The sequence below is a fragment of the Acidovorax sp. MR-S7 genome (assembly GCF_000400995.2).
In the GTDB taxonomy this organism is placed as follows: Bacteria; Pseudomonadota; Gammaproteobacteria; order Burkholderiales; family Burkholderiaceae_C; genus MR-S7.
Genome location: NZ_DF238903.1, coordinates 1 through 55824 on the forward strand (window position 1 = coordinate 1; position 55824 = coordinate 55824).

The 55824-nt window shown below is 69.1% G+C and carries 55 protein-coding genes (1 of these 55 only partly in view); 39 read left to right on the forward strand and 16 right to left on the reverse strand.

Going from position 1 to position 55824, the window contains the following annotated elements; all coding sequences use genetic code 11:
• From AVS7_RS05355 to AVS7_RS05370, 4 genes are all read left to right on the forward strand, one after another.
• On the forward strand, positions 1-868 hold an 868-nt coding region (locus AVS7_RS05355), incomplete at its 5' end, for an FAD-binding oxidoreductase (RefSeq protein WP_024000988.1).
• Complete coding sequence (locus AVS7_RS05360) at positions 858-1202, forward strand: (2Fe-2S)-binding protein (RefSeq protein WP_024000989.1); 345 nt, start codon at positions 858-860, stop codon at positions 1200-1202. The genes AVS7_RS05355 and AVS7_RS05360, both read left to right, overlap by 11 nt.
• A gap of 1 nt (position 1203) precedes the next feature.
• A complete protein-coding gene (locus AVS7_RS05365; RefSeq protein WP_020227397.1) occupies positions 1204-2592 on the forward strand; it encodes an NAD(P)/FAD-dependent oxidoreductase in 1389 nt (462 codons plus the stop codon).
• 30 nt (positions 2593-2622) lie between these two features.
• Positions 2623-2976, forward strand: a complete 354-nt coding sequence (locus tag AVS7_RS05370) for a RidA family protein (protein WP_020227398.1) — start codon at positions 2623-2625, stop codon at positions 2974-2976.
• Here the strand turns inward: AVS7_RS05370 and AVS7_RS05375 are convergent.
• Positions 2969-3868 carry a LysR family transcriptional regulator gene (locus tag AVS7_RS05375; protein ID WP_020227399.1) on the reverse strand — a complete coding sequence of 300 codons (900 nt, stop codon included), beginning with the start codon at positions 3866-3868 and terminating at the stop codon, positions 2969-2971. The genes AVS7_RS05370 and AVS7_RS05375 overlap by 8 nt on opposite strands.
• 216 nt (positions 3869-4084) lie before the next feature.
• Here AVS7_RS05375 and AVS7_RS05380 point away from each other — a divergent pair, with 216 nt between their 5' ends.
• Complete coding sequence (locus AVS7_RS05380; protein WP_020227400.1) at positions 4085-5791, forward strand: thiamine pyrophosphate-binding protein; 1707 nt, start codon at positions 4085-4087, stop codon at positions 5789-5791.
• Here AVS7_RS05380 and AVS7_RS05385 read toward each other — a convergent pair.
• The 5 genes from AVS7_RS05385 to AVS7_RS05405 all read right to left on the reverse strand — a co-directional run bounded on the left by AVS7_RS05385 (position 5781) and on the right by AVS7_RS05405 (position 10181).
• A complete protein-coding gene (locus AVS7_RS05385) occupies positions 5781-6155 on the reverse strand; it encodes a type II toxin-antitoxin system HigA family antitoxin (RefSeq protein ID WP_020227401.1) in 375 nt (124 codons plus the stop codon). The genes AVS7_RS05380 and AVS7_RS05385 overlap by 11 nt on opposite strands.
• Positions 6089-6478: a type II toxin-antitoxin system HigB family toxin gene (locus AVS7_RS05390; protein WP_020227402.1), complete on the reverse strand. Its 390-nt coding sequence runs from the start codon at positions 6476-6478 to the stop codon at positions 6089-6091. Before AVS7_RS05390 ends, AVS7_RS05385 begins: the two co-directional genes overlap by 67 nt.
• Before the next feature lie 108 nt (positions 6479-6586).
• Positions 6587-8146, reverse strand: a complete 1560-nt coding sequence (gene gshA, locus AVS7_RS05395; RefSeq protein ID WP_020227403.1) for a glutamate--cysteine ligase — start codon at positions 8144-8146, stop codon at positions 6587-6589.
• Positions 8147-8274: 128 nt separating this feature from the next.
• Positions 8275-9183, reverse strand: a complete 909-nt coding sequence (locus tag AVS7_RS05400; protein ID WP_020227404.1) for an SDR family NAD(P)-dependent oxidoreductase — start codon at positions 9181-9183, stop codon at positions 8275-8277.
• 92 nt (positions 9184-9275) lie between these two features.
• Positions 9276-10181 (reverse strand): aminotransferase class IV, encoded by a 906-nt coding sequence (locus AVS7_RS05405; protein ID WP_144425052.1) that lies wholly within the window; start codon positions 10179-10181, stop codon positions 9276-9278.
• Between the two features lie 371 nt (positions 10182-10552).
• Here AVS7_RS05405 and AVS7_RS05410 point away from each other — a divergent pair, with 371 nt between their 5' ends.
• From AVS7_RS05410 to tolA, 9 genes are all read left to right on the forward strand, one after another.
• A complete protein-coding gene (locus AVS7_RS05410; protein ID WP_020227406.1) occupies positions 10553-10849 on the forward strand; it encodes a 2Fe-2S iron-sulfur cluster-binding protein in 297 nt (98 codons plus the stop codon).
• 117 nt (positions 10850-10966) lie between these two features.
• A complete protein-coding gene (ribBA, locus tag AVS7_RS05415; protein ID WP_034690078.1) occupies positions 10967-12088 on the forward strand; it encodes a bifunctional 3,4-dihydroxy-2-butanone-4-phosphate synthase/GTP cyclohydrolase II in 1122 nt (373 codons plus the stop codon).
• A gap of 3 nt (positions 12089-12091) precedes the next feature.
• Positions 12092-12556, forward strand: coding sequence for a 6,7-dimethyl-8-ribityllumazine synthase (gene ribH, locus AVS7_RS05420; RefSeq protein WP_020227408.1), 465 nt, complete (start codon positions 12092-12094; stop codon positions 12554-12556).
• Complete coding sequence (gene nusB, locus AVS7_RS05425) at positions 12553-13089, forward strand: transcription antitermination factor NusB (RefSeq protein WP_020227409.1); 537 nt, start codon at positions 12553-12555, stop codon at positions 13087-13089. Before ribH ends, nusB begins: the two co-directional genes overlap by 4 nt.
• Positions 13086-14270 carry a pyridoxal phosphate-dependent aminotransferase gene (locus AVS7_RS05430; protein WP_020227410.1) on the forward strand — a complete coding sequence of 395 codons (1185 nt, stop codon included), beginning with the start codon at positions 13086-13088 and terminating at the stop codon, positions 14268-14270. The genes nusB and AVS7_RS05430 overlap by 4 nt, the downstream gene beginning before the upstream one ends.
• A 5-nt stretch (positions 14271-14275) precedes the next feature.
• Positions 14276-14698, forward strand: coding sequence for a YbgC/FadM family acyl-CoA thioesterase (locus AVS7_RS05435; RefSeq protein WP_020227411.1), 423 nt, complete (start codon positions 14276-14278; stop codon positions 14696-14698).
• Entirely contained in the window at positions 14695-15396 is a 702-nt protein-coding gene (tolQ, locus tag AVS7_RS05440) for a protein TolQ (RefSeq protein WP_034690081.1), read from the forward strand. Before AVS7_RS05435 ends, tolQ begins: the two co-directional genes overlap by 4 nt.
• A 13-nt stretch (positions 15397-15409) precedes the next feature.
• Positions 15410-15835: a biopolymer transporter ExbD gene (locus AVS7_RS05445; protein ID WP_024000991.1), complete on the forward strand. Its 426-nt coding sequence runs from the start codon at positions 15410-15412 to the stop codon at positions 15833-15835.
• A gap of 10 nt (positions 15836-15845) precedes the next feature.
• The gene (gene tolA / locus AVS7_RS05450) at positions 15846-16811 is read left to right on the forward strand and encodes a cell envelope integrity protein TolA (protein ID WP_020227414.1); all 966 of its coding nucleotides are present in this window, start codon (positions 15846-15848) and stop codon (positions 16809-16811) included.
• 95 nt (positions 16812-16906) lie between these two features.
• On the opposite strand, the gene AVS7_RS05455 is transcribed toward tolA, so the two are convergent.
• Together AVS7_RS05455 and AVS7_RS05460 are read right to left on the reverse strand one after the other, a co-directional pair.
• Positions 16907-18733, reverse strand: a complete 1827-nt coding sequence (locus AVS7_RS05455) for an ATP-binding protein (protein ID WP_020227415.1) — start codon at positions 18731-18733, stop codon at positions 16907-16909.
• Between the two features lie 34 nt (positions 18734-18767).
• Positions 18768-19424 (reverse strand): response regulator transcription factor, encoded by a 657-nt coding sequence (locus AVS7_RS05460; RefSeq protein ID WP_034690083.1) that lies wholly within the window; start codon positions 19422-19424, stop codon positions 18768-18770.
• Positions 19425-19527: 103 nt separating this feature from the next.
• Between AVS7_RS05460 and AVS7_RS05465 the strand changes: the two genes are divergently transcribed.
• Genes AVS7_RS05465 through AVS7_RS05475 form a run of 3 tightly spaced genes read left to right on the forward strand, consistent with a single transcriptional unit; the run spans position 19528 to position 25155 of the window.
• Entirely contained in the window at positions 19528-21864 is a 2337-nt protein-coding gene (locus AVS7_RS05465) for a sulfatase-like hydrolase/transferase (RefSeq protein WP_020227417.1), read from the forward strand.
• 11 nt (positions 21865-21875) lie between these two features.
• Positions 21876-24062 carry a sulfatase-like hydrolase/transferase gene (locus AVS7_RS05470; RefSeq protein ID WP_020227418.1) on the forward strand — a complete coding sequence of 729 codons (2187 nt, stop codon included), beginning with the start codon at positions 21876-21878 and terminating at the stop codon, positions 24060-24062.
• Entirely contained in the window at positions 24049-25155 is a 1107-nt protein-coding gene (locus AVS7_RS05475) for a formylglycine-generating enzyme family protein (protein ID WP_049696849.1), read from the forward strand. Before AVS7_RS05470 ends, AVS7_RS05475 begins: the two co-directional genes overlap by 14 nt.
• A 67-nt stretch (positions 25156-25222) precedes the next feature.
• Here AVS7_RS05475 and AVS7_RS05480 read toward each other — a convergent pair whose 3' ends face one another.
• A complete protein-coding gene (locus tag AVS7_RS05480; RefSeq protein ID WP_020227420.1) occupies positions 25223-26554 on the reverse strand; it encodes an MFS transporter in 1332 nt (443 codons plus the stop codon).
• A 259-nt stretch (positions 26555-26813) separates the two neighbouring features.
• Between AVS7_RS05480 and cyoA the strand changes: the two genes are divergently transcribed.
• The 7 genes from cyoA to AVS7_RS05515 are packed head-to-tail and all read left to right on the forward strand — an operon-like array spanning position 26814 to position 33630.
• Complete coding sequence (gene cyoA / locus AVS7_RS05485) at positions 26814-27857, forward strand: ubiquinol oxidase subunit II (protein ID WP_020227421.1); 1044 nt, start codon at positions 26814-26816, stop codon at positions 27855-27857.
• A gap of 21 nt (positions 27858-27878) precedes the next feature.
• Positions 27879-29888 carry a cytochrome o ubiquinol oxidase subunit I gene (gene cyoB, locus AVS7_RS05490; RefSeq protein ID WP_024000994.1) on the forward strand — a complete coding sequence of 670 codons (2010 nt, stop codon included), beginning with the start codon at positions 27879-27881 and terminating at the stop codon, positions 29886-29888.
• Entirely contained in the window at positions 29881-30516 is a 636-nt protein-coding gene (gene cyoC, locus AVS7_RS05495) for a cytochrome o ubiquinol oxidase subunit III (RefSeq protein WP_020227423.1), read from the forward strand. The genes cyoB and cyoC overlap by 8 nt, the downstream gene beginning before the upstream one ends.
• Entirely contained in the window at positions 30516-30947 is a 432-nt protein-coding gene (gene cyoD / locus AVS7_RS05500; protein WP_020227424.1) for a cytochrome o ubiquinol oxidase subunit IV, read from the forward strand. Before cyoC ends, cyoD begins: the two co-directional genes overlap by 1 nt.
• A 53-nt stretch (positions 30948-31000) precedes the next feature.
• Entirely contained in the window at positions 31001-31777 is a 777-nt protein-coding gene (locus AVS7_RS05505; RefSeq protein ID WP_082176385.1) for an SURF1 family protein, read from the forward strand.
• A complete protein-coding gene (locus AVS7_RS05510) occupies positions 31761-33083 on the forward strand; it encodes an ATP-binding protein (RefSeq protein WP_020227426.1) in 1323 nt (440 codons plus the stop codon). Before AVS7_RS05505 ends, AVS7_RS05510 begins: the two co-directional genes overlap by 17 nt.
• Before the next feature lie 7 nt (positions 33084-33090).
• Positions 33091-33630, forward strand: coding sequence for a response regulator transcription factor (locus AVS7_RS05515; RefSeq protein WP_020227427.1), 540 nt, complete (start codon positions 33091-33093; stop codon positions 33628-33630).
• Here AVS7_RS05515 and AVS7_RS05520 read toward each other — a convergent pair.
• Entirely contained in the window at positions 33627-34370 is a 744-nt protein-coding gene (locus AVS7_RS05520; RefSeq protein WP_020227428.1) for a sulfite exporter TauE/SafE family protein, read from the reverse strand. The two genes, AVS7_RS05515 and AVS7_RS05520, sit on opposite strands and share 4 nt — an antisense overlap.
• Positions 34371-34484: 114 nt before the next feature.
• Here AVS7_RS05520 and AVS7_RS05525 point away from each other — a divergent pair, with 114 nt between their 5' ends.
• The 3 genes from AVS7_RS05525 to AVS7_RS05535 all read left to right on the forward strand — a co-directional run bounded on the left by AVS7_RS05525 (position 34485) and on the right by AVS7_RS05535 (position 37808).
• Positions 34485-35372: a LysR family transcriptional regulator gene (locus AVS7_RS05525; RefSeq protein WP_020227430.1), complete on the forward strand. Its 888-nt coding sequence runs from the start codon at positions 34485-34487 to the stop codon at positions 35370-35372.
• Between the two features lie 111 nt (positions 35373-35483).
• Positions 35484-36851, forward strand: coding sequence for a tRNA 5-hydroxyuridine modification protein YegQ (gene yegQ / locus AVS7_RS05530; RefSeq protein ID WP_020227431.1), 1368 nt, complete (start codon positions 35484-35486; stop codon positions 36849-36851).
• Between the two features lie 90 nt (positions 36852-36941).
• On the forward strand, positions 36942-37808 hold the full coding sequence (locus tag AVS7_RS05535; protein WP_020227432.1) for a hypothetical protein: 867 nt from the start codon (positions 36942-36944) through the stop codon (positions 37806-37808).
• On the opposite strand, the gene AVS7_RS05540 is transcribed toward AVS7_RS05535, so the two are convergent.
• Positions 37805-38218 (reverse strand): hypothetical protein, encoded by a 414-nt coding sequence (locus AVS7_RS05540; protein ID WP_020227433.1) that lies wholly within the window; start codon positions 38216-38218, stop codon positions 37805-37807. The two genes, AVS7_RS05535 and AVS7_RS05540, sit on opposite strands and share 4 nt — an antisense overlap.
• Before the next feature lie 105 nt (positions 38219-38323).
• Between AVS7_RS05540 and AVS7_RS05545 the strand changes: the two genes are divergently transcribed.
• Entirely contained in the window at positions 38324-39142 is an 819-nt protein-coding gene (locus tag AVS7_RS05545; protein WP_024000995.1) for a helix-turn-helix domain-containing protein, read from the forward strand.
• A gap of 146 nt (positions 39143-39288) precedes the next feature.
• Here AVS7_RS05545 and acnB read toward each other — a convergent pair whose 3' ends face one another.
• From acnB to AVS7_RS05570, 5 genes are all read right to left on the reverse strand, one after another.
• Positions 39289-41880, reverse strand: coding sequence for a bifunctional aconitate hydratase 2/2-methylisocitrate dehydratase (acnB, locus tag AVS7_RS05550; RefSeq protein ID WP_020227435.1), 2592 nt, complete (start codon positions 41878-41880; stop codon positions 39289-39291).
• Between the two features lie 112 nt (positions 41881-41992).
• Positions 41993-42625: a hypothetical protein gene (locus AVS7_RS05555; protein WP_020227436.1), complete on the reverse strand. Its 633-nt coding sequence runs from the start codon at positions 42623-42625 to the stop codon at positions 41993-41995.
• Between the two features lie 74 nt (positions 42626-42699).
• Positions 42700-43713 carry a CoA ester lyase gene (locus tag AVS7_RS05560; RefSeq protein WP_020227437.1) on the reverse strand — a complete coding sequence of 338 codons (1014 nt, stop codon included), beginning with the start codon at positions 43711-43713 and terminating at the stop codon, positions 42700-42702.
• On the reverse strand, positions 43710-44501 hold the full coding sequence (gene tam, locus AVS7_RS05565) for a trans-aconitate 2-methyltransferase (RefSeq protein ID WP_020227438.1): 792 nt from the start codon (positions 44499-44501) through the stop codon (positions 43710-43712). Before tam ends, AVS7_RS05560 begins: the two co-directional genes overlap by 4 nt.
• 12 nt (positions 44502-44513) lie before the next feature.
• Positions 44514-45500: a malate dehydrogenase gene (locus AVS7_RS05570; protein WP_020227439.1), complete on the reverse strand. Its 987-nt coding sequence runs from the start codon at positions 45498-45500 to the stop codon at positions 44514-44516.
• Positions 45501-45716: 216 nt separating this feature from the next.
• Between AVS7_RS05570 and AVS7_RS05575 the strand changes: the two genes are divergently transcribed.
• The 11 genes from AVS7_RS05575 to AVS7_RS05625 all read left to right on the forward strand — a co-directional run.
• Positions 45717-46505, forward strand: a complete 789-nt coding sequence (locus tag AVS7_RS05575) for a GntR family transcriptional regulator (protein ID WP_034690096.1) — start codon at positions 45717-45719, stop codon at positions 46503-46505.
• Between the two features lie 139 nt (positions 46506-46644).
• Positions 46645-47079, forward strand: coding sequence for a succinate dehydrogenase, cytochrome b556 subunit (gene sdhC / locus AVS7_RS05580; RefSeq protein WP_020227441.1), 435 nt, complete (start codon positions 46645-46647; stop codon positions 47077-47079).
• A 43-nt stretch (positions 47080-47122) separates the two neighbouring features.
• Positions 47123-47488 carry a succinate dehydrogenase, hydrophobic membrane anchor protein gene (sdhD, locus tag AVS7_RS05585; protein ID WP_011805950.1) on the forward strand — a complete coding sequence of 122 codons (366 nt, stop codon included), beginning with the start codon at positions 47123-47125 and terminating at the stop codon, positions 47486-47488.
• Positions 47489-47510: 22 nt separating this feature from the next.
• On the forward strand, positions 47511-49316 hold the full coding sequence (gene sdhA / locus AVS7_RS05590; protein ID WP_020227442.1) for a succinate dehydrogenase flavoprotein subunit: 1806 nt from the start codon (positions 47511-47513) through the stop codon (positions 49314-49316).
• A 27-nt stretch (positions 49317-49343) separates the two neighbouring features.
• Positions 49344-50048: a succinate dehydrogenase iron-sulfur subunit gene (locus tag AVS7_RS05595; RefSeq protein ID WP_020227443.1), complete on the forward strand. Its 705-nt coding sequence runs from the start codon at positions 49344-49346 to the stop codon at positions 50046-50048.
• 14 nt (positions 50049-50062) lie between these two features.
• On the forward strand, positions 50063-50335 hold the full coding sequence (locus tag AVS7_RS05600) for a succinate dehydrogenase assembly factor 2 (RefSeq protein WP_020227444.1): 273 nt from the start codon (positions 50063-50065) through the stop codon (positions 50333-50335).
• 48 nt (positions 50336-50383) lie between these two features.
• On the forward strand, positions 50384-51694 hold the full coding sequence (locus AVS7_RS05605) for a citrate synthase (RefSeq protein WP_020227445.1): 1311 nt from the start codon (positions 50384-50386) through the stop codon (positions 51692-51694).
• A 131-nt stretch (positions 51695-51825) separates the two neighbouring features.
• Complete coding sequence (locus AVS7_RS05610) at positions 51826-52557, forward strand: response regulator transcription factor (protein ID WP_020227446.1); 732 nt, start codon at positions 51826-51828, stop codon at positions 52555-52557.
• On the forward strand, positions 52554-53933 hold the full coding sequence (locus AVS7_RS05615) for a HAMP domain-containing sensor histidine kinase (RefSeq protein ID WP_020227447.1): 1380 nt from the start codon (positions 52554-52556) through the stop codon (positions 53931-53933). The genes AVS7_RS05610 and AVS7_RS05615 overlap by 4 nt, the downstream gene beginning before the upstream one ends.
• Positions 53934-54147: 214 nt before the next feature.
• Positions 54148-54636, forward strand: coding sequence for a tripartite tricarboxylate transporter TctB family protein (locus AVS7_RS05620; protein ID WP_020227448.1), 489 nt, complete (start codon positions 54148-54150; stop codon positions 54634-54636).
• A gap of 34 nt (positions 54637-54670) precedes the next feature.
• Positions 54671-55824, forward strand: the 5' portion of a protein-coding gene (locus AVS7_RS05625; RefSeq protein ID WP_020227449.1) for a tripartite tricarboxylate transporter permease. Its footprint extends 358 nt past the window's final position; 1154 of the gene's 1512 nt are visible here — the first part of the coding sequence; the start codon lies at positions 54671-54673; the stop codon falls past the right edge of the window.

Consider the following 55824-nt stretch of genomic DNA (forward strand, 5'->3'; position numbering starts at 1 on the left):
TTCCGCATGGCAAACCCACTCCGTCAACGCGTTGGCCCACATACTACCAACACAGATTTGTGACAGAGCCAAAATCAATGCCGACGGCCGGACTCCCTTCGAGATGCTCGATCACCAGGCACTGAAGGTCCGACTGCCCGCGATCGGCCCGAAGGTGGCCGGGGGCAGTTGGTGCCCTCTGGACGGCCATGCCAACCCGCTGAAGCTGCTGCATGCACTGCATGCGGGCATCAAAGCGCTCGGCGGCCGCATCTGCAGCGGAGTAGACGTGGGCGAGGTCCGCTCGCTCGGCGAAGGACGGGGCTTTCAGGCAAGAAGCAGCGATGGCCGCCAGTGGAGCGGCGCAAAAATCGTGCTTGCCGCAGGACTGAGCAACAGCATCCTCGCTCCCCAACTGGGCCTTCACGCACCTGTAGTGCCTAAACGGGGCCAGGTGCTCATCACCGAGCGGTTGAAGAAATTCCTGCCGCACCCGACCAACAAGGCCCGCCAGACCGCCGAGGGCACAGTCCAGCTCGGATTCTCGGCGGAGGACGTGGGACTGGACGATGGAACGACGGTGGAGGCCATCGAGTCGATTGCGAAACGCGCGGTTGTCACCTTTCCCATCCTGTCGTCGGTCAAGCTCGTCCGGGCATGGGGATCGCTTCGCGTGCTGACCCCCGATGGTTCGCCGATCTACCAAGAGTCGTCCAAATACCCCGGCGCATTCACGGCCACCAGCCACAGCGGGGTCTCCCTGGCAGGCTCCCATGCCTACGAAATCGCGCCCTGGATCGCGGGAGTGAAACCAGCGCCGGATGGCATCGGGGAATTTGCTGGCGAGCGATTCCTGGACCCAAATAGGAAATTCAGCAGTGCATACTGAAACCCAAGAAACAAAGACTTCCCTGTTCCTGCCCGAAGTCGGCGCAGAGGGAAAGAAAGTCCGCATTTATTTTGACGGCCAGCCGCTCGATGTTCCTGACGATGTGAGCGTGGCCTCGGCACTGCTCATGTCGGGAGTCCGGACATTCCGCTCGACCCCGGTTTCCGGCTCTGCACGCGCGCCCTATTGCATGATGGGCGTCTGTTTTGAGTGCCTCGTGGAAATAGACGGCCGCCCCAGCCGCCAGTCATGCCTCACGCAGGTGAGGGACGGCATGGTCGTCCAGCGCCAAGAGGGGGCATCCGCGCTGAATCTGCAAAGTGCGGAGAGCTGATATGGCCACCGGTGTTGAATTGTTTGACCTGGTGGTTATTGGTGCAGGCCCCGCAGGGCTTTCTGCGGCTATCGAGGCACGGAGTTTTGGGCTTTCAGTGGCCGTGCTCGATGAGCAGCGGCGGGTTGGCGGCCAGATCTACCGGGCCATTGAGGAATCCAGTTCCCGACGCCGCCAAGTGCTGGGCCCTGACTACGCCGCTGGCGCAAAACTCGCGCAAGATTTTGCAGCCTGCGGTGCCGTGCACCTGGGTGGCGCCGCCGTCTGGAACGTCGATAAGGGCAAGACGGTGTCCTACCTTCTCGACGGCGGCAGCAGGAAAATCCAGGGGCGCAGCCTGGTGCTCGCCAGCGGTGCGATGGAGCGGCCCTTTCCCGTTCCCGGCTGGACGCTGCCAGGAGTCATGGGCGCGGGCGCTGCCCAAATTCTGTACAAATCCTCGGGTGCCATTCCCACAGAGCCTGTGGTGCTGGCAGGCTGCGGACCATTGCTGCTGCTCCTGGCGCAGCAGTATCTGGATGCAGGCGTCAAGATCAAGGCGCTGATTCACACCACGGGGACAGGCGACTATCTGCGCGCGGCCCCACATGTTCTGGGCGCGCTGCGCGGCTGGAAGGATCTCTCCAAGGGCAGCCGGATGCTGAAGAAAATCCGCAGCCATGGCGTTCAGACGTTCACGGGAGCCAGCGCGTTCGCTATCGAAGGTGCGGAGAAGGCCGAATCCATAACGTTCACCCACAACGGCCAAAGAAAGCGCGTCGAAGCCTCTCTGGTACTGCTTCACCAGGGCGTGGTTCCGAATACGCAACTCAGTTGGTCGCTGCGCGCCGAGCACCGCTGGGATGAGCAGCAACTGTGCTGGATCCCAGTGACCGATGCCTGTGGGCAAATCGAGGAAACCGGGATTTACATCGCGGGCGACAGCCGCGGCATCGTCGGTGCGAAAGCGTCCGCATGCCAGGGCCGACTGGCTGGACTGGCGATTGCCAACCAGCTCAATGCCCTCCTACCAGAGACATTCAGGGGACGCGAGCAAGCGATCCAGGATGAGATCAGTGCCCATACGCAGATCCGCCCCTTTCTTGACACTTTGTACCGGCCGCAAGACATGCACCGCATTCCCGTCAATGACGAGGTCACGGTATGCCGCTGTGAAGAAGTAAAAGCGGGGCAGATCAAAAAATATGTGGAAGTAGGTTGCCTCGGTCCCAATCAGACAAAGGCATTTGGCCGCTGCGGCATGGGGCCATGTCAGGGGCGGCTGTGCGGACTGACTGTGACCGAAATCATCGCCAGCGAGAGAAAAGTCAGCCCACAGGAAGTGGGCTACTACCGAATTCGCCCGCCCATCAAGCCCATCACCCTGGGTGAACTCGCCTCATTTGAATAACGCATTTTCAATTAGCCAAGGAGTTTTTTCATGGAAATCAAGCGCATCGCGACAGATACCCGCCGCTCCCGTGCAGTGGTCTACAACCACATGGTCTTCGTCGGCGGCCAGACTGCCGACGACAGGAGCCAGGACATTCGCGGCCAGACCGCTCAAACCCTCGCAAAAATCGAGAAATTCCTGGCGGAAGCGGGAACCGACAAAAGCCGACTCCTGACTGCCCAGATTTGGATCAAGGATCTCAAACGGGATTTCGCAGGAATGAATGAAGTCTGGGATGCGTGGACTGCGCCCAATGCCGCTCCCACGCGCGCGACCGCTCAGTGCGAGATGGGCGCACAGGATATCTTGGTGGAAATCATTGTCACGGCCGCAGTCAAGTAGGCTGCCCTGCCATTCCCCGCATCCACTGGCGAAACGCTCTCACCCCCGGCACCTGTGCCCGCGCCAGCGGCACCACGAGGTAATACGCATCGCTGCTGGTCATCACCGCGCCCGGCAGCTCCACCAGCGCTCCGCTCGCCAGTTCCTCCTCCATCAGAAACCGCGGCAGCAGGGCCGCGCCCAGGCCGGAGATGGCCGCCTGGGCGATCATGGCGAACTGCTCGAAGCGCGGGCCGCGCAGGGCCTGGGGCGCGGGCACGCCCTCCTGCTCGAACCAGTCGGCCCACAGCGTGGGGCGGGTGGTCTGGTGCAGCAGCGTGAGGCCGGCCACGTCGGCGGGGGTGGTGATGCGCTGGCGCTGGCGCAGCGCGGGGCTGCACACGGGCACGACCTCCTCGCGCATGAGGTAGTCGCACACGGCGCCGGCCCAGTGGGGCGCGCCGTAGTGGATGGCGGCGTCGAACGGCTCCTGGGCGAAGTCGAAGGGCTCGCTGCGGGCGGAGAGGTTCACCGTCAGCTCTGGGTGCAGCGCGGCGAAGGCGGGCAGGCGCGGCACGAGCCAGCGCGCGCCCAGCGTGGGCAGCACGGCCAGGTGCAGCAGGCCGCCGCCATTGGTCAGGGCCATGGCCTTTTGCGTGGCGGCACTGAGCTGCTGCAGCGCGGCGCGCACGTCGGCGGCGTAGAGGCGGCCCGCGTCGGTGAGCACCACGCGCTGGCGCACGCGGGTGAACAAAGCCTGGCCGAGCTGCTCCTCCAGCTGGCGCACCTGGCGCGAAACGGCGCTTTGCGTGCGGTGCAGCTCCTCGGCGGCGCGCGAGATGCTGGCGTGCCGCGCGGCGGCCTCGAAGGCCAGCAGGTCGGCCACGGGGGGCAGGAAGAGTTTGCGGAACATGGCGCGAATTCATGCAGTGGGCGAATGAACCAGCCCTCCCGCGACGGAGGGCTACCAGGCCCTGGCGCTTTGAGGACAAGCGCTGGCGGCATGCGGGCCTTGGCGCACATCTTGCCAGTTCATGCGCATGACGCAACAAGTCGTTCCGCTTTTTCGCTATGCAGCGGCGCGCGGCTGGGCGATAGTCGCGGTTCCGCCTTTTCTCCGACAACCGCCATGCCGCAATCCGCCACCACCGCCGCCGCCCGCACGGGCGGGCAGATCCTTGTCCAGCAGCTCATCGTGCACGGCGTGCAGCAGTTGTTCTGCGTGCCGGGCGAGAGCTACCTGGCCGTGCTGGACGCGCTGCACGACGCGAGCATCGCCGTGACGGTCTGCCGCCAGGAGGGCGGCGCGGCCATGATGGCCGAGGCGCAAGGCAAGCTGACCGGGCGGCCGGGCATCTGCTTCGTGACGCGCGGGCCGGGGGTGACGAATGCGTCGGCGGGCATCCACATCGCGCACCAGGATTCGACGCCGCTCATCGTCTTCGTAGGCCAGGTGGCACGCGGCGCGCTGAGGCGCGAGGCGTTCCAGGAACTGGATTACCAAGCCGTCTTCGGCACCATGGCCAAGTGGGTGGTACAGATCGACGACGCGCGGCGCGTGCCCGAGCTGGTGTCGCGCGCCTTCCACGTCGCCACCTCCGGCCGCCCCGGCCCCGTGGTGGTGGCCCTGCCCGAGGACATGCTGTCCGACGCCGTGCAGGCCGCCGACGCCCTGCCCTACACCGTGCCCGAGACCTACCCCGGCGCCCCCGCGCTGCAGGAGCTGGCGGCGCGCCTGCAAGCGGCCGAGCGGCCCGTGGCCATCGTGGGCGGCAGCCGCTGGTCGGAGCAGGCGGTGCGCGACCTGACGGCCTTCGCCAGCGCGTGGCAGTTGCCGGTGTATTGCTCGTTCCGCCGCCAGATGCTGTTCCCGGCCAGCCACGACAGCTACGCGGGCGACTTGGGCCTGGGCGTGAACCCGAAGCTGCTGGCGCGCATCCGCGCGAGCGACCTGGTGCTGGTGCTGGGCGGGCGGCTGTCGGAGATTCCCTCGCAGGGCTACGAGCTGTTCGGCATCCCCACGCCCGCGCAGCCGCTGGTGCACGTGCATGCCGACGCCGATGAGCTGGGGCGCCTGTACCGCCCCGCGCAGGCCATCCACGCCACGCCGCAGGCCATGGCCGCCGCGCTGGCCAGCATGCTGCCAACGGCGCCCGTGCGCTGGGCCGCGCACACCGAGGCGGCGCACGCCGAATACCTGGCCTGGAGCGACCCGGCGCCCATCCGCATCCCCGGCCCGCTGCAGATGGGCGCGGTGATGCAACACCTGCGCGAGGTACTGCCGGCGGATGCCATCTTCTGCAACGGCGCGGGCAACTTCGCCACCTGGGTGCACCGCTTCTGGCCGTTCACCGCGTATGGCGGCCAGCTCGCGCCCACCAGCGGCTCCATGGGCTACGGCCTGCCCGCCGGCGTGGGCGCCAAGCGGCTGTGGCGCGAGCGCGAGGTGGTGGTGTTCGCGGGCGACGGCGACTTCCTCATGCACGGCCAGGAGTTCGCCACCGCCGTGCAGTACGGGCTGCCGATCATCGTGGTGCTGCTGGACAATGCCATGTACGGCACCATCCGCATGCACCAGGAGCGCGAATACCCCGGCCGCATCAGCGCCACGCAGTTGAAGAACCCGGACTTCTGCGCCTACGCCCGCGCCTTCGGCGGCCACGGCGAGCGCGTGGAGCGCACCGAGGACTTCGCCCCCGCCCTGGCCCGCGCCCGCGCGAGCGGCCTGCCGGCGGTGCTGCACTGCCTGCTCGATCCGCAGGCCATCACGCCCACCGGCACGCTGGACGGGATTCGCGGTGCGGCGCTGGAGCGGATGCGCGGCGCTAGCGCGTAACGATTTCCGGCGCTCCGACGAGGGACTCCGCCGGGATGCCCAGCGTCATCAGCCGGCGGATCATGCCCAGGCTCAACGGGCGCGTGCCCTTGAGCACTTCGTACACGCGGTTGCGGGGGCCGATGTAGGGCTCCATGTCCGCCACGGTCATGCCACCCTGCTCCATGCGGAACTTGATGGCGGCAATGGGCGTGGGGGCGGCGATGGGGAAATGCCGTGCTTCGTAGGCTTCCACCAGCAGGCCCAGCACCTCCAGCCGCTCGCCCTCGGCCGAGTCGGGGTCAGGGTCTTGGTCGATCAACTGGGCAACGGCGGCCAGCGCGGCCTGGTAGTCCTGCTCGGTGCGGATGGGATGGATTTCCATGGCGGCTCCTTTAATTGCGTCTGGTCCACGGTGGCGGCGTCCACCGCGTCGTATTGCGCGTGCGTGCCGATGAACTTCACGTAGGCCCACTGCATGCGGTACGCGAAGGCGACGATGAGGCGGTAGTCGTTGGCCTTGATGTTGAACACGGCCCGGTTGTTGCCCACGATGCTGGCGTTGCCGAACTGCGCCTTCACATCGGCGGGCGAACGCCACTGCGCCTTCTGCGCAATGGCGAACCACGCCTCGATGGCCTCTCGCGCGTCCGCATGTGCGGGCTGGCTGTAGAAAGACACCAGGATGGCGCGCGACACGATGTGCATGGCGCATTTTAGTCCCAAATTGGGACTATTGATTCATCGAATAAAAGATAGCTGCCAGCGCTTGCCTGGCAAAGGTTTGAGGCAAGAACACCCCAGACCACGTGCTGCCTAAGCCAGCTGGTCGACAGCCATGTACTGCTCGCGCCACTGCTCGAACGGCAGCGTGTCAGCGGCCTCGATGGCGCGCTGCGCCTCCAGCGACTGCTCGGCCAGGGCCACATAGCGCTGCTGCTGCGCCTCCGTCCACGGCTGGGCGAGCAGCACGTCGCGCGCGGACTGCGAATAGGCACGCGCGAAGGCGGTGAAGTCGCCGCCGTGCTGCTGCGTGAGTTCGGCCAGCACGCGGGCCGAGGGCGTGGCGTGCGGCGCGGCCATGGCGGCCTGGGCGGCGGCCAGGGCCTGGGCGTAGGCTTCGCCGCCGTGGGCGGCATCGAGCGCGGCGGCGATCGGGCCGCACTCGGCCAGCACCTCGGCGCCCCATGCGGTGAGCGGCACCCGGGCGCCGCCGCGTTCAAGGCACAGGCCGTCTTCCCGCCCACGCTCGGCCGTCAGGTGCTGGTTGCGCTTGAGCGCGGCGATTTCCTCGGGCGTGTCGGGCGGGCTGTCGGACAGCAGGCAGTGCAGCAGGAACACGTCCAGCAGCCGCATGGTCTGGGCCGTGATGCCCACGGGCTCGAACGGGTCGAGGTCCATGAGGCGCACCTCCACGTATTCCACGCCGCGCTCGCGCAGCGCGTGCAACGGGCGCTCGCCGCTTTGCACGGTGCGCTTGGGGCGGATGGTGCCGTAGAACTCGTTCTCGATCTGCAGCAGGCTGGTGCCGAGCTGGTTGTATTCGCCACCCAGGTTGCGAATGCCGATGGCCTCGTAGGCCGGGTACGGCCGCGTGAGCGCTTCGTAGAGCGAGGCGGCATAGCCCTGCAGGCCGTTGTAGCTCACGGCCAGCGTGGCCTGCGCATCGCTCTGGTAGCCCAGGCGGCCCATGCGCAGCGAGGTGGCGTGCGGCAGGTGCAGCGCGCGCGCGCCCTCGCAGGTGGCCGCGTCCGCCGGCCCCGCCAAAGGCTGGAGGCTGTGGTCGCGCCCCGCGACGAAGCACGGGCACAGCGCGGGCGAGGCGCCGAACAGGTACAGCAGCACGAAGGCGTGGCGGCGGAAGTTGCGGATCAGCGCGAAGTAGTCGTCGCTGCCCAGGCCCGGCAGCGACCAGTTGTAGTGGATGCCCGAGATGGTCTGCATGCGCCGCCCGTAGCGGTGGCCCAGGCCCATGCGGTAGACGCTCTTGGCGCGCCCGATGTTGGAGCCACCGTAGCGGCCCAGCGGGATGGTCTCGTCGGTGGGCAGCATGCACGGCATGCTCGACACCCACAGCATCTCGCCGCCGGGCTGCTGCTGGGCCAGCACGCGGTGCACGAACTGGTGCACTTCCTGCAGCTCGTCCAGGCAGGCCTGCACCGTGCCGTGGGCGCCGGTGATCAGCTCGAGCTGCGATTCGCTGTAGTCGGTGGTGATGCTGCCGTGCGTGAGGGCCGAGCCCAGCGCAGCCGGATGGGGTGTGAGCGCGAGCCCTCCCGTGGGCAGGACGCGCAGGCCCTCCTTCTCGATGCCGCGGCGCATGCCCGCGAGCCGGTCGGCGGGCAGAGCGGCGAGGCGCTGTTGCAGTGTGCTCATGCTGGTTCTGTTCTTGGCGTGGGGGCGGAACTTAGCATGCCGCGCTGCCGCCTGCCTGACGCCATGTCAAGCGCCCGCGGCACGCCGGGGAACTGCCCGCCCCCGGCACCGCGGCGGCGTCTGGTGTATTAGCGCCGGGCCGCCAGGGCCTTGCCCACCTCGTTCGTGCCCTGGGCGGAGCCGCTCTGCGGCACCTGCTCGCCCGTGCGGTCGGTCGCTTCGGCCAGGCGGGCGGCGAGCTGCTCGGGCACGTCTGCGCCGATGCCCAGGTGGATGCCCTGCGTGAGCGTGATGTGCGCCGCCTCGAACGTGCCCGCGCCAGCGCACAGGATGGCGCGCGTGGGCGCGCTCTCGTGCGCCAGCACCAGCATGGCGGGCACGACGGCCTCGGGCTGGAGGGCGTCGAACACCTCCTGGGGGAACAGCCCCTCGGTCATGCGCGTGGCCGCCGTGGGTGCCAGGGCGTTCACGTGGATGCCGTACTTGGCGCCTTCGATGGCCAGGGTCTGCATCAGCCCCACCTGGGCGAGCTTGGCCGCGCCGTAGTTGGCCTGGCCGAAGTTGCCGTACAGGCCCGTGGACGAGGTGGTCATCACGATGCGCCCGTAGTTCTGCGCCTGCATGTGCGGCCACACGGCCTTGCAGCAGTGCGCCGCGCCCATGAGGTGCACCTGCACCACCAGGGCGAAGTCGGCCATGTCCATCTTGGCGAACGACTTGTCGCGCAGGATGCCGGCGTTGTTGACCAGCACGTCCACGCGGCCCCAGGCATCGACGGCCTGCTGCACCATGGCCTGCACGGCGGCGAAGTCGGTGACCGACGCGCCGTTGGCCAGCGCCTCGCCGCCCGCGGCGCGGATCTCGTCGACCACCGCCTGCGCGGCCGTGGCCGCGCCTCCGCTGCCGTCCACCGCGCCGCCCAGGTCGTTGACCAGCACCTTGGCGCCGCGCGCGGCCAGCGCCAGCGCATGCTGGCGCCCCAGGCCGCCGCCCGCGCCGGTCACGATGGCCACGCGGCCTTGGAAGTCGAGGGTCATGTCGAGGATCTCCTGATGATGTGATGTCAAAAACAATAGCTTTCCGCGCTTGCCCAGCAAGCGCGGGAGGCCTATTTTGCTTGAAGCCCGGCTCAGCCGTAGCGCACCGGCGTGCTGTGGCGCGGGTCCTGGTGCCAGGCCCAGTAGGTGTCCGCCAGGCGCCGGGTGACCGGGCCCACCACGCCGTCGCCCACAGGCGCGCCATCCACCCGCGTGACGGGCAGCACGCCGCCGCCGGAGGAGGACAGGAAGGCCTCGCGCGCGCCGCGCAGCTCGGCGGCGGGCAGCGCGCGCACTTCCACGGGCAGGCCGAGCGACTGCGCGATCTCGAGCACCGTGCGGCGCGTGATGCCCTCCAGCACGCCCGCGGCCGGGGTGACCAGCACGCCCTGCGCGTTGACGCAGAACACGTTGAAGCCCGGCCCCTCCACCACGTGGCCCGCGCCGTCGCCCAGCACCACGGTGTCGGCGCCTGCATCCAGCGCGCCAAGCAGGCCCATGGTGAGGTCGTTCCAGTGGTAGTTCTTGGCGCGCGCGTCCACGCTGGCCGACGGGATGCGCGGCACCGCGCTCACCTGCAGGTGCAGGCCGCGCTCGCGCTGCGCCTCGTTGGCGATCCACACATAGGGCACGGCGAAGGCGTAGAACTGGTTGACCGCCTGGCGCGGGTCGCGCGAGCCCCAGGGCGGCTGGCCGCGCGTGGCGATCATCTCCACATAGGCGCTGCGCAGGCCCGACAGGCGCACGCACTCCTCCAGCACGGCCGTGACCTGCGCCGCCGTGCGCCCCGGATCGAGCCTGAAGCGCGCGCAGCTCGCCATGAAGCGCTCCAGGTGCGCGTCGAGCCGGAAGAACGCGCCCTCCCACACGGTGACCACGTCGTAGGCCGCGTCGGAGCGCAGGAATCCCCAGTCGGTGATCGGGATGGCAGCCTCGCCGATGGGGACGTACCGGCCGCGCACGTAGGCGGCGCCCTGGGAGAAGTCGGGGGTGCTCATGCGCCCCATGTTCGCATGCGCCCGCGCCGCGCGGCCAGGCTTGCGGGTTATCCCTGGGCGCGCTGGACAATCGTGTGGATAACCCTGGACAAGCGCTGTATGGCCCGCGCAAGTGGTTGATCCGCAAGGATTTCTCTTGCATTGCTGAAAATTTGGGCAGGCCGGCCGCAGGTTATCCCGCCCGCCGTTGGACAATCATGGGGATAACTTTGGACAACCGCTGTATGGCGTGCCCAAGTGCTTGATTTGCAAGGCGGCACGCTGCGCTGCCTGTTTTTTAAGCACGCGGGCCGGCCACCACGGACTATCGATTTCATAGCTGCCAGCGCTTGATGGACGAGCGCCGGAGGCGATTTTTACCCTTGACCGACATGAACGCACCCGCCCCCCTGCCCTTCTTCATCGCCCGCGTAGGCGACGACGGCACGCAATGCGACGCCTGGCCCCAGCAGCCGTTGCTGGTGTCGCTGGAGCAAGGCGGCATCGACTGGCCCAGCTCCTGCCGCAACGGCACCTGCCGCACCTGCATCGGCATGCTCGCCGAGGGCCAGGTGCGCTACGAGGTGGAGTGGCCCGGCCTCTCGCCCGAGGAAAAGGCCGAGGGCTGCGTGCTGCCCTGCGTGGCGTATCCGCTGAGCGACGTCAAACTCGAGGCGCCCGGCATCTGACCGGCTGGACTAAAATCGCGCGCTTCGGGATCGACGCATCCCTTAAGCCGTGCGGCCCGTGAGGCGCATCGCCTGTTCCTTGACCTGGGCGCGCGGCCATCCACCCGAAAGCCCTGCATGAATTCCCCCCTCACGCCTGTGCCGATCTCGCCCGTCGAGGACATCGTGGCCGAGCTGGCTGCCGGCCGCATCGTGATCCTCGTGGACGAGGAAGACCGCGAGAACGAAGGCGACCTGGTGATCGCCGCCGACCACGTGACGCCCGAGGCCATCAACTTCATGGCCCGCTTCGGCCGCGGCCTGGTCTGCCTGACCCTCACGCGCGAGCGCTGCGAGCGCCTGCAGCTGCCGCCCATGGCGGCGCGCAACGGCACCAAGATGGGCACGGCGTTCACCGTCTCCATCGAGGCGGCCGAGGGCGTGACCACCGGCATCTCCGCCGCCGACCGTGCGCGCACGGTGCAGGCCGCCGTGGCGCCCGGCGCCGTGGCCGCCGACCTGGTGCAGCCCGGCCACATCTTCCCGCTGCAGGCGGTGGACGGCGGCGTGCTCATGCGCGCCGGCCACACCGAGGCCGGCTGCGACCTGGCCGCCATGGCCGGCTGCAGCCCCGCCGCCGTGATCTGCGAGGTGATGAAGGACGACGGCACCATGGCCCGCCTGCCCGACCTGCAGCTCTTCGCGGCCGAGCACGGCATCAAGATCGGCACCATCGTCGACCTGATCGAGCACCGCAGCCGCACCGAATCGCTGGTCACGAGCGTGGGCTCGCGGGTGCTGCACACCGCCTTCGGCGAATTCACCGCCCACGCCTTCCGCGACGCGCCCAGCCAGGCCGTGCACCTGGCGCTGGTCAAGGGCCAGTGGGACGCACAGACCAGCGTGCCCGTGCGCGTGCACGAGCCGCTGTCGGTGCTGGACGCGCTGGAAACCGGCCGCGCCATGCACTCCTGGAGCCTGGACGCCAGCCTGCGCCACATCGCCAGCCACGGCTGCGGCGTGGCCGTGCTGCTGAACTGCGGCGAGACGGCCGAGCAGCTGCTGGAGCAGTTCGAGGGCAAGGCCCGCGCCGCCCAGGCGCCCGAGCGCGGCCGCATGGACCTGCGCACCTACGGCGTGGGCGCGCAGATCCTGCGCGACGTGGGCGTGGCCCGCATGCAGCTCATGGGCCAGCCGCGCCGCATGCCCAGCATGGCGGGCTACGGGCTCGAAATCACCGGCTACATCTCCAAGGAGTAAACCATGTTTGGCGCAGAAAAAGGAACGGCGGACAAACTCGACGGCCGCAAGCTGCACATCGGCATCGTGCAGGCCCGCTTCAACGAGAGCATCACCAACAGCCTGGCGGCGGCCTGCCGCGCCGAGCTGCTGCGGCTGGGCGTGCAGGACAAGCACATCCGCCACGTGCTGGTGCCCGGCGCGCTGGAGGTGCCGGTGGCGCTGCAGGCCATGGCCGAGCGCGACGAGTTCGACGCGCTGATCGCGCTGGGCTGCATCATCCGCGGCGAGACCTACCACTTCGAGCTGGTGGCCAACGAGTCGGGCGCAGGCGTCACGCGCCTGGCGCTGGACTACCAGGTGCCGATCGCCAACGCCATCATCACCACCGAGAACCTGGAACAGGCCATCGCCCGCCAGACGGACAAGGGCGTGGACGCGGCCCGCGTGGCCGTGGAAATGGCGAACCTGCTGGAGGAGCTGTCGTGACCGAACCCACCACCACGCCCGAGCAACCCGGGCGCCCGCCGCGCCAGCCGCGCACCGGCACCACCAGCACCGGGGCGCGCAAGGCCGGCTCCAAGTCCAACCGCAGCCGCGCGCGCGAATTCGCGCTGCAGGCGCTCTACCAGCACCTGGTGGGCGGCAACGACGCCACCGCCATCGACCTGTTCACGCGCGACCTCTCGGGCTTCCACAAGGCCGACGCGGCGCACTACGACGCGCTGCTGCACGGCTGCATCGAGGGCGCGCAGGCGCTGGACGCGCTGATCGCCCCCAAGCTCGACCGCAAGATGAGCGAGATCTCGCCCATCGAGCACGCGGTGATGTGGATCGGCGTCTACGAGTTCCAGCACTGCCTGGACGTGCCCTGGCGCGTGGTCATCAACGAATGCATCGAGCTGGCCAAGGAGTTCGGCGGCACCGACGGGCACAAGTACGTCAACGGCGTGCTGGGCGGCCTGGCGCCCCAGCTGCGCGAGGCGGAGGTGGCGGCCGACAAGGCGGCGGGCAAGGCATGAGGTTTTCCACCCGCGCCGAGCGCATCGAACCCTTCTACGTGATGGAAGTCGCCAAGGCCGCGCAGGCCCTGGCGCGCGAGGCCGCAGGCACGGCCGAGCCCATGATCTTCCTGAACATCGGCGAGCCCGACTTCACCGCGCCGCCGCTGGTGCAGGAAGCAGCCGACCGCGCCATGCGCGCGGGCCATACGCAGTACACGCAGGCGCTGGGGCTCGACGCATTGCGCGAGCGCATCAGCGGCTGGTATGCCCAGCGCTTCGGCGTCGACGTGCCCGCGCGGCGCATCGTGGTCACGGCCGGCGCGTCGGCCGCGCTGCAGCTCGCCTGCCTGGCGCTGATCGAGGCCGGCGACGAGATCCTGATGCCCGACCCCAGCTACCCCTGCAACCGCCACTTCGTGAGCGCGGCCGAGGGCAAGGCGGTACTGATCCCCACCACGGCCGAGGAGCGCTTCCAGCTGAGCGCCGCCAAGGTCGAGGCCGCCTGGGGCCCGAAGACGCGCGGCGTGCTGCTCGCCTCGCCTTCCAACCCCACGGGCACCTCCATCGCCCCCGATGAACTGCGCCGCATCCAGGGCGTGGTGCGCGCACGCGGCGGCATCACGCTGATCGACGAGATCTACCTGGGTCTGTCCTACGACGAGGCCTTCGGCCAGACCGCTCTGGCGCTGGGCGACGACGTCATCAGCATCAACAGCTTCAGCAAGTACTTCAACATGACCGGCTGGCGCCTGGGCTGGATGGTGGTGCCCGACGCCATGGTGCCGGTGGTCGAGCGCCTGGCGCAGAACCTGTTCATCTGCGCCTCGGCCATCTCGCAGCATGCCGCGCTGGCCTGCTTCGAGAAGGACAGCATCGCCGAGTACGAGCGCCGCCGTGCGGAGTTCAAGGCGCGGCGCGACTTCTTCATCCCCGCGCTGCAATCGCTGGGCCTGACGGTGCCCGTGATGCCCGACGGCGCCTTCTACGCCTGGGCCGACTGCACGCAGGCCGCGCAGACGCTGGGCGTGTCGGGCAGCTGGGACTTCGCCTTCGCGCTGATGCGCCGCGCGCACCTGGCCATCACGCCGGGGCGCGACTTCGGCACGGCGGACACGGGGCGCTTCGTGCGCTTTTCCACCGCCAGCTCCATGGCGCAGCTGCAGGAATCGGTGGCGCGCCTGCGCGCCCTGCTGGGCTGAGGCGCATGGCGTTCGAGTGGCCGGTGCGCGTCTACTGGGAGGACACGGATGCCGGCGGCATCGTGTTCTACGCCAACTACCTCAAGTTCTTCGAACGCGCGCGCACCGAGTGGCTGCGCTCGCGGGGCCTGGGCCAGCAGCGGCTGCGGGAACTCACGGGCGGCATGTTTGTCGTAACCGACGCGCGCCTGCGCTACCTGCGCTCCGCCCGGCTGGACGATGAACTGATTGTTACCGCCAGCGTGCGGGAAAGCGGCCGGGCATCGCTCACAATCGAGCAGCAGGCGCTCCTGAAACCAGAGCAGATGAACCCAGATACCTCCCCCGCCCTGCTGTGCGAAGGCACCATCCGCATCGGCTGGGTCCAAGCCGCCACCCTGCGCCCCGCGCGCATCCCAGGCTCCCTGCTGGAACGACTTTCATCATGAATTCCCAAGACATGTCCATCCTGAGCCTCGTGCTCAACGCGAGCTGGGTGGTGCAGCTCGTCATGCTGCTGCTGATCGGCGTCTCCATCGCCAGCTGGGCGGCCATCTTCCGCAAGCTGTTCGCCCTCAAGCGCGTGAAGTCGCTCAACGACGAGTTCGAGCGCGACTTCTGGTCCGGCACCAGCCTCAACGACCTGTACGCCGCCGCCGCGCAGAACGCCAAGCACGCCGGCCCCATGGAACGCATCTTCGCCAGCGGCATGCGCGAATACCACAAGCTGCGCGAGCGCCGCATCGGCGACCCCGGCACGCTGCTGGACGGCGCGCGCCGCGCCATGCGCGCGAGCTTCCAGCGCGAGATGGACGTGATCGAATCCAGCCTCTCGTTCCTCGGCTCCGTCGCCTCCGTCAGCCCCTACGTGGGCCTGTTCGGCACCGTGTGGGGGATCATGCACGCCTTCACCGGCTTCGCGGGCATGGAGCAGGTCACGCTGGCCACCGTGGCGCCGGGCATCGCCGAGGCGCTGGTGGCCACGGCCATCGGCCTGTTCGCCGCCATCCCCGCCGTGATCGCCTACAACCGCTTCGCGCGCGACATCGACCGCGTGGCCACGCACCAGGAGACCTTCATCGAGGAGTTCTCCAACATCCTGCAGCGCAACCTGGGCGCGCACCCCGCATCGCCCTCGGGGCATTGAAGGGAGACACGGCATGCCCGCAATGGCCTCGCGCGGCGGATCGCGCCGCCGCTCCATGAACGAGATCAACATGGTGCCGTTCATCGACGTGATGCTGGTGCTGCTCATCATCTTCATGGTGACCGCGCCCATGCTCACGCCCAGCTCGGTCAACGTGCCCTCGGTCGGCAAGGGCGCCAAGGTGCCCAAGACGCGCGCCGACGTGTTCGTCGAGAAGGACGGCAGCGTGCGCTTCAAGGCCGACGGCAACGAGCGCACCGTGCCGCTGCAGAACCTGGGCGCCACGGCCAGGAACTGGCTCAAGGACCAGCCCGAGGACACGCCCGTGCTCATCAGCGCGGACAAGAACGTCTCCTACGACTCCGTGATGCAGGCCATGTCCGCGCTGCAGGCCGCGGGCGTGCCGCGCGTCGCCCTGGCCGTCAAGGGCGGTGGCTGAAGCGACCCGCATGCACGCCACCAACGACCGCGACCAATTCGCCCCGCCCCGCCCGCCTGGCCGCATGCGGGCCGTGGCGCTGGCCGTGCTCGCCCATGCCGTGCTCATCGGCGCCCTGACCTGGGGCGTGAACTGGAAGACCAGCGCGGACCAGCCCGCCGTGGAAGCCGAGCTGTGGGCTGCCGTGCCCCAGCAGGCCGCGCCGCGCGCCGTGGCGCCTCCGCCGCCGCCCGCGCCCGCGCCCGAACCGGCCCCGCGGCCGGCACCGGCGCCGCCGCCGCCTCCTCCTCCGCCCCGCCAGGCCCAGCCCGATACGCGCGAGGCCGACATCGCCCTCGAGCGCGAGAAGGAGAAGAAACGCCTCGAAGAGGAAAAGAAGCGCCAGCAGCAGCTCGAACGCGAAAAGCGCGAGCGCGAACGCAAGGAAGAGGAGCGCCGCGAGCGACTGGAGCAGGAAAAGAAAGAGCGCCAGTTGGCCCAGCAGAAGGCTGAACGCGATAAGGCCGAGCGCGAAAAAGCCGAGCGTGAGAAGGCCGCCAAGGCCGAGCAGGAAAAGCAGAAGAAGCTGGCCGAGGACAAACGCAAGGCAGCCGCCGAGGCCAAGCGCGCCGAGGAATTCCGCCAGGAGCAGATGCGCCGCATCGCGGGCCTGGCCGGCGCCACGGGCGGCGAGACCGCCACGGGCACTGCGCAGCGCAGCGCCGGCCCTTCCGGAAGCTACGGCGGCAAGGTCAAGGCCAAGGTGCTGCCGAACATCGTCTTCCCCGACGCCATCACCGGCAACCCGCACGCCGAAGTAGAGGTGCGCGCCGCGCCGGACGGCACCATCGTCGGCGTTCGCATCGTGAAGGCCAGCGGCAACAAAGCGTGGGACGATGCCGTGGTGCGCGCCCTGCACAAGACCGAGACGCTGCCGCGCGACGTGGACGGGCGCGTGCCCTCGTCCATGGTGATCAGCTTCCGCCCCAAGGATTGATTTCCAAAAAAGCGAGCAGCTTGCGCTCTCTGCACAAGGGTTTCAATGGAAAAACACCATGAAACCCTTGCATGGCAAGCGCGGCAAGCTACCTTTTAGATAGCGCCTCCGTGCACCGGCAGCTGCAAGGGCAGCAGCACCGCCACGCGCGCACCGCCGCCCTGCGGCGTCTCCCAGCGCACTTTGCCGCCCAGCAGTTCCGCGCGGCGGCGCATGTTCTCCAGGCCGGCGCCGCCGCCGCATCCACTGCGCGGAAAAGGCGCACCGTCGTTCTCCACCACGATCGCCGCCTGCGCCGCGCCGTGCGGCTCGCCGCGCACGGCGATGCGCGTGGCCGGGCCGTGGCGCACGGCGTTGGTGACGGCCTCCTGCACGATGCGCAGCACGGCCAGCGCGTGCGTGGGCGTGACGCCCGAGATCTCGGGCAGCCGCGCGGTGGACCAGTCCAGTTCCACCCCCAGCCGCTTGAGCTGGCGCGCCAGGCGCTCGCGCAGGCCTGCCAGCGCCACGGTCAGCTCGCGGTCGCCGATGTCCAGCGAGTGGATCACCACGCGCAGGTCGTCCAGCGCCTCGCGCGCGCTGCGCTCGATGACGGCGGAGCGCTCGCGCTCGGCCAGCGCGATGATGGAGGCGAGGTGGCCGCTCAGCCCGTCGTGCAGGTCCACGGTGAGGCGCTGGCGCTCCTCGCTGCGCACGCGCTGCGCGGCCTCGCGCCGCTCTTCCTCGTGCAGGCGCGCCAGCTCGGCCTCGCGCTGCGCCAGCTCCTGGCGCAGGCGGGCGTTGGCGCCGTCCAGCCGCATCAGGCTCAGGCCCAGGCGGCGCATGAGGATCACCGCGATGCCGATCATGAGCACCATGCGGTAGTACGCGCCCAGCAGCACGGTCCCGTCGATCCATCCCGCCACCTGGGCCACGTCGTGCAGCAGCGCCAGTGCGAACAGCAGCATGGGCACGAGCAGCAGCCGCGCCTCGCGCACGCCGCGCAGCGCGCCCGCGGCGGTGATGGCCGCCGCCGCCCAGACCGCCAGCACCACCGCAGGAAGGCTCAGCGCCAGCATGACCTGCCACACCGGCAGGGCCGGCAGCAGCGCGAGCGCGATGCCCAGGCACGGCACCGCCGCCACGCACCACTGGAGCCAGCGCGGCACTACCATGCCGTTGATGAGCAGCGCGATGATGGGCAGGATGAAGGAGGCCGACGAGCTGGCCATGAGCACGTAGGGCAGCGCCTCCTGTACGCCCGGCAGGTCCGACCGCAGGCCCGCGTACTGCGGCAGGCTCAGCACCTGCATGAGCAGCAACCAGCCGAACAGCGGCTCCACGGGCCGGTACAGCCAGGCCGCGAGCACGGCCACCATCAGCAGCAGCTGCCCCGCCAGCGCCATGAGGCGCAGGTGTTCGAGCAGGAACAGGCCCAGGCGGTAATGCGGCCCCAGTGCCTGGGCGCTGCCCACGCGCGGCGGCGAGAGGTGGCCCCGCATCACGCCTGCCGCCGCCACGCGCACGTCCAGGGTGTTGGCGCCCGCCGCGAGCCGGTCGGCCGGCAGCCGCACGAACACCGTCACGCCCGAGGTGATGCCCGCGGGCAGCGAGCGGTTGCCCGTGTCCATCAGCTCCACGCCGTTGAGGCCGATCGCGGCGCGCTGGCTCACCAGCGGCAGGAACAGGTACAGCGGCTCGCGCGGCGCCTCCGGCAGGCCGAAGTGCAGGCGATAGCGGTATTCGGCGTCGCCGCCCTGGTGGCGCGGCGGCCAGGTGTGGGGCAGCGCGGTTTCCACTTCCTGCTGCGCCCCGGGGGCCAGCACGAAGGCACGGTCCAGGACCTGCCCGCCTTCGATCTGCACCAGGCGCGGCAGGAAGGGTGCGCCCGCGAGCAGCAGCAGGCCCAGGCAGGCGAGCAAGGCGAGGGCGGCCTTTTTCATCGCCGGGCCGCCCCTGGATGGAAAAGCGCTCCGCTCACAGGCGGATCACCCCCCGCTGCGTGGCGTTGAACACAGCCTCGGAGCGGTTCGTGGCCTCCAGCTTGCGGTAGACGTTCTTGATGTGCACGGGCACGGTCTGCTTGGAGATGCCCAGCTGCTGCGCCAGCTCGGCATAGGTGAGGCCGCGCGCGATGCCCCAGAGGATCTCCGTCTCGCGCGGGGTGAGCGCCTCGGCCAGCGGCACGGCGGGCGCGCCCCCCAGCCGGCGCACGATGATGCGCGCGATGGACGAGGAGATGGGCGAGCGCCCGGCGCGCAGTTCCTCGATGGCCTCGACGAGTTCGATGGAGTCCGCGTCCTTGAGCAGATAGCCCGCCGCGCCGGCCTCGATGGCCTCGATCACCGTGGCGTCGTCGGCCAGCACCGAGATGACCATGGCCTCCGCCGCCGGGTGCAGGCTGCGCAGCAGGCGGATGGCCTGCGTGCCGTGGCCGTCGGGCAGGCGCAGGTCGGTGATGAGCAAGTCCACGCGCGCGCCCTGCAGCGCCTGCACGGCCTCGGCCAGCGTCGCGCAGGCGTCCACCAGTTGCCCGCCGGGCCAGGCCGCGAGGATGCGCGCGAAGCGGTCGCGCAGGGGCTCGTCGTCCTCGACGAGCAGCACGCGGCATGTGTCCTCTTGATGTGGGTCCATGGCCCGACTCTGACACAGCGGGCACGCCCGGTTGAATACCCCGTTCATGGTATTGGCACCACCGCCCGTGCGCCAGACACTGCCGGGCAGAGGAGATTCCACCATGCACACCCCAAGACACTGGACCGCCGCCCCCCTTGCCGCAGCCACGCTGGCCCTGCTGGCCTCCTGCTCCGGCGGCAGCGGCGACGGCAGCACCACCGCCCCGCCCGATGCGCCCACGGCGCAGCAGCCCAACATCCTGTTCATCGTGCTGGACGACTTCGGCATCGACCAGCTCACTTCCTACGGCCATGGCGGCGCCGTGCCGCCCAGGACGCCCTCGCTCGACGCCATCGCCAGCGCGGGCCTGCGCTTTCGCAATGCCTGGGCCATGCCCACGTGCACGCCCACGCGGGCGACCTTCTTCCTCGGGCGCAACCCCTCGGCAACCAATATCCTCAACGCCGTGGTCGCCACCGATCTCGCCAACTCCGAGATCTCGCCCTACGAGGTGACGCTGCCCAAGCTGCTCAAGACCCGGGGCTACACCAGCGCCATGATCGGCAAGATGCACCTGACGGGCACGGACCTGAACGGCGCGCCCAACCTGCCCTACGGCCACCAGACGATGTGGAAGCTGGGCTGGGACCATTTCGACGGCTACCTCGACGGCGCACCCTACCCGATCGACACGCGCGCGGGCCGCAGCACCGTGGCCGAGGGCACCTACCCCTGCGGCTTCGTGCCCAACAGCACGATGGACCCGGCCCACGGCGCGGATGCGGGCGCCTGCTACTTCGCCACCGGCACCTGCGAGCCCATCCAGCGCGGCGCGGGCATCGCCACCCCGGGGCGCAGCTGCCTGGAGCGCGGCGGCATCTTCGACCCCGGCCAGTCCTGCCAGACCCGGGCGCCCGCCGCCCTCGACTTCTCCACGCAGAACGGCTACTACACGGGCGAGTTCGCCATCAGCGAGCCCGATGGCAGCGCCCGCAAGATCACGGCCGAGGACCCTGCCGCGCGCGGCTACCGCAGCACGATGGAGACCGACCGCGCCATCGCCTGGGCCAAGCGGCAGCCGGGCGACAAGCCCTGGATGCTCTCGCTGGGCTACTCGGCCGTGCACACGCCGCTGCAACTGCCGCCGCTGGCGCTGATCTCCGAGACCACGCCGGGCCGCAATGACAACCTCGTCTGCTCTCCCGCCAGCGACATGGAGGGCGTGCCGGGGCAGGTCGCCGCCGTGGTGGACGACCACCTCGTCACCAACCTGATGATCGAGGCCATGGACAGGGAGATCGGCCGCCTGCTGGTGGAGCTGGGCCTGGCCGCCTACCGCAGCGACGGCTCGCTGGACTACCAGCCCGAGAAGACCAACACCGTGGTGGTCGTGATGGGCGACAACGGCACCTACGTGAACAGCGTGAAGTTCACCGCGCCGGGCCGGTTCGACCCGTCGCGCGGCAAGGGCTCGCCCTACCAGACCGGCGTGGCGGTGCCGCTGCTCGTGGCCGGCCCGATGGTCAAGGAGCCGGGCCGCGAGGTGCCGCACCAGGTGAGCTCGCCCGACCTGTACCGCCTGTTCGCCGAGATTGCGGGCGCCGACGTCGAGGCGGCCATCCTCGCCCAGCGCCCGCTGGACGCGCGGCCGATGTACGCCTACCTGACCGACCCCGGCAGCGCCGCCCTCCGCACGGTCAACTTCGCCGAGATGGGCACCAACTTCACCAACCCGGCCACGGCCATCGCGCCGCAGCCCTGCGTGGTGGAGGCCGCCGAAGTCTGCTTCAGCATCTTCCCGTACAAGGGCCTGTGCGATGACCAGAGCGGCGTCTGGTACGGCGCCGGCTCGGGCCTCGCGGGCGTGCCCGAGGAGGGCTTCGCCCACTGCGGCCAGGTGATGTCCTACCGCCAGGCGCGCAACCCGGGCGACGCGGTCAAGGTGCTGCCCGATGCGTCGAAGGCCGCGAGCGACGGCACCTACAAGCTGGTGCGCATGAACCGCAAGACCTACACGATCGACCTGACCAACCCCGTGAATTCCACCTACACGGGCACCAACACCAACACCGACGAGCTCTACCGCATCGACATGACCCCGCCGAACCCGGTGATCGACAAAGACGGCAGCGAGCTGGCCTCCGGCGCCTCGCCGCTCGACGTGTCCGGACTGGACGCGCAGGCGCGGCAGGCCTACGCCACGCTGCGCGCCGAGCTGGACCAGCGCGACAAGGTGGCCGACTACCACCAGAACTACGACGGCACCCACTGCCCCGGCGACGGCAACCGCGACCTCGTGGTGGACCAGAAGGATCTGGACAACTGGCGAGAGCTGAGCCAGCTCAACGGCGGCCAGTCGAGCTGGTACGACCTGAACCACGACGGCAAAACCGACGCGGCCGACCGGGCCGTCATCGAAGCCCATATCGGCAAGCGCTGCACGCCGCCGGCATTCTGAGGAGACACGTGATGCACCCCACGACCACAACGGGGGCCGCGCTGGCAGCGGCCTGCCTGCTCGCCGCCTGCGGCGGCTCGTCCAGCGGCCCCGCCGCCGAAGCGCCCACCCCGCAGCCGCCGAACATCCTGTTCGTGGTGATGGACGACGTGGGCATCGACCAGATGAGCAGCTTCGGCTACGGCGGCCAGGACGCGCCGCCCATGCCCAATATCGAAGCCGTGGCGAGCGCGGGCGTCAAGTTCCGCAACACCTGGTCCATGCCCGAATGCTCGCCGGGCCGGGCCGCGTTCTTCACCGGGCGCTACCCGCTGCGCACCAACATGTACCAGGCGCTGGGGCCCAACGACCTCGCCAACTCGCAGCTCTCGCCGCACGACGTGACCGTGCCCAAGCTGCTCAAGGCGGCGGGGTACGAGAACGCGATGTTCGGCAAGTTCCACCTCGCCGGCCCCGAGCACAACGAGGCGGGCAACGCCACCCCGCTGCAGCTGGGCTGGGACCATTTCTATGGCTGGATCGGCGGGCTGCCCGGCTCGGTGGACACCACGGCGGGCGGCGCCTACGGCGCGGGCGCATGGTCCTGCGGCTTCTACCCGCACCACTTCGCCGGATCCTGCCACTATGCGGACGGCGCGTGCGAGGACATGCCCCAGCCCGCGCTCGCCGAGGACGCGACCGGCCTGCAATGCCTGGCCAAGGGCGGCGTCTTCGTGGACCGCCACCGGTGCGGCACGCCCCTGCCCGCCAGCGCTCGGCTGGACTTCGGCCGCGAGAACGCCTATTACGTCTCGCCCCTGGTCGTCATCGACGGCGGCCGCACCGAGGTCGTGCCGCTCACCGACCCGCGCGCCCGCGGCTACCGCACCACCATCGAGACCGACGCCGCCATCCGCTGGATCAAGGCCCGCCCGGCGGGCACGCCCTGGATGGCGACGGTGAGCTACTCCGCCGCCCACACGCCCTGGCAGCACGCGCCCAAGCACCTGTCGCCCCTGAGCAGCCCGCGCCTGTCGGGCAACGTGCTGGACTGCACCAGCCCCGTGGCCGGGCGCGCCATCCAGAACCAGATGACCGAGGCCATGGACACCGAGTTCGGCCGCCTGCTGGTGGAGACCGGCCTGGCCGCGCGCGCCGACGACGGCAGCCTGCGCTACGACCCGCAGGCCGCCAACACCGTCATCGTGGTCGTGGGCGACAACGGCTCGCTGGGCTACGCGGTCAAGCCGCCGTTCAGCCTGTCGCTGGCCAAGGGCACCTCGTACCAGACGGGGGTGTGGGTGCCGCTGATCGTGGCCGGGCCGCAGGTGGCCGCGCCGGGCCGCGCGGTGGAGCACATGGTCAACACCGTGGACCTGTTCCAGCTCTTCGGCGAACTGGCGGGCATCGCCGACGTGCACGCGCAGGTGCCGCGCACCGTCGACTCGGCGGGCCTGCTGCCCTACCTGACCACGCCCGCGCAGGCCAGCCTGCGCACCGTCAACTTCACCCAGTCGGGTGTCAATATCCAGGCGGGGGGCGGCCGCAACGGCCCCTGCGTGATGAACCGCACCAGCAGCCAGGCCGGAAGCTGCACCCAGATCCCCACCTCCAAGGGCGTCTGCGAGGACAACGGCGGCGTCTGGTGGGGGCCGGGCTATACCGATGCCTCCGTCATCGGCAACGGCGGCGCGGGCTACGCGCAGTGCTGGGAGGTGAACCGCGCCATCACCGCCGCGGGCGCCACGCCCGGGCCGCTGGCCGTGCTGCCCGAGCGCACGCTCGCCATCCGCGACGAGCGCTACAAGCTGGTGCGCAACACCACGGTGAATCACGACAGCGCCACGGGTGGCAGCCGCGAGGACGTGTCCACCGAGTTCTACGCCATCGACCAGGCCCCCGGCACGCCCCTGCTGGAAGACCCCGCCACCAACGACCTGCTGCGCGGCCCGCTCACCCCCGCGCAGCAGAACGCCTACACCGCGCTCACGGCCAAGCTGGACGAGCTGCTGGCCTCGGAGCCCGACTGCCCCGGCGACGGCAACAAGGACGGCGTGGTGGACGCGCAGGATCTCTCGAACTGGCGCCGCATCGCCCAGGGCTGGGGCCTGTCCAGCGTCTACGACTTCCTGTTCGACGGCCGCACCGACGCGGCGGACGAGCAGGTCATCCAGCAGCACATGGGCATGGCCTGCCCCAAGCGCCATGGCGTCTATTGAAATGCGCAGGCGCTGGCTGCTGGGCGGCGGCGTTGCCCTGGCGGCGGCGGGCATCACCGGCTGGCGGGCCCTGCGGTCCGCACCCGCTCGCCCCGCCGTCGTGCTGGGCGACGGCGTGAACGGCCCCCAGGGCATGGCCTGGGTGCCGGGCGGCACCTTCCTCATGGGCAGCGACCACCCGCTCGCCCAGCCCAACGAACGCCCGGCGCACCCGGTGCGCGTCCAGGGCTTCTGGATGGACACGGCCCATGTCACCAACGACCAGTTCGCCGCCTTCGTGCGCGAGACCGGCTACATCACCACCGCGGAGCGCAGGCCCGACTGGGACACCATCCGCGTGCAGCTGCCCCCCGGCACGCCCCGCCCGCCCGATGCGGTGCTGGTGCCCGGCGCCATGGTGTTCGTGGGCACCAGCGCCCCTGTGCGCCTGGACGACTACGCCCAATGGTGGCGCTACGTGCCCGGCGCCGACTGGCGCCATCCCCAGGGCCCAGGCAGTTCCATCGGCGGCAAGGGCGACCACCCCGTGGTGCAGGTCAGCCATGAGGACGCGCTGGCCTACGCCCGCTGGGCGGGCAAGCGCCTGCCGACCGAGGCCGAATGGGAGTTCGCCGCGCGCGGCGGGCTGGAGCAGGCAACCTACGCCTGGGGCGACGAGGTTCGGCCCGGCGGCGAGCTGCAGGCCAACTACTGGGACACGCGCTCCCGTCCCTTCCCCGTGGTCAGCGCCCAGACGGGCGGCGCGGCGGGCACGCTGCCGGTGAAGACCTTCCCCGCCAACGGCTACGGCCTGCACGACATGACCGGCAACGCCTGGCAGTGGGTGGCCGACTGGTACCGGGCGGACCAGTTCGCCCGGGAGTCGGCGGGCGGCGGGCGCGGCCCGGTGGAAAACCCGCCAGGCCCCGCCCGGTCGTTCGACCCCGACGAGCCCGGCGTGCCGGCCGACGCACCCAAGCGCGTGATCCGGGGCGGCTCGTTCCTGTGCAACGAGGACTACTGCCTGTCCTACCGCCCCAGCGCACGGCGCGGCAGCGACCCGCACAGCCCCATGTCGCACGTGGGGTTCCGGCTGGTCAGGGACAGCGGATGAGGATATGAGCCCAATCGGGCTCCAGCGCTTTCCTGGAAAGCGCTGGCAGCTACCTTTTCAATAGCAATCAGTCCTTTTGCTGCTCGAAGATGCGGTTGATGCGCAGCGCCGCCAGCGTGCACACCACGCCCGAGAGCAGGTACAGCGTCACCGCGCCCAGGCCGAAGCGCGCGGACAGACCCAGCGCCACCAGCGGCGCGAAGGCCGCGCCGAAGAGCCAGGCCAGGTCGGCCGAGAGCGCAGCGCCCGTGTAGCGGTAGTGCGTGGAGAAGTTGGCGGTCACGGTGCCCGACGCCTGCCCGTACGACAGCCCCAGCAGCACGAAGCCCGCCAGCAGGAAGATGTTGCTGCCTCCCTCGCTGTCCAGCAGCCAGGGCGTGGCCAGGCTGAACAGGCCGATCAGCACCGCCATGGAGCCCAGCAGGGTGCGCCGGCCCACATGGTCGGCCAGCTTGCCGGACACGGCCACGGCACCCGCCGCGAGGAAGGCACCCACGATCTGCACGCCCAGCACTTCGGTCATGGAGCGCTCGGAGTACAGCGAGATCCACGACAGCGGGAACACCGTCACCACGTGGAACAGAGCGAAGCTGGCCAGGGCCGCGAAGGCGCCCAGCACCACGTTGCCCCCCTCGTCGCGCATGAGGCGAGCCACGCCCACGGGCTCCAGCTCCTTTTCCTCCAGCAGCTCGGCATAGGACTGGCCCACCACCAGGCGCAGGCGGGCGAACAGCGCCACCACGTTGATGGCGAAGGCCACGCAGAACGGATAGCGCCAGCCCCAGGAGAGGAATTCTTCGTGCGTGAGGCTGCCGTAGAGGTAGGCGAACAGGCCGGCCGCCAGGATGAAGCCCAGCGGCGCGCCCAGCTGCCCCACCATCGAATACCAGCCGCGCCGCTCCTTGGGCGCGGCCATGGCCAGCAGCGACGGCAGGCCGTCCCACGAGCCGCCCAGCGCCAGCCCCTGGCCGAAGCGCAGCACGGCCAGTGCGACGATGGCGGCCATGCCTGCCGCGTTGTAGCTGGGCAGGAAGGCCATGCTCACCGTGCACGAGCCCAGCATGAACAGCGCCAGCGTGAGCTTGGTGCCGCGCCCCCAGCGCCGCTGCACCGCCATGGAGAGGGCCGTGCCGAACGGCCGCGCGACGAAGGCGATGGCGAAGATGGCGAATGCCATCAAGGTGCCGTCCAGGCGCGACAGGAAGGGGAACAGGAACGACGGAAAGACCAGCACGCAGGCGATCCCGAAGACGAAGAAATCGAAATACTCCGACGAGCGCCCGATGATCACGCCCACGGCGATCTCGCCAGGGGTGACGTCCTCGTCCGTGTGGGCGCGCGAAAGGGAGGCCGCACTCTCGTGTCCGTACACGGGATATGCGATGGAACCGCTACTCATACCGATGCTCCTTGGCTCAAGACATATGCACGGCACCGTTCTACACGCAAGCCCATCGGTCAACAAGTGCGCTTTCACTGACATCGGCCGTCAGAAACCCTCGCGCCATATCAACCATGGGCGGTTTCACCCTGGCGCAAGCCCCTGGTTTTGACCCTGGACAAAATGTCCAATCGACAGGCGCGCTAGGCGCTATTACATTGTCCGCCACCCCGTAATTCGCGTTTACACCTAAGCGCGCCTTTGTCTCGCCTCTAGCATGCCCATACCCACGCACCTCCGCAGGCCCGCCTGGCTGACGGCCGCCGCCGCGACCGCCGCCCTGGCCGGCTGCAGCAAGGCCGTCGTCCTCAACCCCGCGGGCGACATCGCCGCCCAGCAGGGCGACCTCGTGGTCACCGCCACTTTGCTGATGCTGATCATCATCGTGCCGGTGATCCTGCTCACGCTCCTGTTCGCCTGGAAGTACCGCCAGGGCAACACCGAGGCCGAGTACGACCCGGACTGGCACCACTCGACCTCGCTGGAGCTGGTGATCTGGACCGTGCCGCTGATGATCATCATCGCCCTGGGCGCGCTGACCTGGATCAGCACCCACAAGCTCGACCCCTACCGGCCGCTGGACCGCATCGACGCCACCCGCGCCCTGCCCGCCGACGCCCGCCCGCTGGAGGTGCAGGTCGTGGCGATGGACTGGAAGTGGCTGTTCTTCTACCCCGAGCAGGGCATCGCCACGGTGAACGAGCTGGCCGCGCCGGTGGACCGCCCCATCCTGTTCAAGCTCACGGCCACCTCGACCATGAACGCGTTCTACGTGCCCGACCTGGCCGGCATGATCTACGCCATGCCCGGCATGCAGACCGAGCTGAACGCCGTGATCAACAAGCCCGGCGTGTTCCACGGCCTGGCCTCGCACTACAGCGGGCCGGGGTTCTCGGGCATGACCTTCAAGTTCCATGGGCTGTCCGAGGGCGATTTCGCCCAGTGGGTGCACAAGGCCCAGCAGGAGGGCAAGCCGCTGGACAAGACCACGTACCTGCAGCTGGCCAAGCCCAGCGAGCGCGACCCGGTGCAGCGCTTCTCCAGCGTGGAGGAAGGCCTGTACCACAAGGTGCTCAACCGCTGCGTGGAAGACGGCCGGATGTGCATGCACGACATGATGGCCATCGACGCGCGCGGCGGCGAGGCTTTCCTGAAGGCCAGCGGCGCCACGCTGCCGCGCGAGGTGTGCACGGCGAGCGACGCGCCCCGCATCGTCGCCGCGCTGGAGGCAGACGCCGTCCAGGCCACCACCCCACAGTGAATCCGAGCCGAGAAATCCGATATGTCTGAACACACTACCCCGGCCCAAGCCCACTGGCTGCTGGGACGCATCACCTGGGACTCCATCCCGATGGCGCACGAGCCCATCGTGCTGTGGACCTTCGTCGCGGTGGTCCTGGGCGGCCTCGTGATGCTGGCCGCCCTCACCAGGTTCCGCCTGTGGAGCCCGCTGTGGCGCGACTGGATCTGCAGCATCGACCACAAGCGGATCGGGATCATGTACATGATCCTCGGCCTGGTCATGTTCCTGCGCGGCTTCGCCGACGCGGTGATGATGCGCCTGCAGCAGTCCATGGCCTTCGGCGAGAGCATGGGCTACCTGCCGCCGCACCACTACGACCAGATCTTCACCGCCCACGGCGTGATCATGATCTTCTTCGTGGCGATGCCGTTCGTCACGGGCCTGATGAACTACCTCGTGCCGCTGCAGATCGGCGCGCGTGACGTGTCCTTCCCGTTCCTGAACAACTTCAGCTTCTGGATGACCACGGGCGGCGCCGTGCTGGTGATGCTGTCGCTGTTCCTGGGCGAGTTCTCCACGGCCGGCTGGCTGGCCCTCTCCAACCTGGGCGCGCAGAACCCGGGCGTGGGGCTGGACTACTACATCTGGGGCCTGCAGGTCGCGGGGGTGGGGACCACCTTGTCGGGCATCAACCTGATCGTGACCATCATCAAGATGCGCGCGCCGGGCATGAACCTGATGAAGATGCCCGTGTTCACCTGGACCGCCCTGTGCACCAACGCGCTGATCGTGGCCACCTTCCCTATCCTGACGGCCGCGCTGGCGCTGATGACGCTGGACCGCTACGTGGGCACGAACTTCTTCACGAACGACCTGGGTGGCAACTCCATGCTGTACGTGAACCTGATCTGGATCTGGGGCCACCCCGAGGTCTACATCCTGGTGCTGCCCGCGTTCGGCGTGTTCTCCGAGGTCGTGGCCACGTTCAGCCGCAAGCGCCTGTTCGGCTACACCTCCATGGTGTATGCGACGGTGTGTATCACCATCCTGTCGTACCTGGTGTGGCTGCACCACTTTTTCACCATGGGCTCGGGCGCCACGGTGAACACCTTCTTCGGCATCACGACGATGATCATCTCGATCCCGACGGGCGCCAAGATCTTCAACTGGCTGTTCACCATGTACAAGGGCCGCATCCACTTCACCGTGCCCATGCTGTGGACGGTGGGCTTCATGTGCACCTTCGCCATCGGCGGCATGACCGGCGTGCTGCTGGCCGTGCCCCCGGCCGACTTCGTGCTGCACAACAGCCTGTTCCTGATCGCGCACTTCCACAACGTCATCATCGGCGGCGTGGTGTTCGCGGTGTTCGCCGGCATCAACTACTGGTTCCCCAAGGCCTTCGGCTACAAGCTCGACGAGTTCTGGGGCAAGTGCTCGTTCTGGTTCTGGCTGGTGGGCTTCTGGGTGGCGTTCACGCCGCTGTACATCCTGGGCCTGATGGGCGTGACGCGCCGCGCCAACCATTTCGAGGACCCGTCGCTGCAGATCTGGTTCATCATCGCCGCCTGCGGCGCCGCGCTGATCGCCCTGGGCATCGCCTGCTTCTTCGTGCAGCTCGTCGTGAGCTACCTGCGCCGCGACCAGCTGCGCGACGTGACCGGCGACCCCTGGGGCGGCCGCACGCTGGAGTGGGCCACCTCCTCGCCCCCGCCGCAGTACAACTTCGCCTTCACGCCCATGGTGCACGAGATCGATGCCTGGTGGGACATGAAGAAACACGGCTACAAGCGCCCGCTCGCCGGCTTCCAGCCCATCCACATGCCGGCCAACACCGGCGCGGGCATCGTGATCGCCACGCTGTCCACGCTGTTCGGCTTCGCCATGATCTGGCACATGTGGCCGCTGGCCGCCGCCTCGTTCGCGGCCACCGTGCTGGCGTCGATCATCCATACTTTCAACTACAAGCGTGACTACTACATCCCGGCCGCCGACGTGGCCGCCGTGGAAGCGACGCGCACCCAGCAGCTTGCAGCAGCCCATGTCTGATACCCACACCCTCGCAGCCGGCGGCGCGGCCGCCCTGGCACCGCGCGCCTACCACCCCGCGCACGAGCCCCATCCGGAGAACGGCACCTCGCTGGGCTTCTGGCTCTACCTGATGAGCGACTGCCTCATCTTCGCCGCCCTGTTCGCCACCTACGGCGTGCTGGGCCGCAGCTACGCGGCCGGCCCCACGGGCAAGGAGCTGTTCGACCTGGGCCTGGTGGCCCTGAACACGGCCTTCCTGCTGCTGTCGTCGATCACCTTCGGCTTCGCCATGCTGCAAAAGCAGCAGAAGAACGTGCGCGGCACGCTGGCCTGGCTGGCCGTCACCGGCCTGCTCGGCCTGGCCTTCCTGGCCGTGGAACTATACGAGTTCGCCCACCTCATCCACCAGGGCGCCACGCCCCAGCGCAGCGCCTTCCTGTCGGCGTTCTTCACGCTGGTCGGCACCCACGGGCTGCACGTCACCTTCGGCCTGATCTGGCTCGTCACGCTGATGCTGCAGATCCGCAAGCACGGCCTGATCCCCGAGAACGTGCGCCGCGTCAACTGCCTGTCCATGTTCTGGCACTTTCTGGACGTGGTCTGGATCGGCGTCTTCACCTTTGTCTATCTCATGGGGGTGCTTTGATGAGCGCGCATGAACTCCACGCCGGCCATGGCGGCGACCACCACGACGACCACCACGGCCACGGCGACGACCTGCACGTCACCCGCTCGGACTACATCAAGGGCTTCGTCCTGGCCGTCATCCTCACGGCCATCCCGTTCTGGCTGGTGATGGCCGGCGTGATCCAGAACCGCACCACGGCCGTGCTCGTGCTGGGCGTGCTCGCAGCCGTGCAGATCGTCGTCCACATGGTCTACTTCCTGCACATGAACGGCAAGATCCAGGGCGGCTGGACCATGCTGTCCACCCTGTTCACCATCGTCTTCGTGGCCGTCACCCTCGCGGGTACGCTGTGGGTCATGTTCCACATGAACGCGAACATGATGCCCTCGCACGCCAACCCCATGACCGGCCAGCCGCAGGTGGGAGAACACCACCACACCGCGCCTTGAGCGCAGCGCAGGCGGGCCCGCTGCCGCGCCCGCACTCCGATCTGACGATGGCGATGCTCGCGCTGGCGGGCATCGCCTTGTTCGTTGTGTTCAGCGCGCTCGGCTGGTGGCAGGTGGAGCGCCGCACCTGGAAGCTGGCGCTGATGGAGCGCGTGGAGCAGCGCCTGCACGCCGCGCCCATCCCCCTGCCCCCGCCCGCCGGCTGGCCGCAGGTCACTGCCGCCAGCCACGAATACCAGCCCGTGCGCGCCCAGGGCCGCTGGCTGGAGCGCAAGACCGTGCTGACCCAGGCCGCCACCGTGCTGGGCGCGGGCTTCTGGGTGCTCACCCCGCTGCAGCTCGACACCGGCGGCCAGGTGCTGGTCAACCGCGGCTTCATCCCCGAAGCCCAGCGCGCGCCCTGGCTGGCCGCCGCGGCCCAGGCGCCGGACAGCCCCGCCGTGCAGGTCGAGGGCCTGCTGCGCATGGCCGAGCCCGGCGGCGGCTTCCTGCGCCGCAACGACCCCGCGCAGCAGCGCTGGCATTCGCGCGACGTGGCCGCCATCGCCCAGGCGCAGGGGCTGGCGCAGGCGGCACCCTTCTTCATCGACGCCGGCATTCCCGACGCGCGTGCGCCGCATCCCGCGCCGGAGGATGCGCCCGCCAGCGCCGGCCCCTGGCCGCGCCCGGGGATGACGGTGGTGCGCTTCCACAACAGCCACTTCGTGTACGCTGTCACCTGGTTCGGCCTGGCGGCCATGGTGGCGGCGGCGGCGGTGTATGTGGCACGCTACGAGCTCCGGCTGCGTGCCGCCCATCGCCTGTCCACCCGCCATGAGCCCCCGCTCTGACTCCGCCACGCCCCCTGCCCTGAAAGCCCGCTCGGCCGACGCCGCGGCAGGGCTCAAGAACCTGCACCAGCTCATCCAGCTGCGCTGGATCGCGGTCATCGGGCAGATCTTCACCATCGAGGTCGCGCACTACAGCCTGAACCTGGCGCTGCCCCTGCGCGAGATGCTCATGGTGGTAGGCTGCCTCGCGGCATTCAACGTGGTGAGCTTCCTGCGCTGGCGCACCGGCCGCGGCGTGCGCAACGTGGAGCTGTTCCTGGCCTTGCTGGTGGACGTGGCGGTGCTCACCGTGCAGCTCTACCTGAGCGGCGGCGCCAGCAACCCCTTCGTGTTCCTCTACCTGCTGCAGATCACGCTGGGCGCCGCCCTGCTGCGCAGCGCCTACGTGTGGGGCATGGTGCTCATCGCGGCACTGTGCGTCGTGCTGCTGACACGCTACGCCCTGCCGCTGCCCCTGGCGCCCGACTTCTCGCGCGGGCTGGCCAGCCCCTACGTGCTGGGGCTGCTGGTGTGCTTCATGCTCAACGCGGGGCTGGTGGTGATCTTCATCCATCGCATCGGACGCAACCTGCGCCAGCGCGACACGCGCCTGGCCGCCATCCGCCAGCGGGCGGCAGAGGAGGAGCACATCGTGCGCATGGGCCTGCTGGCCTCCGGCGCGGCGCACGAACTGGGCACGCCCCTGTCCACCCTGGCCGTCATCCTGGGCGACTGGCGGCGCGACCCGGCGCTGGCGCGCGACGCCGCGCTGCAGGAGGAAATCGCCGAGATGCAGGCCCAGGTGCAGCGCTGCAAGACCATCGTCAGCGGCATCCTGCTGTCGGCAGGCGAGGCGCGCGGCGAGGCCTCGGCCCAGACCACCGTCTGCCAGTTCCTCGACACGCTGGCGCGCGACTGGCGCGCCACGCGCTCGGTGGACACGTTCGCCTACGACAACCGCTTCGGCGAGGACAGCCCCATGGTGGCCGATGCCACGCTGGAGCAAATGGTTTTCAACGTGCTGGACAATGCACGCGATGCGTCGCCCCACTGGGTCGGCCTGGAGGCCGAGCGCGACGCAGGCAGCGATGCGCTGCGCATCATCGTCAGCGACCGGGGCACCGGCTTCGCGCCCGCCATGCTCCAGCAGTTCGGCAAGCCCTACCAGTCCAGCAAGGGCCGCCCCGGCGGCGGGCTGGGCCTGTTCCTGGCGATGAACGTCGCGCGCACCCTGGGCGGCAGCGTGCAGGCCCGCAACCGCGACGATGGCGGCGCCGTCGTCACCATCACGCTGCCGCTGGCCTCCGTCGCGATGCGGGAGATTTGACGACACCATGAACGCCGACACCGAACGCCTGCTGCTCATCGTGGAGGACGACGAGGCTTTCGCGCGCACGCTCGCGCGCTCCTTCGAGCGGCGCGGCTACCGCGTGCTGCACGCCGACAGCCTCGCGCGCACCCAGGAGCTGCTCGCCACCCACACGCCGGGCTACGCGGTGGTGGACCTGAAGCTCAAGGGCGAGGCCACGGGCCTGGCCTGCGTGCGCGCGCTGCACGCGCACAGCGAAGAAATGCTCATCGTCGTGCTCACGGGCTACGCCAGCATCGCCACCGCCGTGGAAGCAGTGAAGCTCGGCGCCTGCCACTACCTCGCCAAACCCTCCAACACCGACGACATTGAGGCCGCCTTCGGCCTCGCCGAAGGCAACGCCGACATGGAACTCACCAACCGCTCCAGTTCCATCAAGACGCTGGAGTGGGAGCGCATCCACGAGGTGCTGGCCGAGACGGGCTTCAACATCACCGAGGCCGCGCGCCGCCTGGGCATGCACCGGCGCACGCTCACGCGCAAGCTCGACAAGCGCCGCGTCTAGCCCAGAACCATGTGGCTGCCCAGCAGCAGCAGCCCCGCCATCAGGCAGCGGCGGAACCACACCGGCGACAGCCGCTGGCGCAGCCGCCCACCCAGCGCCATGCCCAGCAGCGCGGGCGCCAGCATCAGCAGCGACCAGCCCAGCGCGGCGCCCGAAAAGCTGGCGTTGCCCGCCAGCCCCACGGCCAGCGCCAGGGTGGAGACGGTGAAGCTCAGGCCCATGGCCTGCACGAACGCATCGCGCTGCAGCCCCAGCGCCTGCAGGTAAGGCACCGCCGGCACCACGAAGACGCCGGTGGCGGCAGTCACCAGCCCGGTGGCCGCACCCACCAGGGGGCCCAGCCAGCGCTGCACGCGCGGCGGCGCATGCAGCACCGCCCCGGCCAGCGACCACAGCGCATAGGCGATCAGCGCCCCGCCCAGCGCCACGCGCGCCCAGGCCCCGGCAGGTGCGCCCAGCAACCACGCACCCAGCCACGTACCCACGCACACGCCCAGCAGCAGCCCCGCGAGACGCCGCGCCAGCGGCGCGAGCGTACCCCAGGGCCGCATCTGCCAGACGTTGGTGACGAGAGAGGGAACGACCAGCAGCGCCGCCGCCTCGGCCGGCGGCAGGCGCAGCGCCAGCAGGCCCATGGCCACCGTGGGCAGGCCCAGCCCCACCACGCCCTTGACGAGCCCGGCCAGCACGAAGATGGCCAGGGCCACGGGCAGCCAGGGCGGCAGCGATGCGAGCGTCATGCGGGAATCCTTTCCATGAAGATGCGGCCGATTGTTCCGCCCTGGTGCGTGCATGCCAATGCGGCATTGGCGCACCCCACCTTCGCCCTGGCCGAAGGCTGCTAAGGTGGCGAGATGCACTTCGACCTGACCGACCTGCGCCTGTTCGTGCACGTGCACGAGGCCGGCTCCATCACCGGCGGCGCGCAGCGCAGCCACCTCGCGCTGGCCTCGACCAGCGAGCGCATCCGCGCCATGGAGGCCGGACTGGGCGCGCCGCTGCTGGTGCGCGGCCCGCGCGGCGTGCAGCCCACGGCGGCGGGCCGCACACTGCTGCACCACGCGCGCCAGGTGCTGCGGCAGATGGAGCACCTGCGCGGCGACATGGCCGGCCACGGCGCGGGCCTGGCGGGCCACGTGCGCCTGCTGTGCAATACCTCGGCGCTGGGCGAGCACCTGCCGCCGCTGCTGCCCGCCTTCCTGGCCGCGCACCCGCGCGTGTCGGTGGAGCTGCAGGAGCGCGGCAGCCAGGACATCGCCGACGCCGTGCGAGGCGGGCTGGCCGAGCTGGGCGTGGCCTCCGACGCGGTGGACCTGCAGGGCCTGGCCACCCTGCCCTTCCGCCCCGACCCTCTGGTGCTCGCCGTGCCCGCCGCGCACGCGCTGGCCGGCGCACGGGCCGTGCACCTGGAGCAGGTGCTCCATGAAGACTTCATCGGCCTCCCGCACGACAGCGCGCTGCAGGCCATGGTCGGCACCCAGGCGCGCCGCCTGGGCCGGCGGCTGGACTACCGCGCCCGGCTGGGCCACCTGGAGGCTGTGTGCCGCCTCGTGGGCCTGGGCGCGGGCGTGGCCGTGGTGCCGCAGGCGGCGGCGCGCCGGCATGCGCGGGCGCTGCGCATCCACCCCGTGCCGCTGGCCGACGGCTGGGCCCGGCGCTCGCTGGTGCTGTGCATGCAGGACCTGGCGGCCCTGCCGCCGTTCACGCGGCGGCTGGTGGAGCACCTGCGGACGGATTCATAGTCTTTTTTACCTCCAGCGCTTGCGCAGCAAGCGCCAGCAGCTATTTTTTTGGAAGCGAAAATTACCCGCGTGGCTCGCCCCGCCATGGCGCATCGGCGAAAATCCCGCCCCATGACCCTGAAAGCCCCCGAACTGCTGCTGCCCGCCGGCTCGCTCGACAAGATGCGCGCGGCGTACGACTTCGGCGCCGATGCCGTCTACGCCGGCCAGCCGCGCTACAGCCTGCGCGCGCGCAACAACGAATTCCGCCTGGAGCAGATCGCCCAGGGCATCCAGGAAGCGCACCAGCGCGGCAAGAAATTCTTCGTCACCAGCAACCTGATCGCGCACAACGACAAGGTGCGCACCTACCTGCGCGACATCGAGCCGGTGATCGAGTGCAAGCCCGACGCCTTCATCATGGCCGACCCGGGCCTGATCATGATGGTCAAGGAGAAGTGGCCGGAGACCGAGGTGCACCTCTCCGTGCAGGCCAACACCACCAACTGGGCGACGGTGAAGTTCTGGCAGAAGGCGGGCGTGTCGCGCATCATCCTCTCGCGCGAGCTGAGCCTGGACGAGGTCGAGAAGATCCGCCAGGAATGCCCCGACATGGAGATCGAGGTGTTCGTGCACGGGGCCCTGTGCATCGCCTACTCGGGCCGCTGCCTGCTCTCGGGCTACTTCAACCGGCGCGACCCCAACCAGGGCACCTGCACCAACGCCTGCCGCTGGGAATACAAGACGCACGATGCGGCCGTCGACCCCAACACCGGCGAGGCACTGGCGCAAACGATGGAGAACGGCTTCGACTTCGCGCAGGCGCGCGAGGAGGCCGACAGCCAGTTCACCAGCACCTGCGGCGGCGGGGCGCGCCATCCCCAGGCCGACCAGGTCTACCTGATCGAGGAAAAGGGCCGTCCCGGCGAGCTGATGCCCATCATGGAGGACGAGCACGGCACGTACATCATGAACAGCAAGGACCTGCGCGCGGTGGAGCACGTGGAGCGCCTCGTGAAGATCGGCGTCGATTCGCTCAAGATCGAGGGCCGCACCAAGAGCCTGTATTACGTGGCCCGTACCGCCCAGGTCTACCGCCGCGCCATCGACGACGCCGTGGCCGGCCGCCCGTTCAACCCGCACCTCATCACCGAGCTGGAAGGCCTGGCCAACCGTGGCTACACCGGCGGCCTGCTGGAGCGCCGCCCGGCCAACGACTACCAGAACTACGAGACGGGCAACAGCGTGTTGCAGCGCGCCCACTTCGTCGGCGAGGTGCGCGGCTACGCGGGCGGCATGGCCGAGGTGGAGACCAAGAACCGCTTCCAGGTCGGCGACACGCTGGAGATCATCCACCCGCAGGGCAACCGCCAGGTGCGGCTGGAGACCATGTTCAACCTCGACGGCGAGCCCGTGCAGGTGGCCCAGGGCAGCCCGGTGCGCGTGCGCATCCCGCTCGAAGGGCCCGTGGAGGGCGCGCTGATCGCGCGGCTGCTCTGAATTCCATAGCTTCCAGCGCTTGGTCACCAAGCGCTGGCGGCCAGTTTCCCTTATGAAGGCCCTGCGGGCCTTTTGTTTTTGCGACTTTCCATGACCGACATCACCGTCCTGCCCGAACTGCTGGCCTACATCGACCCCCTCACCCCCGAAGAAGACGAAGCGCTGGAGCGCAGCATCCTCGAAGAAGGCTGCCGCGACGCACTGGTGCTGTGGGGCGACATCCTGGTGGACGGCCACAACCGCCACCGCATCTGCACCAAGCACGGCCTGCCGTTCCAGACGGTGCAGAACACGCGCTTCCAGAACATGGAGGACGTGCACCTGTGGATGATCGACCAGCACCTGGGCCGGCGCAGCGTGTCGGAGTTCCAGCGCGGCGTGCTGGCGCTGCGCAAGCGCGAGATCATCGCTGCGCGCCGCGCCGCCGCGGCCGCCGCCGTGGTGGCCGCCAAGGCCGAGGCCGCCCAGTCCCCCGACGCCCAGGCCCCGTGGGAAGGCGACACCGACCCCGTGGTGGCCCAGGCGCTCGCCAAGGTGCCCAAGGTGCCCGACGACGCGCTGGACACGCGCGAGGCCCTGGCCCGCGCCGCGCGCCTCACGGCCGCACAGGTGAAGGCGATCGAGACCATCCACCAGAACGCCGCGCCGGAGGTGGTGGCCGCCGTCAAGTCGGGCGAGCTGTCGCTCAACGCTGCCGCCGTGGTCGCCCAGCTGCCCGTGGACGAGCAAAAAGCCGCTGCCACGGGGGGCGCGCAGGAACTCAAGCAGGCCGCCAAGCGGGTGCGCGACGCGAAGAAGAAGCCCAAGGCCGAAGAATCGCCCGCCGCCGCGCAGGACGCAGCACCCGCCGCATCGGCCGACGAACTGCGCCAGCGCGTGGCCGAGCTGGAGGCGGAGAACGAGCGCCTGCGCCAGCAGGTCAAGGCGCTGCAGGACCTGCTGGCCGAGCAAGGCTAAGCCGGCTGCACCGCCCGCGCGGCGGTGCGGCCGCGGCGCAGGCCCATCCACTGCAGCTCCGCCAGCACCAGCACGGCCGCCGCCTGCACCGCCACGTAGGCCTGGCCCCAGCCCGCCGTGTCCCACAGCACCGCCGCGCTGGCCAGCACCCACAGGAAGTTGCCCGCCGCGAGCAGCGCCAAAGCGCCCCCTGCGGGCACAGGCCGCAGCGCCAGCGATCCCGCCAGCAGCACGAAGGGCAGCGCCAGCCAGCCGCTGGCCGAGAGCAGCGCGGGCGACAGCCCCAGCAAGCCGGCCAGCGGTTCGGCCGCAGCCAGGTGCAGCGCGGCCATGGCGCCGCCCGCAGCGGCATCGGCCCAGAGCACCCGGCGCAGGCCGGCGGCGGAGGTGAGAGAAGCGATGAAGGACATGGAAGACTCCCGAGGGGGTTGAACAGGGTTGCCATCGTCGGCCCCGCAGGCGCGGTGCGTCCATGACCTGGCAGGTCATGCCCGCGCGGCGCGGGCGGGCCTACCATGCGGGCCATGCACAGCAGCCCGCACTCCATTCCCGCGCCGTTCGGCGAGCGCCTGCGCCACTGGCGCCAGCGCCGCCGGCTCAGCCAGCTCGACCTGGCGCACGCCGCCGAGGTCTCCACGCGCCACCTGAGCTGCGTGGAAACGGGCCGCGCCAGCCCCAGCCGCGACATGGTGCTGCGCCTGGCCCACCGCCTGGACGTGCCGCTGCGCGAACGCAATGCGCTGCTGGTGGCCGCCGGCTACGCGCCGATGTACCGCGAACGCCCGCTGGACGCGCCCGAGATGGCGGGCGCACGCGCCGCGGTGCAGCGCATCCTGGACTGCCACGAGCCCTGGCCCGCGCTGGCCATGGATCGGCACTGGAACCTGGTCATGGCCAACCGCATCGTGCCCCTGCTGCTGGCCGGCGCGGACGCCGAACTGCTGCGCCCGCCCGTGAACGTGCTGCGCCTGAGCCTGCACCCGCGCGGCCTGGCGACGCGCATCGCCAACCTGGGGCAGTGGCGCACCCATCTCTTCGAGCGCCTGCGCCAGCAGATCCACGAAAGCGGCGACGCCGTGCTCGCGGCCCTGCTGCAGGAGCTGCAGGCCTATCCGCAGCCCCCGGACGCTCCCGCGCTGCAGCTGCCCGACGAGCACCTGGGCGTGCTCATGCCGTTCCAGTTCCGCACAGCGGCCGGCATGCTGAACCTGGTGAGCACGACCACCGTGTTCGGCTCGCCCGTGGACGTGACGCTGCAGGAGCTGGCGCTGGAGACCTTCTTCCCGGCGGACGACGCCAGCGCCGCCGCGCTGCGTGTGCTGGCGCAGGGCTGAAACGCTTGAGGCCGAAACAGTCTCCAGCGCTTATGCAGCAAGCGCAGGCAGCTACCAATACATGAGCAAATAAACAAAACCCCGCAGGGCTCGCGCCCGGCGGGGTCGGCACGGGGCCGCTGCGCGGCCCTGGCGTCAGGCGGCGGTCAGGCCGCCACGCCCTTGGCGACCTCGGCATATTCCTCGATCTGGTCGAAGTTCATGTAGCGGTACACGCTGGCCTTGTCGGCGTCGATGACGCCCATTTCCTTGAGGTATTCCTCCTTGGTGGGCAGCTTGCCCATGCGCGAGGCGATGGCAGCCAGCTCGGCCGAGCCCAGGAACACGTTGGTGTTCTTGCCCAGGCGGTTCGGGAAGTTGCGGGTGGAGGTGGAGATCACCGTCGCGCCCTCGCGCACCTGCGCCTGGTTGCCCATGCACAGCGAGCAGCCCGGCATCTCGGTGCGGGCGCCGGCCGTGCCGAAGGCGGCGTAGTGGCCTTCCTTGATCAGCTCGTTCTGGTCCATCTTGGTGGGCGGCGCCACCCACAGCTTGACCGGAATGTCGCGCTGGCCGCCGAGCAGCTTGGCGGCTGCGCGGAAGTGGCCGATGTTGGTCATGCACGAGCCGATGAAGGCCTCGTCGATCTTGGTGCCGGCCACTTCGGACAGGAACTTGGCGTCGTCCGGGTCGTTCGGGCAGCAGACGATGGGCTCCTTGATGTCGGCCAGGTCGATCTCGATCACGGCGGCGTACTCGGCGTCCTTGTCGGCTTCGAGCAGCTCGGGCTTGGCCAGCCAGGCTTCCACCTTCTCGATGCGGCGCTGCAGCGTCTTCGCGTCCTGGTAGCCGTCGGCGATCATGTTCTTCATCAGCACGACGTTGGAGCGCAGGTACTCGGCGATCGGCTCGGGGTTGAGCTTGATCGTGCAGCCCGCGGCCGAGCGCTCGGCCGATGCGTCGGACAGCTCGAACGCCTGTTCCACCTTCAGGTCGGGCAGGCCCTCGATTTCCAGGATGCGGCCCGAGAAGATGTTCTTCTTGCCGGCCTTGGCCACCGTCAGCAGGCCGGCCTTGATGGCATACAGCGGAATCGCGTGCACCAGGTCGCGCAGCGTCACACCGGGCTGCAGTTCGCCCTTGAAACGCACCAGCACCGATTCAGGCATGTCCAGCGGCATCACGCCCGTGGCAGCGCCGAAGGCCACCAGGCCCGAGCCCGCGGGGAAGGAAATGCCGATGGGGAAGCGCGTGTGGCTGTCGCCGCCCGTGCCCACGGTATCGGGCAGCAGCAGGCGGTTGAGCCAGGAGTGGATCACGCCGTCGCCCGGGCGCAGGGCCACGCCGCCGCGGTTGCTGATGAAGGCGGGCAGCTCGCGGTGGGTCTTCACGTCCACGGGCTTGGGGTAGGCGGCGGTATGGCAAAAGGACTGCATCACCATGTCGGCCGAGAAGCCCAGGCAGGCCAGGTCCTTGAGTTCGTCGCGGGTCATGGGGCCGGTGGTGTCTTGCGAACCCACGGTGGTCATGCGCGGCTCGCAGTACGTGCCGGGGCGGATGCCGAAGCCTTCGGGCAGGCCGCAGGCGCGGCCGACCATCTTCTGCGCCAGGGTGAAGCCGGCCTTGGATTCGGCGGGCGCCTGGGGCAGGCGGAAAGCGGTCGATGCGGGCAGGCCCAGGAACTCGCGCGCCTTGGCGGTCAGCGAGCGGCCGATGATGAGGTTGATGCGGCCGCCGGCCTGCACTTCGTCGAGCAGCACGTCGCTCTTGAGCTGGAACTCGGCCACGGTCTCGCCGTTCTTGACCAGCTTGCCGTCGTAGGGCAGCACGTCGATCACGTCGCCCATCTCGAGCTTGGACACGTCCACCTCGATCGGCAGCGAGCCGGAGTCTTCCTGCGTGTTGAAGAAGATGGGGGCGATCTTGCCGCCCAGCGTGACGCCGCCGAAGCGCTTGTTGGGCACGAAGGGGATGTCCTGGCCCGTGGCCCAGATCACGCTGTTGGTGGCCGACTTGCGCGAAGAGCCCGTGCCGACCACGTCACCCACGTAGGCCACGAGGTTGCCCTTTTTCTTCAGGTCTTCAATGAACTGCATCGGGCCGCGCACGCCGTCCTGCTCGGGCTTGAAGGCCGCGTCGGGACGGGTGTTCTTGAGCATCGCCAGGTAGTGCATGGGGATGTCGGGGCGCGTGGTGGCGTCGGGCGCGGGCGAGAGGTCGTCGGTGTTGGTCTCGCCGGGCACCTTGAACACGGTGACGGTGATCTTCTGCTCGACCTTGGGGCGGCTCGTGAACCACTCGGCGTCGGCCCAGGACTGCACCACTTCCTTGGCCTTGGCGTTGCCGGCCTTGGCCTTGGCGGCGACGTCGTTGAAGTAGTCGAACATCAGCAGCGTCTTCTTGAGCGCCTCGGCAGCCACGCCGGCGACTTCGGCGTCGTCCAGCAGCTCGATCAGCGGGTGCACGTTGTAGCCGCCCACCATGGTGCCCAGCAGTTCGGTGGCCTTGGCCTTGGAGATCAGGCCCACCTGGATGTCGCCGTGCGCCACGGCGGCCAGGAACGAGGCCTTGACCTTGGCGGCATCGTCCACGCCCGGCGGCACGCGGTGGGTCAGCAGGTCGAGCAGGAAGGTGTCTTCGCCGGCGGGCGGGTTCTTGATCAGCTCGATCAGCTCGGCCACCTGCTTGGCATCGAGGGGCAGCGGGGGGATGCCCAGTGCGGCGCGTTCGGCCACATGGTCGCGGTAGGCTTTCAGCATGTCTACGTTCTCCGGAAAGGTGTGGTTTTCAAGTGGGGCGGCAACCGACCGGCCACGTCCCTGCCGCCTCGAAGGCAGCGGCGTGGCCAGGCCGGCGGACGATGGGGTTTATTTATCGGGGAGCCGGGGCGTCGAGCAGGCTCGGCGGAGGATTCTTCTTGATGGCTTCGGCCACGGTCACCTGCGCGGGGCTCATGCATTCGTCGGCCATACGCTGGCCCAGCTTCTGGTTCATGAGCATGGACTTGTTGGCGATCTGGATCCACACCGCGCCCGCGCGCTGGTCTTCCAGGCGCACGGTGCCGGTGGACGTGGCGACCGGCGCCATGTGGTACTTGAAGCCCTTGCCTTCCACGTGGAAGCGGCCGGGCGACTGCGGGTCGGCATCGACTTGGACGAAGGCGCCCAGCTCGCAGGCGATGCGGCCCGTGTGCACGCGCTCGGCGATGGCCAGCTCCTCGGGCGTCAGCGCCGCCTCGGCGGCGGCGATGCCCGATGCCACCTGCACGGCGCCGCTGTGCAGCTGGGTGCGGCTGCTGGTGGGGGACGCCTTGGCCACCGTGGTCTTGCCGGCGGCGGGCTTGGTGGACTTGGCCGCCGTGCTCTTGGCCGTGTTCTGCTTGGCCGGCTGCGCCTTGGCGGCGGGCTTGCTGGCGGCCTTGGGGGCCGGCTGGGTCGTGGACGACTGCGCCAGCGCCAGGGCGGGGGCCAGCAGCATCAGTGCGGAAGCGATGAGGGTCTTCATGGGGCGGCTCCTGCGTTCAGGGAGATAAGTGGGCTGAGGGACTCAAGGATAGCGGGGCGAAGCAACGGGGCTGGTCACGGTGCGGGGGCCGCAGCCTCTGCAAACCAGCCCCGCGCCTCTTCGGGCAGCGCACGGCCGGTCTGGTGTGCACGCTCCAGCACCTGCCAGAAATACCGGTAGCTGGCGCGGTCGTGCAGAACGCCGTCCTCGCTGATGGGGGCCCAGTCAGCGTGCACGGCGGCGGAAACGATGCGGGCGGCCCGGGCAATCTCGGCCTCCCCGGGGGCGAAAGCCGCCAGGATGGGGCGGATCTGCGCGGGATGGATGCTCCACATGCGCGTGTAGCCGAACTCCTGCGCGGCACGGCCGGCGGCTGCCTGCATGGCGGCCGCGTCGCTGAACTCGGTGACCACGCAGTGCGAGGGCACCTTGCCGTTGGCATGGCAGGCTGCGGCGATCTCCAGCTTGGCGCGCACCACGAGCGGGTGCTCAAACTGCCCCTTCGAGGTCATGCCCGACGCGGGAATGGCGCCGCCGTGCGCCGAGACGAAGTCCATCAGCCCGAAGCTCAGGCTCTGGATGCGCGGGTGCGCGGCGATGTCGAAGGCGCGGTGCACGGCGCCGGGCGATTCGATGAGCGCATGCAGCGGCAGGTGGTCCGCGCCGGCGGCGGCCAGCGCGCGCTCGGCGCGCAGCACGTCGTCCACCGACTCCACCTTGGGCAGCATGATGTGGCACAGGTGCCGGCCCGCCTCGCCCGCGATGATCGCGATGTCTTCGGCGAACGCGGGGTGGTCGATGGTGTGCACCCGCGCGGCCACGCGCGCGCCGGGTGCCGCCTCCTGCGCCAGGCGCGCGACGAGCCGGGCGTGTTCACGCTCGCTGCCCACGGGGGCGCCGTCCTCGCAGTCCAGCGTGACGTCGAACACGCAGTGGCCGAACTCGGCCATCAGCTCCTGCTGCAGCTGCAGGCTCTTGCGCATGCGCACTTCCACGCCGCTGTAGTGGTCGCACACGGGAATGCGCTGGGCGCCGGCCTGGGCATCCAGCAGCACCTGGGCAGGATGGGCGGTGGAGGGATTCGTCATGGCTGGCGCTGGGCAACGATGAAAAGACGCGGGAAGGCCAGCAGCCGCTGGCCGTCTGCGCGCACGTCATAGGCGGCATCCACGCGGCGCTCGTATTCGGCCAAGAAGTCGCCTTGCAGCGCGGGCGGCAGTCCCTCCACGAAGGGCTTGAGTCCCGTGCCCCGCAGCCATTGGACGATGGCGCCGGCCGAGGCCATGGGATGCTGGTAAATGGTGTGCCACACGTCCACCGACGCGGCGCGCGCCTGGGGCGCGGCGAGCAGGTCGTAGTAGTGGCCGATGGGCAGGATGTCGGTGCGCACGCGCGAGGCGTCCGCGATGTGGCTGGCGAATGGCGGCAGGCCCGCCAATTCGCGCATCAGGCGGTGCGTGGGCTCTTCGCGGTTGTCGGGCATCTGGATCGCCAGGACGCCGCCCGGCGCCAGAAGGGAGAACAGGCGGGGGATCAGCGCTGCATGCCCGCCGACCCACTGCAGGGAGGCGTTGGCATAGATCAGGTCGGGCGTCTCGCCGCCATCGGGGGCCCAGGCGGCGATGTCGCCCAGCGCGAAGCCGGCCTGGGGCAGCTGCTGGCGTGCGGCGGCCAGCATGGCCTCGGAGTTGTCGATGCCGGTGACGCGCGCCTCGGGGAAACGCTGCACCAGCAGCTCGGTGGAATTGCCCGGCCCGCAACCCAGGTCCACCACGTGGCGGGCCCGGGCCAGCGGGACACGCGCCAGCAACTCGGCTGCGGGGCGCGTGCGCTCATTGGCAAAGCGCAGGTAGAGCGCGGGGTTCCAGTCGAGCATGGAGAGACTGGCTTACAGTAGGTGCTTGACGCCGTCCTGCTCGCCCTGCAGCTCGGCCAGGGTCTTGTCGATGCATTCCTGCGAGAAGGCGTCGATTTCCAGGCCCTTGACGATCTGGTATTCGCCGTTCTCGGTGGTCACCGGAAAGCCGAACACGATGCCGGCGGGGATGCCGTATTCGCCGTTGGAGGGCACGCCCATCGTGACCCACTCGCCCTTGGAGCCCAGGGCCCAGTCGCGCATGTGGTCGATGGCGGCGTTGGCGGCCGAAGCGGCCGACGACAGGCCGCGCGCCGCGATGATGGCGGCGCCGCGCTTGCCCACGGTGGGCAGGAACACGTCCTTGTTCCAAGCCTGGTCGTTGATGGCGTCCTTCACGGACTTGCCATCGACGGTGGCGAAGCGGTAGTCGGCGTACATGGTGGGCGAGTGGTTGCCCCATACCGTCAGCTTGCGGATGTCGCCGACCTTGAAGCCCCCCTTGGCCGCGAGCTGCGAGGCCGCGCGGTTGTGGTCCAGGCGCAGCATGGCGGTGAAGTTTTTCGCCGGCAGGTCGGGGGCCGACTTCATGGCGATGTAGGCGTTGGTGTTGGCGGGGTTGCCGACCACCAGCACCTTGACGTTGCGCGAGGCCACGGCGTTCAGGGCCTTGCCCTGGGCCGTGAAGATCTGGGCGTTGGCGGCCAGCAGGTCGGCACGCTCCATGCCGGGGCCGCGCGGACGAGCGCCGACCAGCAGGGCGTAGTCGGTGTCCTTGAACGCGGTCATGGGGTCGGAATGGGCCTCGATGCCGGCCAGCAGCGGGAAGGCGCAGTCCTCCAGCTCCATGATCACGCCCTTGAGCGCGTTCTGGGCCTTCTCGTCGGGGATTTCCAGCAGTTGCAGGATGACGGGCTGGTCCTTGCCCAGCATTTCGCCGGAGGCGATGCGGAACAGCAGGGCGTAGCCGATTTGGCCTGCGGCGCCGGTGACGGCGACGCGAACGGGTTTCTTGCTCATGAAAAGACTCCAGAGAGAAGGGAAGAAAAAGGGTGTTGGTGCAAGGTCGCACCAGCGCCATTCATCAGCAGCCCGTGCCCCGCAGAACAGCCTTGGAGTTTACCGCCGATTCACCCGCAGGGTCAATTTGTCTTATGTCTTATATAAGATATGATCCGACAGCTCCGCACCATGTTGGACAGCGGAGCGCCGCACCCGCCCGTCTCCGACCAGGACATGTCCTCCACACCCGCAAGCGCCACCGACGCAGCCCCTGCCACCAGCGGGGCGGGCAGCCCGACGCCGGCCTTCAGCCCCCTGTACCAGCAGATTAAGGGACTCATCCTGCACAGCCTCCAGCACGGCGAGTGGAAGCCCGGCGAGGCCATCCCCAGCGAGATCGAGCTGGCGGCGCGCTTTCGCGTCAGCCAGGGCACGGTGCGCAAGGCCATCGACGAGCTGGCGGCCGAGAACCTCGTCACCCGCCGCCAGGGCAAGGGCACCTTCGTGTCCACCCATGCGGAGCGGCAGGTGCAGTACCGCTTCCTCAAGCTGATTCCCGACGCGGGCGACGCACGCACCGAAGGCCCCGCCCAGCGCACCATCCTGGAATGCCGGCGCGTGCGCGCCAGCGCCGACGTGGCCCGTGCCCTCGCGCTGCGCGCGGGCGACCCCGTGGTCCAGGCACGCCGCGTGCTCGCCTTCGCGGGCGTGCCCACCATCCTGGAGGACATCTGGCTGCCCGGCCAGGCGTTCAGGGGCCTGACCGCCGAGCAGATGGCCGGCTACCAGGGCCCCACCTATGCCATGTTCGAGCTGGACTTCGGCGTGCGCATGGTGCGCGCCGAGGAGAAGCTGCGCGCTGTGCTGCCGGACGCCGCCCAAGCCGAAGGGCTGGGCGTCCCCCCCGGCACCCCGCTGCTCAGCGTGGAGCGGCTTGCTTACACATATAACGATGTTCCCATGGAGTTACGTCGAGGCCTGTACCGGACCGATACCCACCACTACCACAACGAACTGAGCTGATCCACCGCAGCCCGCATGCAAACGCCCGCGGGGAGAATACGCAGTCTCCGCAGCGCCCTGGTGTTGCATTGCAATAGAATTTTGGGTTGTCTGCCTTCAGCGCGATTACAACGCAGTTACATCCACGAAAGCACCCGCCATGACAGAGCTCGCCAAGAAACGGCCCGAATACCGCAACATCAACATTTTCAACGACGTGAGGACCTACCGCCTGCCGGCCGCGGGCTGGGTCTCCATCCTGCATCGCGCGAGCGGCATGATCATGTTCCTGCTGCTGCCCTTCGTGCTGTGGATGTTCGACACCTCGGTGTCCTCGGAGATTTCGTTCGGCCGCTTCACCTCCGCGTTCACCGCGGGCCTGGGTTTCGTGCCGGGCTGGCTCGTCAAGCTGGTGGCGCTGGCCCTGATCTGGGCCTACCTGCACCACTTCATCGCCGGCCTGCGCCACCTGTGGATGGACGTGAGCCACGAAGCCGTCAGCAAGGAGTTCGGCAAGAGCTCCGCCATCGTGACGCTGGTTCTGAGCATCGGCCTCACGCTGGTGCTGGGCGCCAAGCTGTTCGGCCTGTACTGATCCCGCGCGGATCGCTCTCCCCACCCACGATAAGGAACTCCCCATGTCCGTGAATTACGGCTCCAAGCGCACCGTGGTCGGTGCCCACTACGGCATCCGCGACTGGCTGGCCCAGCGCGTGACCGCCGCCCTCATGGCCCTGTTCACCATCGCGCTGCTGGCGCAGGTGATCTTCAGCAAGGGCCCCATCGGCTACGACCGCTGGGCCGGCATTTTCTCGACCCAGTGGATGAAGGTGCTCACGTTCTCCGTCATCGTGGCCCTGGTCTGGCACGTCTGGGTCGGCGTGCGCGACGTGTGGATGGACTACGTGAAGTCCGCCGGGCTGCGCCTGCTGCTGCAGGTCTTCACCATCGTCTGGCTGGTGGCCTGCGCCGGCTGGGGCTTCCAGACTCTGTGGCGTCTCTGATTCCCGCGATTGAAAGAAAACAATGAGCTACACCAAAGCCAACATCACCAAGCGCAAGTTCGACGTGGTCATCGTGGGGGCCGGCGGCTCCGGCATGCGCGCTTCGCTGGAACTGTCGCGCGCGGGCCTGAACGTGGCCTGCCTGTCCAAGGTCTTCCCCACCCGCTCGCACACCGTGGCCGCGCAGGGCGGCGTGTCCGCATCGCTCGGCAACATGAGCGAGGACAACTGGCACTACCACTTCTACGACACCATCAAGGGCTCCGACTGGCTGGGTGACCAGGACGCCATCGAGTTCATGTGCCGCGAGGCGCCCAACGTCGTGATCGAGCTCGAGCACTTCGGCATGCCGTTCGACCGCAACCCCGACGGCACGATCTACCAGCGCCCCTTCGGCGGCCACACCGCCAACTACGGCGAGAAGCCCGTGCAGCGCGCCTGCGCCGCGGCCGACCGCACCGGCCACGCCATGCTGCACACGCTGTACCAGCAGAACGTGAAGTCTAAGACCAACTTCTTCGTCGAGTGGATGGCGCTGGACCTGATCCGCAACACCCAGGGCGACGTGGTCGGCGTGACCGCGCTGGAGCTGGAAACCGGCGACTTGTACGAGCTGCACGCCAAGGCCGTGCTGCTGGCCACGGGCGGCGCGGGCCGCATCTTCGCGGCATCGACCAACGCCTTCATCAACACCGGCGACGGCCTGGGCATGGCCGCGCGCGCGGGCATCCCGCTGCAGGACATGGAGTTCTGGCAGTTCCACCCGACCGGCGTGGCCGGCGCGGGCGTGCTGCTGACCGAAGGCTGCCGCGGCGAAGGCGCAATTCTGCTGAATAGCAATGGCGAGCGCTTCATGGAGCGCTATGCACCCACACTGAAGGACCTGGCGCCGCGCGACTTCGTTTCCCGCTCCATGGACCAGGAAATCAAGGAAGGCCGCGGCTGCGGCCCGAACAAGGACTACATCCTGATGAAGCTCGACCACCTGGGCGCGGACACCATCCGCAAGCGCCTGCCGTCGGTGGAAGAGATCGGCCACAATTTCGCCAACGTGGACATCACCAAGGAGCCGATCCCCGTGGTGCCCACCATCCACTACCAGATGGGCGGCGTGCCGACCAACATCAACGGCCAGGTCGTGGTGTGGGACGGCCAGCAAAACAAGGTGGTCAACGGCCTCTATGCCGTGGGCGAATGCTCCTGCGTGTCGGTGCACGGCGCCAACCGTCTGGGCACGAACTCGCTGCTCGACCTGCTGGTGTTCGGCAAGGCCGCCGGCAAGCACATCGTGCAGTTCGTCAACGGCTTCGGCGACCACGCTGCCGTGCCGGCCGACGGCTCCGACCGCACGCTGGCGCGCCTCAACGAGCTGCAGGACTCCAAGGAAGGCACCTACGCCCAGGACATCGCGAACGACATCCGCGCCTCCATGCAGCAGCATGCCGGCGTGTTCCGCACGCAGCAGGGCATGGACGAAGGCGTGGTGAAGATCAACGCCATCCGCGAGCGCGTGGGCTCCGTTACGCTCAAGGACAAGTCCCAGGTCTGGAACACCGCGCGCATGGAAGCGCTCGAAGTGGACAACCTCATCGAGGTGGCCCAGGCGACGATGACCTCGGCCGCCGCGCGCCACGAGTGCCGCGGCGCCCACACGGTCTACGACTACGAGCACCCGGCCGACCACCCCGACTTCCCGCTGGGCCGCAACGACAAGGACTGGCTCAAGCACACCCTCTGGTACAGCGCCAACAACGGCTTGGAGTACAAGCCGGTGAACCTAAAGCCCCTCACGGTGGACAGCGTGCCGCCCAAGGTCCGCACGTTCTAAACCAGCAGCCCACGAGAGAACAGTCACATGAAGCGCACTTTCAAGATCTACCGCTACGACCCGGACAAGGACGCCAAGCCCTACATGCAGACCGTGGAGGTCGAACTCGACGGCCACGAGCGCATGCTGCTGGACGCACTGGTCAAGCTCAAGGCCATGGACCCCTCCATCTCGTTCCGCCGCTCCTGCCGCGAAGGCGTGTGCGGTTCGGACGCGATGAACATCAACGGCAAGAACGGCCTGGCCTGCCTCACGAACATGAAGACCCTGCAGGGCGACATCGTTCTGAAGCCCCTGCCCGGCCTGCCCGTGATCCGCGACCTGATCGTGGACATGACGCAGTTCTTCAAGCAGTACCACTCGATCAAGCCCTACCTGCAGAACGACAGTCTGGTGTCGCCCTCCAAGGAGCGCCTGCAGTCGCCCGAGGAGCGCGAGGAGCTCAACGGCCTGTACGAGTGCATCCTGTGCGCGAGCTGCTCCACGAGCTGCCCCTCGTTCTGGTGGAACCCCGACAAGTTCGTGGGCCCCGCCGGCCTGCTGCAGGCCTACCGCTTCATCGCCGACAGCCGTGACGAGAAGACGGGCGAGCGCCTGGACAACCTGGAAGACCCGTACCGGCTCTTCCGCTGCCACACCATCATGAACTGCGTGGACGTGTGCCCCAAGCACCTGAACCCCACGCGGGCGATTGGCAAGATCAAGGAACTGATGGTGCGCCGCGCCATCTGAAGAAACGAAGAACCATGGCCGAAGAAGCACTGCTGGACGAACGCGAAGTGGCCATTCTGCGGTGGCGCAGCCGCCGCGGGCTGGTCGAGAACGACCTGTTCATCGAGCGGTTCTTCGCGGCCCACGGCCCGCGCCTGACCCAACGCCAGGCACGGGGACTCACGGCATTGATGGACCTGTCGGACAACGACCTGCTGGACCTGCTGCTGCGCCGCAAGGAACCCACGGAAGTGCTCGACACCCCGGAAGTCAAGGAAGTGCTGGAACAGCTGCGCCACCGCGCGTAGCAGCCCCCACGCATCACTGTGCGGGTCAACTACAGAAGGAAACTGGAAATGAAACTGGCAGACAACAAAGCGACGCTATCGTTCAGCAACGGCAGCCCCAGCATGGAGCTTCCCGTGTACCAGGGCAGCATCGGCCCGGACGTGATCGACATCCGCAAGCTGTACGCGCAAACGGGCATGTTCACCTATGACCCGGGCTTCCTGTCCACGGCGGCCTGCCAGTCGTCCATCACCTACATCGACGGCGACAAGGGCGAGCTGCTGTACCGCGGCTACCCCATCGAGCAGCTGGCCGAGAAGTGCGACTACCTCGACACCTGCTACCTGCTGCTCAACGGCGAGCTGCCCGACGACACGCAGCGCAGCGACTTCCACCAGCTCGTGACCAAGCACACCATGGTCAACGAGCAGATGCAGTTCTTCCTGCGGGGCTTTCGCCGCGACGCCCACCCCATGGCCGTGCTGACCGGCCTGGTGGGTGCGCTGTCGGCCTTCTACCACGACAGCACCGACATCAACAATCCCGAGCACCGCGCCATCGCCGCGATCCGCCTGATCGCCAAGATGCCCACGCTCGTGGCCATGGCCTACAAGTACGGCAAGGGCGAGCCCTACATGTACCCCCGCAACGAGCTGAGCTACGCAGGCAACTTCCTGCGCATGATGTTCGGCACGCCCTGCGAGGACTACAAGGTCAACCCCGTGATCGAGCGCGCGATGGACCGCATCTTCATCCTGCACGCCGACCACGAGCAGAACGCGTCCACCTCCACCGTGCGCCTGTGCGGCTCCTCCGGCACCAACCCGTTCGCCGCCATCGCGGCCGGCGTGGCGTGCCTGTGGGGCCCCGCCCACGGCGGCGCCAACGAAGCCTGTCTGAATATGCTGGAGGACATCCAGCGCAACGGCGGCGTGGCCAAGGTCGGCGAGTTCATGGAGAAGGTCAAGGACAAGAACAGCGGCGTCAAGCTGATGGGCTTCGGCCACCGCGTGTACAAGAACTACGATCCCCGCGCCAAGCTCATGCAGGAAACCTGCAACGAAGTGCTGGCCGAGTTGGGCCTGGAGAAGGACCCGCTGTTCGCCCTGGCCAAGGAGCTCGAGAAGATAGCCCTGGAAGACGACTACTTCGTGCAGCGCAAGCTCTACCCGAACGTGGACTTCTACTCCGGCATCGTGCAGCGCGCCATCGGCATCCCCGTGAACCTGTTCACCGGCATCTTCGCGCTGGCCCGCACCGTGGGCTGGATAGCCCAGCTCAACGAGATGATCGGCGACCCCGAGTACAAGATCGGCCGCCCGCGCCAGCTCTTCGTGGGCTCCGAGCGCCGCGACGTGCCGAACCTCGGCAAGCGCTGATCTCCGGCCACCGGCCGCCAAGCCAGAACCCGCAGGCGCCCGCCGCCTGCGGGTTTTTTCTTGCCCGTCCGGTGCGCGCCGTTACCATGGACGCCCCTCCCCTTCCCTTCCTTGAAAGAGCTTCCGGCCCCATGACCGAGTCCCCCGCCGCCGCCATGCCTTCCATGATGTGGCGCTGCCTGGTGATCGAAGACGACCTGGAGAACGCGCGCTACATCGCCGACGGACTGCGGGCGCAGGGGCACGTGGCCATCATCGCCAGCGAGGCGCGCGACGCGCTGCGGCGCGCCTGCGGCGAGCCGTGGGACGTGGTGGTGCTCGACCGCATGCTGGGCCCGCAGGTGGACGGGCTGCACATCCTGCACGGCATGCGCGGCCTGGGGCTGCGCACGCCGGTGCTGGTGCTCTCGGCCCTGAGCGCGCTGGACGAGCGCGTGCGCGGCCTGAAGGCGGGCGGCGACGACTACCTGACCAAGCCCTTCGCGTTCTCGGAGCTGTCCGCGCGCATCGAGGCACTGGTGCGCCGCACCCGCACGGGCGAGGAGGCCAAGGCCCTGCAGCTGGGCGACCTGCGCCTGGACCTGGTGCACCGCACGGTGCAGCGGGGTGGCCGGGCCATCGCGCTCAAGCCGCGCGAATTCCGGCTGCTGGCCTACCTGCTGATGCACGCCGGACAGCCGCTGACCCGCACCATGCTGCTGGAAGCCGTGTGGGACTACCGGTTCGACCCGCAGACCAACCTCATCGACGTGCAGATCAGCCGCCTGCGCCACAAGCTCCAGGCGCCGGGCGAGGCGCCGCTGATCCACACCGTGCGCGGCGTGGGCTACCGCATCGCCCTCTCGCCCGAGAGCGATCCGTGACGGGCAGCGGGCACGGCCTGTGGCGCTCCGCCGGCCTGCGCCTGGCCGCGCTGTCGGGTTTCCTGGTGCTGCTGGCCATGCTGGCCGCGCTGGCGCTGGTGTACATCCAGGTGTCTTCCGTCCTGCACCGCAACGTGGACCGCCAGCTGCTGCAGACGCAGCAGCGCCTGGCGCTGCAATACGCCCACGAAGGCCCCGAGGCCACGGCCCAGGCCATCCACCGCGTGCTGCACGACGGGCGCGACACCGACCTCGAACTGGTGCTGCTCACCACGCCGGACGGCCGTTTCCTGGCCGGGAACATCGACGTGGAGTCGCTGCCCCCGCTGCGCACCACCGGGGCCACGGTGCAGCAGCTCGCGCTGGGCACGCAGACCGTCGATGCGCAGCTGCTCGCCCACCCGCTGCCCGACGGCGCGCTGCTGGTGCTGGGCCACGACCTGCGGGAGCTGCGCCGCATCGAATCCACCGTGGCCACGGCCAGCCTGGTGGCGGGTCTGTTCTCGCTCGCGCTGGCGCTGGCCAGCGCCTGGTTCTTGCGGCGCGAGCTGGGCCGCAGCGTAAACGCACTGCACCAGACCATCACCCGCATCGCAGGCGGCCAGCTGCACGAGCGCGTGCCCGTGGAAGACGACTCCGGCGACGAGTTCGTGCGCCTGGAGCAGGACTTCAACCACATGCTCGACCGCATCGGCCAGCTCATGGAGGGCGTGACCCACGTCTCCGACGCGATCGCGCACAACCTGCGCACGCCGTTGACCCGCCTGCGCCTGCGGCTGCAGGCCGCGCACGACGGCACAGCGGACGCCGCCGCCCTGCGCACCGCGCTGCAGTCGGCCATGCACGACATCGACGACCTGAGCCGCGTGCTGGACAAGCTGCTGTCCATCGCCCAGGCCGAATCCGGCACGCGCCGCGCGCCGTTCGCGCCCACGTCGTGGCAGGCCATCGGAGAGGACGTGGTGGAGCTCTACGAGGACCTGGCCGAGCACGAGGGCGTGTCGCTGCACTGGGAATGCACGCACCCCGCGCCCGTGCTGGGCGACCGCCACCTGCTGGCCGGCGCCCTCGTGAACGTGGTGGACAACGCCATCAAGTACGGCGGCCGCGGCGCGCGGGTGCAGGTGCGCTCGCAGGTGCAGGCCCGCGACGGCGCCGCGTGGAGCGAGATCGTGGTGCAGGACGACGGCCCCGGCGCCCCGCCGCAGGCCATCGCCACGCTGGGCGAGCGCTTCGTGCGCCTGCGGCCCGAGCTGCCCGGCCACGGCCTGGGGCTGGCCAGCGTGCAGGCCGTCATGCGGCTGCACGGCGGCGGCATGCGCATCGAGCCGGCCGAGCCGGGCCTGCGCGTGACCCTGCGATTGCCCCTGTCATGAAGCGCCCGGCTGGCAGGATATAAGCCAAATCGACCTCCAGCGCTTGATTGGCAAGCACAAGCAGCTCCTTTTTCGATAGCAAATCGGGCGCCTTTCATTACCGCCCGGCAATGCTTCGGTCATGCGCCGCGCGGCGGGGCGCGCCTACGATTTTCGTCTCCCCTTCAGCCAACCAACCAGGCCCCTCGCACGGGCCCATCAGGAGACTTTTGCCTTGAAGATCCACAGCCAGAGAGATTTCACCGCGGGGCTGCTGTTCAGCGCCTTCGGCGTCGCCTTCGCCTGGGGTGCCACCACCTACAGCGTGGGCACCGGCGCCCGCATGGGGCCGGGCTATTTCCCGCTGATCGTCGGCGTGCTGATCGCGCTGCTGGGCGCGGTCATCACCGCGCGCGCGCTCACCGTGCCCACCGAGGACGGCGAGCCCGTCGGCGCCATCGCCTGGCGCCCGCTGGTGTTCATCATCGGCGCCAACCTGTTGTTCGGCGTGCTGCTGGGCGGCCTGCCCAGCATCGGCCTGCCGCCCATGGGAATGATCGTCGCCATCTACGCGCTGACGCTGATCGCCAGCCTGGCGGGCGACCAGTTCAACCTCAAGGGCGTGCTGATCCTCGCCACCGTCCTCGCCATAGGCAGCTACCTGGCCTTCGTCGTGGCGCTGAACCTGCAATTCCCCGTGTGGCCCTCCTTCATCGTGGGCTGATCGTTCCACCTCCATCACATAACTACTACCCATCATGGAACTGATCGACCACCTCTCCATGGGGTTCCAGGTCGCCTTCACGGCGCAGAACCTCCTCTATGCCTTCCTGGGCTGCCTGCTGGGCACCCTCATCGGCGTGCTGCCGGGCCTGGGCCCCGTGGCCACCATCGCCATGCTGCTGCCCACCACGTATGCGCTGCCGCCCACGGCAGCGCTCATCATGCTGGCCGGCATCTACTACGGCGCGCAGTACGGTGGCTCCACCACCGCCATCCTGGTGAACCTGCCGGGCGAGTCATCGTCGGTGGTCACCGTGATCGACGGCTACCAGATGGCGCGCAAGGGCCGCGCGGGGCCGGCGCTCGCCTCCGCCGCGCTGGGCTCGTTCTTCGCGGGCTGCGTGGGCACGCTGGTGATCGCCGCGTTCGCGCCGCCACTCACCGAGGTGGCGTTCAAGTTCGGCCCCGCCGAATACTTCTCGCTGATGGTGCTGGGCCTGATCGGCGCGGTGGTCATGGCCTCGGGCTCGCTGCTCAAGGCCATCACCATGATCCTGGTGGGCCTGGCCTTCGGCCTCGTGGGCACGGACGTGAACTCCGGCGTGGCGCGCTACAGCTTCGACATCCCCGAGCTGACCGACGGCATCAGCTTCGTGGCCATCGCCATGGGCATCTTCGGCTATGGCGAGATCATCGCCAACCTTTCGGTGCCCTCCGAGAAGCGCGAGGTGTTCACCGACAAGGTGCGCGGCCTCATGCCCACCCAGGAGGACTTCAAGCGCATGTTCCCCGCCGTGCTACGCGGCACGGCCATCGGCTCGGCGCTGGGCATCCTGCCCGGCGGCGGCGCGCTGCTGTCGGCCTTCGCGGCCTACACCATCGAGAAGAAAGCGAAGATGAAACCCGGCGAGGTGCCCTTCGGTCAGGGCAACATCCGCGGCGTGGCGGGGCCCGAGTCGGCCAACAACGCCGGCTCGCAGACCTCCTTCATCCCGCTGCTGACGCTGGGCATCCCGCCCAACGCCGTGATGGCGCTGATGGTGGGCGCGATGACCATCCACAACATCCAGCCCGGCCCGCAGGTGATGACCAGCAACCCCGAGCTGTTCTGGGGCCTGATCGCCTCGATGTGGATCGGCAACCTGATGCTGGTGATCCTGAACCTGCCCATGATCGGGCTGTGGATCAA

Bases quoted from the DNA above. Each gene is read 5' to 3' on its own strand.
- AVS7_RS05365 (WP_020227397.1), top strand. From the start codon at position 1,204: ATGGCCACCGGTGTTGAATTGTTTGACCTGGTGGTTATTGGTGCAGGC.
- AVS7_RS05370 (WP_020227398.1), top strand. From the start codon at position 2,623: ATGGAAATCAAGCGCATCGCGACAGATACCCGCCGCTCCCGTGCAGTG.
- AVS7_RS05375 (WP_020227399.1), bottom strand. From the start codon at position 3,868: ATGTTCCGCAAACTCTTCCTGCCCCCCGTGGCCGACCTGCTGGCCTTC.
- AVS7_RS05380 (WP_020227400.1), top strand. From the start codon at position 4,085: ATGCCGCAATCCGCCACCACCGCCGCCGCCCGCACGGGCGGGCAGATC.
- AVS7_RS05385 (WP_020227401.1), bottom strand. From the start codon at position 6,155: ATGGAAATCCATCCCATCCGCACCGAGCAGGACTACCAGGCCGCGCTG.
- AVS7_RS05390 (WP_020227402.1), bottom strand. From the start codon at position 6,478: ATGCACATCGTGTCGCGCGCCATCCTGGTGTCTTTCTACAGCCAGCCC.
- gshA (WP_020227403.1), bottom strand. From the start codon at position 8,146: ATGAGCACACTGCAACAGCGCCTCGCCGCTCTGCCCGCCGACCGGCTC.
- AVS7_RS05400 (WP_020227404.1), bottom strand. From the start codon at position 9,183: ATGACCCTCGACTTCCAAGGCCGCGTGGCCATCGTGACCGGCGCGGGC.
- AVS7_RS05405 (WP_144425052.1), bottom strand. From the start codon at position 10,181: ATGAGCACCCCCGACTTCTCCCAGGGCGCCGCCTACGTGCGCGGCCGG.
- AVS7_RS05410 (WP_020227406.1), top strand. From the start codon at position 10,553: ATGAACGCACCCGCCCCCCTGCCCTTCTTCATCGCCCGCGTAGGCGAC.
- ribBA (WP_034690078.1), top strand. From the start codon at position 10,967: ATGAATTCCCCCCTCACGCCTGTGCCGATCTCGCCCGTCGAGGACATC.
- ribH (WP_020227408.1), top strand. From the start codon at position 12,092: ATGTTTGGCGCAGAAAAAGGAACGGCGGACAAACTCGACGGCCGCAAG.
- AVS7_RS05430 (WP_020227410.1), top strand. From the start codon at position 13,086: ATGAGGTTTTCCACCCGCGCCGAGCGCATCGAACCCTTCTACGTGATG.
- AVS7_RS05435 (WP_020227411.1), top strand. From the start codon at position 14,276: ATGGCGTTCGAGTGGCCGGTGCGCGTCTACTGGGAGGACACGGATGCC.
- tolQ (WP_034690081.1), top strand. From the start codon at position 14,695: ATGAATTCCCAAGACATGTCCATCCTGAGCCTCGTGCTCAACGCGAGC.
- AVS7_RS05445 (WP_024000991.1), top strand. From the start codon at position 15,410: ATGCCCGCAATGGCCTCGCGCGGCGGATCGCGCCGCCGCTCCATGAAC.
- tolA (WP_020227414.1), top strand. From the start codon at position 15,846: ATGCACGCCACCAACGACCGCGACCAATTCGCCCCGCCCCGCCCGCCT.
- AVS7_RS05455 (WP_020227415.1), bottom strand. From the start codon at position 18,733: ATGAAAAAGGCCGCCCTCGCCTTGCTCGCCTGCCTGGGCCTGCTGCTG.
- AVS7_RS05460 (WP_034690083.1), bottom strand. From the start codon at position 19,424: ATGGACCCACATCAAGAGGACACATGCCGCGTGCTGCTCGTCGAGGAC.
- AVS7_RS05465 (WP_020227417.1), top strand. From the start codon at position 19,528: ATGCACACCCCAAGACACTGGACCGCCGCCCCCCTTGCCGCAGCCACG.
- AVS7_RS05470 (WP_020227418.1), top strand. From the start codon at position 21,876: ATGCACCCCACGACCACAACGGGGGCCGCGCTGGCAGCGGCCTGCCTG.
- AVS7_RS05475 (WP_049696849.1), top strand. From the start codon at position 24,049: ATGGCGTCTATTGAAATGCGCAGGCGCTGGCTGCTGGGCGGCGGCGTT.
- AVS7_RS05480 (WP_020227420.1), bottom strand. From the start codon at position 26,554: ATGAGTAGCGGTTCCATCGCATATCCCGTGTACGGACACGAGAGTGCG.
- cyoA (WP_020227421.1), top strand. From the start codon at position 26,814: ATGCCCATACCCACGCACCTCCGCAGGCCCGCCTGGCTGACGGCCGCC.
- cyoB (WP_024000994.1), top strand. From the start codon at position 27,879: ATGTCTGAACACACTACCCCGGCCCAAGCCCACTGGCTGCTGGGACGC.
- cyoC (WP_020227423.1), top strand. From the start codon at position 29,881: ATGTCTGATACCCACACCCTCGCAGCCGGCGGCGCGGCCGCCCTGGCA.
- cyoD (WP_020227424.1), top strand. From the start codon at position 30,516: ATGAGCGCGCATGAACTCCACGCCGGCCATGGCGGCGACCACCACGAC.
- AVS7_RS05505 (WP_082176385.1), top strand. From the start codon at position 31,001: ATGCTCGCGCTGGCGGGCATCGCCTTGTTCGTTGTGTTCAGCGCGCTC.
- AVS7_RS05510 (WP_020227426.1), top strand. From the start codon at position 31,761: ATGAGCCCCCGCTCTGACTCCGCCACGCCCCCTGCCCTGAAAGCCCGC.
- AVS7_RS05515 (WP_020227427.1), top strand. From the start codon at position 33,091: ATGAACGCCGACACCGAACGCCTGCTGCTCATCGTGGAGGACGACGAG.
- AVS7_RS05520 (WP_020227428.1), bottom strand. From the start codon at position 34,370: ATGACGCTCGCATCGCTGCCGCCCTGGCTGCCCGTGGCCCTGGCCATC.
- AVS7_RS05525 (WP_020227430.1), top strand. From the start codon at position 34,485: ATGCACTTCGACCTGACCGACCTGCGCCTGTTCGTGCACGTGCACGAG.
- yegQ (WP_020227431.1), top strand. From the start codon at position 35,484: ATGACCCTGAAAGCCCCCGAACTGCTGCTGCCCGCCGGCTCGCTCGAC.
- AVS7_RS05535 (WP_020227432.1), top strand. From the start codon at position 36,942: ATGACCGACATCACCGTCCTGCCCGAACTGCTGGCCTACATCGACCCC.
- AVS7_RS05540 (WP_020227433.1), bottom strand. From the start codon at position 38,218: ATGTCCTTCATCGCTTCTCTCACCTCCGCCGCCGGCCTGCGCCGGGTG.
- AVS7_RS05545 (WP_024000995.1), top strand. From the start codon at position 38,324: ATGCGGGCCATGCACAGCAGCCCGCACTCCATTCCCGCGCCGTTCGGC.
- acnB (WP_020227435.1), bottom strand. From the start codon at position 41,880: ATGCTGAAAGCCTACCGCGACCATGTGGCCGAACGCGCCGCACTGGGC.
- AVS7_RS05555 (WP_020227436.1), bottom strand. From the start codon at position 42,625: ATGAAGACCCTCATCGCTTCCGCACTGATGCTGCTGGCCCCCGCCCTG.
- AVS7_RS05560 (WP_020227437.1), bottom strand. From the start codon at position 43,713: ATGACGAATCCCTCCACCGCCCATCCTGCCCAGGTGCTGCTGGATGCC.
- tam (WP_020227438.1), bottom strand. From the start codon at position 44,501: ATGCTCGACTGGAACCCCGCGCTCTACCTGCGCTTTGCCAATGAGCGC.
- AVS7_RS05570 (WP_020227439.1), bottom strand. From the start codon at position 45,500: ATGAGCAAGAAACCCGTTCGCGTCGCCGTCACCGGCGCCGCAGGCCAA.
- AVS7_RS05575 (WP_034690096.1), top strand. From the start codon at position 45,717: ATGTCCTCCACACCCGCAAGCGCCACCGACGCAGCCCCTGCCACCAGC.
- sdhC (WP_020227441.1), top strand. From the start codon at position 46,645: ATGACAGAGCTCGCCAAGAAACGGCCCGAATACCGCAACATCAACATT.
- sdhD (WP_011805950.1), top strand. From the start codon at position 47,123: ATGTCCGTGAATTACGGCTCCAAGCGCACCGTGGTCGGTGCCCACTAC.
- sdhA (WP_020227442.1), top strand. From the start codon at position 47,511: ATGAGCTACACCAAAGCCAACATCACCAAGCGCAAGTTCGACGTGGTC.
- AVS7_RS05595 (WP_020227443.1), top strand. From the start codon at position 49,344: ATGAAGCGCACTTTCAAGATCTACCGCTACGACCCGGACAAGGACGCC.
- AVS7_RS05600 (WP_020227444.1), top strand. From the start codon at position 50,063: ATGGCCGAAGAAGCACTGCTGGACGAACGCGAAGTGGCCATTCTGCGG.
- AVS7_RS05605 (WP_020227445.1), top strand. From the start codon at position 50,384: ATGAAACTGGCAGACAACAAAGCGACGCTATCGTTCAGCAACGGCAGC.
- AVS7_RS05610 (WP_020227446.1), top strand. From the start codon at position 51,826: ATGACCGAGTCCCCCGCCGCCGCCATGCCTTCCATGATGTGGCGCTGC.